Below are 56,143 nucleotides of genomic sequence, written 5' to 3'. Positions count from 1 at the left end.
TCGAATCCGGCCCCCGCAACCAACAATTAAGCCAGCCAATGAGCTGGTTTTTTTGTGCCTGAAATTTGGTGCGGATGCCGACCTTGCGGTCGTCGAGCTAGGCGCCCCCATTCGAATCCGGCCCCCGCAACCAACAATTAAGCCAGCCAATGAGCTGGTTTTTTTGTGCCTGAAATTTGGTGCGGGCGAGACTTCCCCTGACACCTGCCATCTTCCGCGTTACCATGGTTGGCCTTGGTTTTGATTGGCGGCTTTTCATGGCAAAACGTATTTTCATAACAGGCGGTGCACGCCGTTTAGGTAAAACGTTAACTGAGCACTATCTGAGTGAAGGTTGGTCGGTTGTTGCTCATTACAATACGCGCAGTGAGCTTGATGAACATTCCCACCTGACGTTGCTGCGGGCTGATTTGTCCGATCCCCACGACATCGCTCGCCTATGTCAGGCATTGCCGGAGCATGGCCCGTTCGATGCAGTTATTCATAACGCTTCCTGCTTTGTACCCGACAACGCTGCGTCAGATCTTGCAAGCCATGTGGCACAGCATCAGAACGTCCACGTGACTGCACCAGTAATGATCACTGATGCGATCAATGATTGTTGGGCTGATGCAGCCAGTATGATCAGCATCAGTGACATATACGCTGATATTCCTAATCAACGGTTTTCGGTGTATTGCGCGGCCAAAGCCGGTCTGCAGAACTGGTCACTGAGTATGGCTCAACGTCTGGCGGGGCGTGTCCGAGTGAATGTCATTCAGCCGGGGCCTGTGCAGTTTCTACCAGAGCATGACGAAGCTTACCGCCAGCGTGTACTGTCTCAGTCTTTGATTGGTGAAGAGTTGGGGTATGGCGCTATCGTTGAGGCCTGCCGTTATCTGTTGAACGCTAAGGCTGTTACAGGTTCCGTGACCCGTGTTGATGGTGGCCGGTTCGTCGCTAATCGCTACGATCAGACGTTTTCGGCCTGATTCCAGCGCTCGTAGACCTCACGATAGTAACTTTCTTCGGGTGGTGTCTGCTTCAGCGGTGTAATGCTGGTTTCTGCCTCCTGAAGGATATCGATGTCGATGGTGCGGTCCCGCGTTTTCCTGGCCGGTGATTTAGGCTCCCGGCCCAGCTGCTCTTCAACCCTCTGCAGACGCTGCTTCAGCATTGGAGCTGGCAGGCCGCATTCGAGAATAACGAGTTGGTTGCCAAAGGTGTGTGTGAAGGTATCTCCCACGGGTTCAGTAAAAATCGCTGGCGACTGATCGACGATGTCTCCGAGGCTGTGGAGAGCGTCTACTGCTCTGGAAAGGTTCTCTCTGGGGTCAATATTGCTGCCGAGGCCCAACAGAAAATATGCCATACAGTTCACGAGTCCTAATAAAAATGTCGTAGTTGTTGCGTCAGATACTTTTACTGCGTGCACAAACGCGCTATCAATATGGCAAACATAATAACAACATGGAAGGGAATAGGTATGTCTGGCTGGATGCCATATTTCATTGCAATGCTCATTATTCTTGGCGGGATGCTTCCTGTATGGGCGGCCACGCAGCGCAGTGAGATGCCTCCTCAGCTTATGCTGGCAAAACGTTTTCAGGGTGAGGAAACTCTCAACCTGTTTGGTGTCAGCGAGAAATATGATGGTGTCCGGGCTTTTTGGGACGGCATGTCACTGGTCACCCGAAGTGGGCGGATTATTAATGCACCTGACTGGTTCCTGGCGCAACTACCAGATGAGCCTATGGACGGTGAGCTGTGGCTGGGATATGGACGATTTTCAGAAGTGAGTGGCCTTATCCGCAGAAAAGACAGCGATACCAGTGAATTGTGGCAGGACGTCTCGTATATGGTGTTTGATTTACCAGAGCTGCCCGGCACATTCGATGAGCGTTATCAGGCATTGATATCTCTGATTGGTAACCCGTCAGAGGTCGCGGCATATGAAAACTTCCACCCTGTTGAGCAGTTGAGGGTTTCTTCTCAGCAGGAGCTGGATACTCTGCTACAGCAGGTTCTTGAGCGTGGTGGTGAGGGATTGATGCTGCATCGCTGGGACAGCTTCTATTTCGCCGGCCGCAGTAGTGACCTGCTAAAAGTCACCCCTCTGGAAGATGCAGAAGCCATCGTGACTGGTTATGAGCCCGGGCAGGGGCGCTTAAAAGGGATGATGGGGGCGCTCAGGGTACGGCTGCAGAACGGCCGGGAAATGTTGCTTGGTACCGGCTTTTCAGACGCAGAGAGACAGTCTCCACCGGCGCTGGGGGCGCGCGTTCGGTTTACCTTCCGGGGGCTGACCGCAGATGGTCTACCGCGCTTTGCCAGCTTTGATCGGGTTCGCCCGCCCGAGTAAACTAGGCGTTTTTCCTCGTTCCGGAGATTCTAATGACGCGTCAGGCGCCGCAAATACGGGTTCGGGAAGCAGATACTGATAAGACGCTTCCTGACCTGCACCCCGTACTTTCCCGTGTATATATGAGTCGTGGGATCTCTGACGTTGACGACCTTAATCTGCAGTTAGCGGGCCTGATCCCTTATCATGAAATGCTCGGCATTGAAGAGGCGGTAACGGCGCTTTTACCTGTGGTGACTGAGGGAAAGCGGCTGCTTGTCGTCGGTGATTTTGATGCCGATGGGGCAACCAGTACAGCGGTGGCTCTGCGGGCACTGACCATAATGGGCGCCAGGGATCTGGATTACCTTGTGCCTAACCGTTTCGATTTTGGGTACGGCTTATCTCCTGAGCTGGTGGCGGTTGCCGTAGAGCGCCGACCGGACCTGATCATGACCGTCGACAACGGCATTGCCTCAGTGAGTGGTGTCGCGGCAGCAAACGCAGCAGGTATCCCTGTGGTGGTGACCGATCACCACCTGCCCGGAGAAGATCTGCCTGATGCTTTAGCAATTGTAAATCCGAACCAGCACGGTTGTGCTTTCCCATCTAAGGCTGCCTGCGGCTGCACTGTTGTTTTCTATCTGATGCTGGCTTTACGTGCGCGTTTAGCGGAAGCCGGCTGGTTTGACCGAATCGGAACCGGCCAGCCACCGAATCTGGCGTCGCTGATTGATCTGGTTGCACTGGCGACCGTTGCTGATGTCGTTCCGCTGGATAAGAACAATCGAATTCTGGTAGAGCAGGGGCTACGGCGTATACGCGCCGGAAAATGCCAACCAGGCATACTTGCTCTCCTGCAAGCCGCAAAGAGAGATCATCGGCAGCTGGTCTCTACTGATCTGGGGTTTGCTGTCGGCCCAAGAATTAATGCAGCAGGCCGCCTTGATGATATGTCTTTGGGAATTGAGTGTCTGCTGACGGACGATTTCAACCGGGCTGTGGATATAGCCTCCGAATTGGATGCATTTAACCGTGACCGTCGCCAGATTGAGCAGGCGATGCAAGGTGAAGCACTCGTCTTACTTGAGCGAATGGATACCGGCCCGGCCGAGGGTTACGGTGTTTGTCTCTATCACTCTGAGTGGCATCAGGGGGTTATTGGGATACTGGCGTCGAGAATTAAAGAGCGGCTGCATCGTCCTGTCATTGCATTTGCTCGTGGTGAAAATGGCGAGATCAAGGGCTCAGCTCGCTCAATCAGCGGATTACATATCCGCGATGCACTTGACCGTGTTGACCGTATGGCACCAGGTCTGATTGTTAAATTTGGCGGGCACGCTATGGCTGCCGGGCTGACGTTGGCCGCGGGTACCTTTGAGCGATTTCGCTCGTTATTCGATGAGGTATGCCAGAGCATGCTCAGTGAAGACGCCTTGCAACAGACACTTGATACTGACGGGGTGCTCAATGCCGCGGATTTCAATATGGCGCTGGCAGAAGCGCTGCGCCTGGGAGGGCCTTGGGGACAGGCTTTTCCTGAGCCGCAGTTCTCGGGAAATTTTCGTCTGATTCAGCAACGTGTAGTTGGCGGTAACCATCTGAAGCTTGTACTTCAACCGGAGGGCACTGACCAGGCGATTGATGCGATCTGGTTCGGAATAGATACGTCGGTGTGGCCAGACCATTCACGCGAAAAGGTCACCTGTGTTTATCAGCTCGATATCAATGAGTTTCGTGGTGAGCGAAATCTGCAGTTACGGGTTGTTCATATGGAATGATTCACACACACCTTCAGGGAGGAAGGTATGAAGTCACACATCATTATGACATTTTTAGTGGCGCTGCCAGTCAGCGCCGAGATATATCAGTGGCGTGATCAGCATGGCCAACTGCATTTTTCAGATCGGGCACCAGAAAACAGGGAGCATGCAATAAAGGACTTAGCGCCTATCAGTACCTACGAGTCTGTTATCCCTGATATCAAAGATGAGTCCAAAGCCCGGAAAGCCCGCAATCAATCCCGGCTTGAGAGCAAAAAGAAACAGCGCCTCGCTGACGAGAAGGCCGCTCGACTGAAGGCGAGTCGCGAGAAAAAATGTCGGCAGGCTCGGCAGGACTATCGCTCGGGTGAGGGCCGTTATCGTGCTCAGCCCGGACTCGACGACCTGAAGAAAGCGCGTCGCCGTATTGATGCCATCAATGAACGTATTAAGGTGTACTGCTACTGACTATCAGGGCAGAGGGCCACCTTTGTAAAAAAATGTGTCGCCTGCTCGTGAATGCATGTTACGGCGTCTCGCTAATCCTCTGTTTTGCCTGACTTTTCATACGTTTTACCCCACAGGTCTTTTGCCTGCCGCTCTGGTTGCTAGTCTCAGAAAGAGAGGGTGTCTAATTGAGGTTGTGGTGATGAAGTCTGCTCTGCTGATTCTGGCAGCGATTCTGATCAGTGGGGGTCTGTACGCAGTGATGACTCCGGGCACCCACATGCATATCGTTCTGGTCGGAAATGTCACTGGTGCCATGGCAGCCAGAGATCAGGAAATGCTGGCTCTGATTGAGTCACGCTTCAGAGCCTCTGAGTCAGACCTGGGCATCACATTCAGATTTTCAGTCTTCGATGCTAGCCTGCCTTCCGAACAGCTAACCAATGAATTCAGTCGTATCTCCGATGAGGCTCCAGCAGACCTGGTGATTGGCTGTGGCGACTCTTTCTGTCTTCGACAGGTGTTGCCACTGGCCGAGAATAATAATCTGACCTTCCTGTACCCCGGTGCATCAGAGGGGCTCTTCGACAGTGCCTCGCTTATACACCTTGGACCAGTACCCAATCAGTTTCTTGTCCCCTCGCTAAGCTGGGTAAGGCAGCACCTTGGCAACAGCATAATGTACCTCGGGGGTGAGGATATACGTTCTCGTATGCTGGGGCGTATGCTCCGTCAACACCTTCTGCCTGTTTCTGGTATTGAGATGGTTTCGGAGGAATATCTGGGCGCATACGAACAGGTTCCATCAATACTGGAAAAAATAAGAGACTATCAACCGGATGTTCTTTTATTTGATGCATGTGACTGGCTGAGCCACCCCAACTTCTCGTCTGAATTTTCTCAGGCGGACATCCGGATTTTTTCACTGTGTACTGACTCTGATCAGCCCGTCGCCAGTAACTACTATTTCGTAAGTCACTATTTTGATCACCCGCACAATAAGGCAAATGTCGAATTTAAGAGCTTTATTACAGTGAATAACACAACACCAGATGCTTTGAGTGCGATGGCGGTTGGAGCTGCAGACCTGGTGATTTCGCTGCTCCGCGACAGAGAAATGACTGCGGCAGAAATCAGCTACGCACTGCGGGGCCGGAATCTTCTGAGTGCAGCAGGCTCGGTGGCGGTCGACGTTAATGAAGAAGGCACCTGGCATACTTTATTTATTGGACAGAACAACCAGGGCGAAAAGAGATTGCTCTGGATGTCGGATGCGAAGCTGCGCCCGGAGATGTTTCCCGGCAGCGAAGGCCCCTCTGACTGGCTTCACAACGTCACTATTTACTGGAGAAATAATAGAGGTCGCTACCGCACAGGCAGTATAGGGGGGGAAGAATGGCTGTGAAGCTCTCTGGTGTCTCGATAAAGAATTTTATCAACGCAGTGCAGCGATATGAGTTTCGCAGTATGCGTGGTCGTCTTCTTACCTGGATGATGATCACTGCGTTAATTCCTGCCTTTTTTCTGGTACTCATAGGGCTTATGTATGCCGAGCGGCAGCTGGAAAAACGTGCGCTCGCCGATTTAAGTTCATCCTCAAAGCGTTTACATCACGATATCAGCCTGATCGTGAATTCTCCTCTGGAAACCGTCCGGGTATTTTCGCGCTCGCCATACTTACGTGACGCGTTGAATGACTTCTCCTCAGTGTTTGATAGAGACGAACTTTATTCTATGGACTATCAGGATATGCAGGATAAATATTGGGCGTATTTTTCATTGTATGCAGAGAAAAATCGTCTCCGCGATCTATTAATTCTCAACAAGCAGGGAGAGGTCGTATTTTCAGCCGTGCAGAGTGAGGCTTATGGAGCAGACATTACGCACATCGACTACATCGGCACTGGAATGCAGGCAGCATACAACAAGGCCCTTTGGCAAATGGACTCAGCCATCGCTTTCTCATCGACCGATATGGACGAAAGGACCTATGCATTCCTTGCGGCTCCGGTCGTTGACGACACCTTGCTAGGTGTCATTATTCTGATCCCTGAACCTGAAGAACTGGAGCGCCTGCTTTCGATTCACAGTCATAGCGGCCAGGTTGTGAATCTCTATTCGGAGAAAACAGCCGTTGGCTATAAATCACTCTTTAACGATGACGCTGTCGATCGAACCTCTTCTCTGGGAAAGCGTCTGTCCGGTGCCATGCTGGGGACTGACTTCGACGGAGAATTAGATTACTGGAAGGGCGACTGGTTGGTCAGTATACGGTTGGTACCAGTACTACAGTCGGTTCTTGTTCAGCGTCGCGATAAAGACGTTGTTCTGCAATCTGTCAGAGAGCTCAGATACGGAGGCTGGGGAATAACGCTTGTTGTCCTGATCATGACATTTGTGTTGTCCCGTCGTCTGTCTCATAACCTTGCTGCTCCTGTTTTTAGTCTGACTGAGAGTATTGAGCGTATATCTGAAGGAGATCGCGAAGTATCTGTGGACGTAAACCGAAAGGACGAGCTGGGGAAGTTGGCTCAACAATTTAATCAGATGGCGGTGTCACTGAGAGATACGCAGGCACAGTTAGTACAGACGGAAAAAATGGCTTCTATCGGTCACCTGGCAGCTGGGGTTGCGCACGAGATAAACAATCCGATGAGCGTCGTTACAGCCAATATGACAACGATGAAAGAATACGCCGCGACCTATGTAAAACTGGCTGAACTATTCTCGCGATACCTGAAGACTCAGGGGGATGAATCTGAACAACGTCAGGAGGTTCTTGATGAACTGGAAGCTTTCGAGAAGGATGAAGACATTGGTTTCGTTCATCAGGATATGAAAGCGCTGTTACAGGATTCACAATTAGGGTTGTTCAGGATTCAGCACATCGTCAGTAGCCTGAAGTTATTCTCCGAGCTGGACAAATCGGAGGAGGAAGAAATAAACCTGAGAGAAACCCTTGAGCAGGTGGTCAGCGATGTAGCACCAGCACAATCCCGCCAGGTAGAGATAACCTACGACATTGAACTGGACGGTAAAGTGAAGGTCAAACCCGAACAGATGCGAAGAGTATTCTCCGCAATAATAGATAATGCCGTCAGGGCTTGTGTGGACAAGGGCAGCCTGCGAATCAAAGCCTGGAGACAGGATTCAGTACTGCTGATCGACTTCCAGGATACGGGGTGTGGAATGGCTCCTGACCAGGTAAGCCAGGTTCTTGATCCTTTCTTCACCACACGTGAAGTCGGGGAGGGAATCGGCCTGGGACTTTCAGTGGCACACTCCATTGTTGAAGCGCATGCAGGTACACTCAATGTTGCCAGTAAAGAGGGGCGTGGTACCCGGGTTCGAATAGCCCTGCCGGGGCACTGAAACTGGCTGCTTAGTTTACCGTCATTGCGCTTTTGATTTATCGTCCCCGCGCTCTTATAGTGGCTACCTGGATACCCTGATTGGCGACCAACGGAGTGCAGACATGCTGTCGTTACTTGCAAGACTATTTAAAGCTCTGAATTCAGAAGCTGCACCGGGCCAAGTCGCATTTGGCTTTGCGTTGGCTATGATCCCCGGGTTTACGCCTTTATTCTCTCTGATCAATCTCGTTGTTTTACTTCTGGCCTGTATTCTTCGCGTCAACTTCAGTGCCTTTATTCTGGGCGTGGTTGTATTTTCTGCTATTGGTTATCTACTCGATCCTGTATCGGCAGAACTGGGTGAATACTTCTTAACCTTACCCTCGCTCACCGATACCTGGACTCAGCTGTACCAGAATGACTGGATGAGAATATCGTCTTTCAATAACACGGTGGCGATGGGGGGGCTCGTTATTTCAGTTTGCTTATTGGTACCTGTGACGCTGGTCAGCCGTATTCTTATTCTGCAGTACCGTAAGCGTGTTCTGAACTGGGTTAACCGCTTAAAAATTGTTCAGGCACTCAAAGCGACTAAGTTCTGGTCTATCTACAGCAAATTTTCGGAGTATTCATGACTAAATGGATGCGCTGGTCAGGCCTCTTGGGCTTCCTGGCTGTCGTGGGTTTGATTGCTGCCCTGTTTATTTTCCTGCTGCCGTTTCTTATTAAGTCTGGAATTGAATTCGCGGGCACCAAATTAGCTGGCGCTAAAGTCACCGTTGATGATGCAGACGTTACCCTCTCGCCTTTAGGCGTTCGTCTTCAAGGGTTGCAGGTTGCAGATGCACGCGCGCCCATGATGAATCTGCTTGAATTCGATGAAGCCATTGCGGACCTTGAGCTGGCACCGCTGATGATCGGTAAAGCGATCAGCAATGAACTGTCGGTATCGAATTTGAGGTTTCATACAGAGCGTGAAACCAGTGGCGCACTAGAGGTCGTAACGACCGAGGATGAGGAAGAAAAATCACCATCATTGAAAGAGAAAGCGTCTGAAGCACTGCCATCTGTTGACGAAGTGTTGGCCAGAGAGACATTGGGCACACCCCAGGCCGGTGAAGCCCTGAAGTCTGCATGGAGTGAAAACAGTCAACGTGTCGACCAGGCCTTTGACAAGGTTCCTGACGATAATTCAATTGCCGAGTACGAAGACCGTATTAGAGCCATTACATCCGGGCGGCTGGAGTCTTTAGAAGACTTTCGTGAACGGAAGAAGAAACTGGATGATCTTAAAGAGCAGTTTAAGCAGGATCGCGAGGCAGTCCGAGACGCTCGTGATGTTGTTCGTTCTGCCAAGTCTGAAGTGTCTGAGAAGCTTGCTGCGCTTCGCAATGCTCCGTCCGAGGATCTTGCCTACCTGAAAGACAAATATCAGCTGAGTGGCGCTGGGGTATCCAATATCACCGGACTGCTGTTCGGTGATGATGCTGCTAACTGGGCCCGAGAGGCCCTGTATTGGTATGAAAAGATAAAGCCATACCTCGAGTCAGACAGCGAGGAGGACGCGGCCGAACAGGAAGATGAAAAAGCGCCACGGCTAGCCGGGCGTTTCGTACACTTTCCGAGTGACGATCCATGGCCAGATTTTATGATTCGATCTGCACGACTGACCGGCCCGTTTGATGGAGGCCAGTTGGTTATTTCCGGGCGTGATATTACTCACCAACAGACTGTAACTGGTCGACCTGCGGTGTTTACGGCCAGCGGTGATGGACTGCAGAAAATCGGTGATCTGGATGGACGTCTGGTACTGAATCATACTCTTGGTAATTCGAAAGACACTCTGACGCTCGCTATCAGTGACTGGAAAATGGCGCCGTTGAATCTCGGTGTCGCGGGAGCAAAGCTTGCGTCTTCACGAGTGAAGTTGGATGCCACTGCAGAGGTCATCAGAGGCGAACTGGACGCCGACCTTGACGCCAATGTTACGCAGGCGAAGTTCACCGGTGACGGGCAGACTCTGTTTGCACGAGAGCTTAATGGCGCGCTACAGGGCATCAATACCTTTAATGTCGACGCTGGAGTGACTGGGCGCCTGAAGAATCCGGATGTATCTTTTGGGTCGGACCTGGATCGCCAGATTAATAGCGCAATCAGTCAGCGTATTCGTGCCAAGCAGGATGAGTTTGAGCAGAGGCTGAAAAACCGTTTGAATGACACCATGTCAGAATATGCAGGTGAATATGCAGACGAACTGCAACTGTTAGCCGCGATGGAAGGTTCGCTTGATGATAAACTCTCCGCCCTGAAAGATCTCGCTTCAGCTGAGTTGGAAGACTTTAAAGCACAGCAGGAACGTGAAGCGAGGGAAAAGCTCGACGCTGAAAAAGCAGCCGCAGAAGAGAAAGCGCGGAAAGAAGCAGAGGCAAGGAAGAAAGAATTGAAAGATCAAGCGAAAGATAAACTAAAGAACCTATTCTGATGCAGACCCGATTACTAACACCTGAAGAGTTTAAAGCCACGCATTTCTCTCCTGCGCGGGTAGAGGACAGCACACCCACTCCGGATTTCTGGATTTATGTGCAGGCGATCCCAGCAGAGCATTTTGGCATATTTGATTGCCGTGAAGGTCAGGTGACCCACGTTTACCGCATGGGAAACGAATATGAGCATGTACTGATCAATAGCCAGTATCAGGGTGTTGCTATGGTGGTGGTGGTCGACCTGAGCAGCAAATCAGTGCATGGACATTATCTTCTCGATGTGAACCCTCCGGGGACTCAAACCCCGGAAGAAACTGCATAATTTACCCGGAGGCTCAGCTCCGGCTCAGCAGGCGAATCAGCCAGCCGGTCACTGGGCGGGGGCTGATCTGGCCTAACAGATACAGCAGGGTAAACTGCAGGCTGACTGTCCTGTGTGTTAGCTTCCTTGACAGTTGTTTCATCACTGCTTCAGCCACATCCTCGGCGGTCAGGTTGACACCGAGGGCGTCGATAATATGGGCGCCATGTTTTTGAGATGTCAGCATCGGTGTCTTCACAAAAGGAGGCATTACGTCTCCGACATGAATGCCGTCTTTTCGCCACTCAAGATTGAGCGCTTCGGTTAAGCCCTGCACGGCAAATTTCGATGCTGAATACACTGCAAACTCGGGGATGCCATAAGTTGCAGATGCAGAGCTCATATTAATAATCTGACCTTCAGGTGCTGCTTTCAGGTAAGGGTAAGCTGCCTGACAGCCATTAATTACGCCTTTAATATTGATATCAAGAATCTGTTGGTGGCGCTCACGACTGATGTCGGTGAAACGGTTGACCTCAAGTACGCCAGCGCAGTTAAACAGAAGCCTTAGTTGTCCGTGATGTTTATCCGCAAAATCACTTACTGATTGCTCGAAAGCGTCGGCATCCGTCACATCCAGCTTATAAATATGGACGCGTCCAGGCGCCTGAGCCTGCACAGCGTCAAGATCATCGGTAAAGAGATCTGCAAGTGCGACAGACCAGCCACGGTTAATCAAGGCTTCTGCCGTTGCTCTGCCAATACCGGAGGCTGCTCCGGTAATAAACGCGTTCATATTCTCTCCTTATCGAATTATTCAGCGGAATCCTGATCGTCTCCACCATCTTCTGTCGTATGTCCTCCACTTACGGCAGGTAGTGGGTACTCAGGAAGCTCAAACTGCTCCAGGCTGCTGCGGTCAAGCGTCTCAAGAGCCGTCATATCATTAACTTTTCCACCTTTCTCGAACAGCAACCAGCTCCATTCGTTGTTCAATACGGCTCTGCGATACAGGTTCAGAATCTGTGTCTTAGTAATATTAACGACTTCATCCGCGATCGCCTGGCGGGTATCAAAGGTATATCTTTCCGTCGAGAGATCTGCCCAGAAGTTGGCGGCTTTTTCTCCCATGTTTTTAGGCTTTTCGGTCAGGCGCGTAATCAGCCCTTCTTGAAACAAGGCGAATTCTTCATCAGACATTGTCTCCAGCTTACCTTCGTAATCGCGGAAGAATATGCGACTGTGATTCATCATTTCTTCGGGACTGGCTGTCGGCGATTGAACGATGAATAACAGACCCGGAACAGACTTTTGCGGATACGCGGTAGCAAACACAATGTAACCCAGTTGCTGTTCTGTACGCATATATTGGTAGTAGGGCGATGAAATCATCTGAGCCAACAAACCAGCTTCTGCACGGGCCATATCTGAGGTGTCAGAGCCCTGCAGGTACAGAGTCATCACTTTATCAGGATGGTCCTGAACGACGGCTTGCTGATATTGTCCGGCGGGCGCTTTCAATAGTCTTGAATCTGCATCGGTCACGGTATTGGCGGGATAATATTTCTGAGTGATTGCACCAATATTTTCTGCAGATTCAGCACTTAGCGTACCGTGCACATACGTTGTCACAGAAAGCGTGTTCCCTAATTGAGCAGCAAACTGTTCCAGCGCTTCTTTCGTGGCTGATTTCACAACCGGTAAGAGATCCGTATCACTGAAAGACGGCTCAATGATCCAGTTTTTCAGGTCCGCCAGAGTCCGCTGGTAGGGGCGCGCTTTCAGGTTATTTTCCAGCGCACGGATCAGACTTGCCTGATAACGATTGAACTCTTCGCCACTGATGTTCATGTTTTTCATTTCGGTAAATATCTGTTCAAGAAGAACAGGTAGCTTATCGAAATAACCGCCAACCGCGATTTCCAGCCCGTCGCTGGTGGCTGAGAGGCGGTAGTTTAATCCTGCAAGACTGGCAGGGTAGCTGTAGGTATTGAGAGCCTCTGTGACCGTTCGCGCGTAGAGACGCGCAAGAACACGTTGCTCAGCGCTGTCTTTAATCTCCGGTACTTTGATGCTGATCAGTACCTGAGCGCGGGGTGCATCAAACTCATGCTCGGGGTAATACCAGAGCTGGTAACCGTTTTCGGATGCGACCAGCTCCGGTGTGTCTGATGCTTCGCCAGGGGCAGTCTCCAGATTCTCCGGTACGAATGGGTTGGCTTTGGGCAGATGCAGTGCGCCGGTCCACTCAGAGGTTTCTGGTTTCCGGTAATCCGACGGACGTATTTTAATCTCGGTTCCGTACCAGGGATCAGTCGTGTCTGTGTCGACTCCTGGTGCGATCAGAACGCGCAGCATGTTGTCCGCGGTCAGGTTTGATAGGTACTTGCTCATCAACTCATCAGATGCCGGCTCGGAGCGGTAATCGCCGTAAACAGTATCCTCGACAGGGAATATCAGCATGTTACTGCTCAGGCGTGTGGTGTAGTTTGAAATGGGCCCATGCTCCTGAAAACGGAAGGTCATTTCATTGAGCATCTTTTGCTCTTCTTTGATGTACTCCGGGATGCCGTTAGTGCGGATCAGATCAATATATTCCATCAGGATGGAGGTGATTTCTTCCTGATGAAGCAGCCCGGACTTGGTCAGGCCAATACCGACGACCATGGTGGATGCGTGACGGGTGCTCAGAGAGCGCCCAGCACTGAGTGATTCAGCCCAGCCTTTTTTCTTCAGTAGCGCAAGAATACTGCCATCACCTTCGTGACCAATCAGGTTTGAAAGCAATTGGACTGGTTTGTGCTGATATTGTGAAAGGATTTCTGGCAGAGGAAAGGTAAAGCGAAGCTCTCGGATTTCTTTGACCGGCTTAATATGCATATCAAGTGGCAGTTGTTCCGGTACGAATACGGGAACATCTGGCCGTTCGAAATGAACATCTCTTTTCGGAACATCAGAAAAAAGGTTACGCGCTTTATTGCCCAGCTGATCAAGTTCGTAATCACCAGCAATAACGAGAGTCATGCGGTCAGAAGAGTAGTGGGTCTTATAGAAACTAATCAGCTCGTCGCGGATTTTACTGTCATCGCGGTCGCTGAGTGTGTCCAGGTTGCCCGTCGAAAAGTTGGAAAATGTAAATTCCGGATTCATCGCCATTTTCTGCGCTGAGAAAATACGGCGCCCATCCTCTTTGAGGTTGGCACTGTACTCAGCATGAACGGCGTTTTTTTCTCGGTCAACGTAGGCTTCATTAAACGTCGGTGAGATGAAGAAGGGGGCGAAACGTTCCAGCGCACCACTCAGTTGTTCATTGTCGACGTCAAAGAAATAGGTTGTCTGAGCGTAGGAAGTGAAGGCGTTATGGCTACCTCCATTCTGTTTTATAAACTGCTGATACTCGTCAGGTTCAGGAAAAGGCTCGGTGCCAAGAAACAGCATATGCTCAAGAAAATGAGCAAGACCTTCGCGACCTTCAGGATCGTCCATGCTGCCAACATTCACACTCAACGCCGCACTTGCTTTGTCTGCCTCTGGAGTCCTCACGAGCATTACCTTCAGACCGTTTTCCAGTTCCATGTATCGGTAACTGTAGGCGTCAGCAGGGCTTACGATCAGGTCAGGGGATTGTGAGATGCGGAACATAGAGTATCCAAAAGCTGCCAATACAATAAGAATAAAAGTCCAGTAGCGAGGCGAGAACATGCCAACTCCTGCTGCAGTAAAAGTCGTTTTAATTAGTGGGCTGTGCCGTCTGCGCTAGCGATTGCCTGAGCATCGTCCAGAGAGTGATGTGCAGGGTCCAGCGCGGCGATATGAGTAAGACGCGCGCGGGCGTCTTCCAGTTCCGCAACCATCAGGGCAAATTGCGATTCAAATGCCTCGTCAATGGCGTTATAGAGAACTTTAACTTTGTCTTCTGCTTCTGCGTTGCCTCCCTCTCTAAGAGTTTTGAGGCAGGCAAGGGCGATGTTGTGGTACATCTGGTCTTTGTTCACGGGCGTCTCCTTTTTCCTCATGATACACGACCCGGCGCACCGCCATAAGCCTGACTGAAACTCCTTGACGATCTTCAGCCCAGGGTGGCGTCTGGGCTGAACCAGTGCAGCTCGCTGATGCTGACTTCAGGGCTCAATACATTGCCGCTTAACCAGTCGATACGTGCTTTATGGGAGGTTGCCAGCAGTTCAGAGTGCTGGATGTGTCCTGCATAAATCACCATTCCTTCGTCATGCAGTTTCTGTAGGAGTCGTCCTCCCTGAACTGCATTTTTGGGTTCCTGCATCCGGGTCAGGAATTCGGGTGCAAGGGTGATACCGCCAATAGGCAGGCTGAGAATCTGTCGGGCGTTCAGGAAACTACGGCCAAAATGACGGATCATCCGCGTAATATCGTGATGGACCAGTTCACCATGAAGCAGAATATCTTCTTCCTGTTCACTCAGCAGCTGCTCTTCACTGAGGATCATTGACACTTCGATTGGGTGAAGCGTACGTGCCTGTTCTAACGCTGGCAGAAACTCACGAACTGATTCAGCCGATGCGTTGTGGCTGTCGAGAATAACCCTTACCGGGCCACTGAAGTGAGATTGCCAGGTTGTCACGACTGTGGTCAGCCAGGACTGCCAGTCAGCCTCTTTATAGTTACCCAGCTGCTGACTTTCTACACCCAGAATTTCACCGTGCAGACCAAATACAGGAAGCACTGTCTGCTCTTCGACCGTAGAGCTTGCCTGGCGGGTATTCAAGCCAAGTTTTTCTCGCAGCCAGGACTCGTAGTCGGAATCAGAGGGGGCTTCGTGTCGTGTCATGCTGGCTGCTGGAAGCCGCCCATCGGTTTCCATTGCCGCGGCGAAATCCTGAAGTTCCGACACTGAAGATGCATCCCGGGCTGCGATCAGAAATTCATTGGGCTGAGGCATGTGATAGAGGTCCTGCCCTTGACGACAAATGCTTTTCAGATCAGAGAACAAGCGCGCCGAAGCACTGAGATCGCCAACCAGTTCATGCTCGAACTGAATATGAAGGGCGGCGGCTGGAAGTGATTCTGAGGCTGATTCCGCCAAGTGATCGACATTCGTATTTTCTGCCGCTGGCGTGTTGAAAACGGATGAGCTCAGGTCGCAGACGCATAGGCGATACTGCGCTCCCAGGGGGCTGATGGCCATAGATGAGGGCAGTTGCTGACGTTCGTTGTCCAGGAGGGTAAAGTGACCAAGCCAGGTAGCTCCAGCTTCGATCTGGCGGGTTACCTCTGCCTCCAGAGTAACCCCAGCTGCGGAGCAGGCTGGTGAGAACAGATTCAGCCCCTGAAGGTCCTCTTCTCTGATGGCCAGTGCTTTACATAGTTCCGGGCTCGCGAGCCGGATGATCCAATTACTGTCCGTCAGAAAAGCTGCTGAATCCGCTGTCAGGGCTTGTTGAAACTGGTGGACATACCCAAGCAGGCTTTGCTGGCGAACACCTTCTTCAATATCGATGGTCAACAGGGTGTTGTCCCACGGCTTAGCTACAAAACGGTGGACATCCCCTGCATGCCAGGCTTCACGTAAGGCGGAGTAATCGACCTGACCAGATAACAGTAAGCGGTAGGTGTATGGGGATACCTTTCTGGCTTCGTGGCATAGGGAAATACCATCACGGCGTGGCATCTTAAAGTCTGTGACCATGACATGAATATGCTCACGACGAAGTACGTCGAGTGCTTCTTCGCCATCGTTTGCCTCAAACAGGTTCCAGTCCTGCGACCTGAGCATACGGCGTAGAGCCTGAATGATGCTGGGCTCATCGTCTACTAAAAGTACATTGATCTGCATAGTTGCTGCTTCTCCTTTTGTAGAAGTGTAGTCCGCCACTTTTTGGCCCGGAATAAGAACTCTGTAAATTCCTGTTAATTTATCCTTGCAAACGCAGAAGGCTATCTATACTGGATTGAGTGTAGTTACCTATCGAGAGATTGCTGTGAGGGAAAAACAAGCGCTGACAACAGGTGAAGTCGCCAAATACTGCGGAGTTAACTTCCGTACAGTGATCCGTTGGATCGAACGCGGCCACCTGGATGCATACAAACTGCCAGGTCGTGGCGATAACCGAATTCCGGTAGAGAGCTTTGTTGATTTCCTCAACAATAACAATATGCCGGTACCGGAAGAGCTCGACAGTGGCGGACATAAACTCGTACTGCTGGCGGATGTGGATGAGGTCTCGACAGAGATCGCTTCCTGCGTCCGACGAGCTGGCTGGGACCTCCTGGTAACACAGGACCCCGTCCACTTTGGCTTTCTGATCAGTCAGAACCAGCCGGCAGCTATCGCGATCACCCGACCGGAGTTTGAAGAGTCGGTGAGACGTGTGGTGCGCGACGGTGACCACAAAGAGATGCTCTGTATCTCAATATGTGGCTCGGGTGACGGGGTTCAGGGGCTGAAAGATGGATGGCTACATCTGCGTTGGCCGCAGGATCAGCAGCAGTTCATACTGCAGCTGACCAGTAATCAGGCCGCGTGATGTAGTCGGGCGTTCAGCCCAGTCCTGACTGTACTATCCGGGAGCGTGACGTCAATGTACTGGACGTATGTGGTTATTATTGCGCTTCTGGCCACTGTTATGGTGCTCCTGACCAGAATGTCTCAGCAGCGCCTGTCACTGATAGATCTCCAGCGCGAGAAAGACCGCGCTGATATCCTCTGGAAGCACTTTCCCGGCGTTGTCGCCGAGATCCGCCCTGACGGTACCATTATGAGTGCCGGCACGGGCATCCATACCCCGGGTGCAGACCGCCTGATTAAAGGTGAGCAGGTTCAGAACTTTCTTTCGGGGACTGCTCTGAGCACCTTCAGTCAAAGATTGAAAGATGCTGTCGTTTCCCGTCAACCCGTTTCTTACTGCCTTAGCGTTGATGCTGACGATACTACGGTACACCTGCGTAACGAGCTTGTGCCGATTGTACGGGATGGACGGGTTATATCTTTACTGATCATCAGTAGCGACATATCTGAACTTAAAGAAGTTGAAGAAAAATTGAAGGCTGAGAAAGCGGTTGCCGAGTCGGGTTATCAGGCCAAGCGTCGCTTTCTGGCCAGCATGAGTCATGAGATCCGCACGCCGCTGAATGCCATGCTGGGTGCCCTCAGTCTGCTGGGGGGAACCCCGCTGAGCACACATCAGAAAAATTATTTACATAACCTGCAGCAAGGTGCAGATCACCTACTTGCTATCGTCAATGATGCACTGGATGTTTCCAGAATCGAGAGTGGTCATCTTCAGCTTGTCCGGGAAGAGTTTGATCTGCCGGCGCTGGCGCAACGGGTGCTGGGGATCGTGCAGGGTAAGGCCTCTGAGAAGCGGATCGCGCTGCAGTTGTTTTGCGACGATGATGTGCCGGGGCATGTCATGGGTGATCCGCTCAGGGTGAGTCAGATTCTGATCAATTTGCTCAATAACGCCCTCAAGTTCACAGACAAGGGCCATGTCATTCTGCGTCTCGTGAAATCTGACAAAGATGGCGACAATATACGCTTCTCGGTGGAAGACACGGGCCGCGGTATTGAACCATCGTTGGCACCGTTTCTCTTTGATGAGTACAGTGCTGCGCACGATGAGCGTTCCCGCGCTCTTGGAGGGACGGGTCTTGGGCTGAACATATGTAAGCGCCTTGTCGAAGCGATGGGCGGAAATATTGGCGTGGCTAGCACGCCGGGGATTGGTTCCTGTTTCTGGATGAATATTCCGTTAACCGCGACTCTCGTGGGCGCGACTGTGGCTACTGAACAGGAGTATCGTGGCAGGACACTCTGGGTGGCTGACTCTTTTGCGGTAAACCGCTCTTTCGTCATGGGAGTTGCGGGGCGTATGGGCATGAATGTGCTCGGATTTGATCGACTCAGAGACTGCATATCGGCTCTGCTGGTTGATAAACCCGATGTGCTGGTGCTGTCCCGCCGCTTCTTTGCCGCACCCGATATGCGCCTCCAATATGATGCCTTGGGTGACGTGAAGCTATGTGTGAGTTGCGATGAAAGCTTTTCCGAAGATTGGCAGCCGCCCGCGGATCTTGTTCATGGGGCCTGGGCATGGCCGGTCGCTCATCGCCATCTCAGTTCATTGCTGGGGCGTGTAATTGAGTCAGATCCTTTACGCGATCAGGTTCTTAGCCCGGCCAATGTAAGATCTGAGCCAGTGGCCCGGTCATCTATGTATCTGTTGCAGGTACTTCTGGTGGAAGACAATCCGGTGAATCAGAAAGTATTGGAGCAATTGCTCAAGCGGCAGCAATGTCAGGTGGTGGTGCGCAGCAGTGGTGCTGAAGCACTCGAGTATCTGACCAACAACTCTGGAACAGAGCTGGTCATTATGGACCGGCACATGCCGGGCATGGATGGCATAGAAACCATGCGCCGTATTCACGGGCTGTCAGGTTATGAGGCGCTACCGGTTGTTGCTCTGTCGGGAGACGCCCTGGAAGAGCAGAAGCTCGAGTTTCTCCAGGCGGGGGCGATTGATTACCTGCTCAAACCGGTACATCCGCAACGCCTGAAGCAACTGGTTGACAGTTTCAGGTCAGAGCATCGCCGTGCGGTATAAAGCGATTATCCGTCTCTGCTTTCATTTTACGCACGATGTCTTTATCGGGTTTACGGCCCTGTGATTTCAGGTATCTGAAAATACGGATTGCCGGATTATTTGCACCTGATTCAAATCCGCTCAGTGTCTGCTCGGCGCGGATGTAGAAATAGGCGACGTTAATAAGCTCAGCGTCTTCCAGTTCCGAGATAGCCTGTTCCCATTCACTCTGGTCGTTGCGAATCCAGTTTGCCGCGCGTGTTCGCAAAGGTTCAGAGACGTCGGCGGGGGTGCCGCTTGCAGCTGCGAGTTGCCGCAACTCGTCGTTCGTCGGTAAGGTCTCTGTCTCTGTTGTTGTCGCTGAAGGGTTCCATTCACCGATCATACATTCTACTCCGCAGTTTTCTGCCGTGGCTCTGTCGTATAAGGTAGCGATGTTACCACAGAGAGAAACAGGTCGGGATTCGGGGCATCATGAGTGACATTGAAGAGGACCGTTATCATGACATACGGCCATACAATGACGAAGAAGTCAGGCAGGTTCTGGAGAGACTCGGACAATCGTTTGAGTTGCACCGGGCGTTAGTCTCTTATCGTTTTAAACGTTACCCACAATGGTCCCAGCGACTATTGACCAATATGGTCGGGTGGCAGCTTCGCCGTCACTTTGCTCCAATGACAACCGTGGACGCTTTTCAGGGTTGGCTGAAAGACTGGATTACTGCGTTAATTGAGTCCACCACTTCGGATGTAGAGATTCACGGTTTAGAACATCTTGAGCAGGCACGCTCGTACCTCTGGCTTTCCAATCACCGCGACATTGCCATGGACCCCACACTAGTCGGATACGCCCTGGTGGCTTCAGGCTGGCCAACGGCAAGGATCGCGATCGGGGATAACTTACTGTCCAATCCAGTGCTTGCAGACCTGATGAGGTTAAATAAAAGCTTTATCGTTAAGCGCTCAATTACGGATCGCCGAACCCGTTTAAAAGAATTCCAGAAACTGTCAGGGTACATTCGTCACTCTCTTGAGGAGGGGCACTCGGTGTGGCTGGCACAAAGAGAAGGTCGAGCGAAAGATAACCTTGATCACACCGATACCGCTGTGCTGAAGATGCTGTCCCTCAGTGGTAGGGATGATCGACTCAGCTTTCCGGAGGTCATGGAGCGGCTGCGACCGGTCCCTGTGCTGGTTCAGTATGAGTGGGACCCCTGTGATGTGCTGAAAGCGCGGGAGCTGGTAGCTCTGGAGGAAAAGGGCTATTACGAGAAGGCCGAGGGTGAAGACACCCACAGCATTCTGCTTGGAATGAAAGGGCAGAAAGGAAAAATCCGGATTTGTTTTGGCATGCCACTGACCATGGATGAGATGCAGGACGCCACCCGGATGGCGACAGCAACCGATAGCGCGATTGATCAGATGAAGACGTTATTTCCGGTGAATTATGCGGCTCTACGGATTTTGCAGGATGACTATCAGCTTTATCAGAATCTGAATTGGCAGTGTCCTGAAGATAGGGTTCTGCCGGTGGAAGCATTGAAGGCAAGATGCTCGGAAGAGCCGGTTGCCGTCAGGATACGATTATTAAAAACCTATGCGGCATCACTCATCAGCCGTTCGGGTCTGATTCAGGAGTAATCACCCGGCGATATGTTTGCCGGGTGATCTGAGAGCTGTTTCTCACGTATTACTGAGCATTCAGCAGTTCAGTAATGCGCAGGTCAACGTTTGGTCGAATGCTTACGTCCGGGAATTCATCGGTAATAACACGGAAGTATTCCAGTGCCTTAAGTCGGCTGCTCTGAGAGTTATACGGGCTCATATAAATCAAACCCATCTGGTACAGAGCCTTGGCACGAATCTCTTTGCCCGACGCTTCATTTTCGTAAACGATGGTGTATACGGTCACGGCCTCGTCGATGCGATTTTCAGTAATCGCACGCTCACTCATCGGGTTAAGCTCATCGTCGTAAGGGATATTGGGTCTTGCCAGTAGCTCTTCGCGATTCAGATTATTCAGGAGCTCTTTTGCCGGTACAAAAACTGGATTTTCTGCGCGCTTGTTCAGTTGTGCCAGGTGAGACTGGATGCGGCTTGAAATGCGGGAGGATGGAAACTCCTGGCGGTGCTTGGTAAAGAATTCCCGGGCTTTAGCATCATCGCGCTGATCGTTGAAGCTGTTCATGTACATCAGGCCAATCTGGTACAGCGCCAGAGATTTCATGTTATCGCTGTATTCCGGATTGTTGTAACCCATCATATAGGTATCAACAGCTTTTTCTGTTTGACCGCGTGCGATTGCCTGAATAGAAAAGGTAAGCAGATCTGGTTCTTCTTTCAGAGCTGCGGCGGCACGCAGACGGATGTTTTCTTCATATTTGGCGACTTCATACGCTCCGGCACCCGCGACAGCGAGCGGTGCCGGGGCGGCACAGGAAGCGAGTAAAAACGGTGTGACGATAAGTAGCAGACGGATCAGCATATTTATATCCCTGTTGTTGTCATAATGCTTACTGGATCAGAGTAAGCTCACAGTCAGTCTAAATTGATGACAACGGGAAGGAAAGTCAGTTCAGCGCGAAGGCGTGAATCAGCGTATCACCGATGCGGCCAGCACGGCGGCAAGAACACCGATAGAGGCCCCTGCAATAGCGGCTCGTAGGGCAGTAGACCTGACCATTCTGGCGGTAGCACGCCGATGATCTTCGAGTGCAGAATCAAACGCCATCTTCTGCACCTGAAGCTTGCTGGTTACTTCGTCTGTGGCGCGTTTAACCATGCGGTCGGCAACGGCGGCTGCCAGCTTCTGATTCGCAGTTTTCGTGCGGTTGAACAGCCGTTCGGATTCAAATTCGGCATCCAGCTCTTTCTGCACTTCGCCCACTTGTTGCTGAAGTTGACGCCGCATCACTTCGAGCTGATGACGTTGGTGCTGCTGAAGTTGAGAGGCTGTTGTATCGATACCTGCAGTAATTTCTCCTTTGGCCTCAGTGAGGGCACTCCTGAGATGCTTTTGCACCAGGCGATCAATTTCAACGAGAGGAATTGCAGCGGTGGGCAAAGTAGTCACATCCTTACTGGCGTCATTTGCAGCGGGTTTATCGAGAGAGCGGATAACCGCCATCACGGCCTCCTGGTCGGCAGGCTTGCATAGAACACCGTTAGCGCCTTTTTGCAGAGCGATCCGGAAATAGTCTTCACCATCTTTTGACGTGTACATAATCGTCGGAATGGCTGAGGTTTTCGGATTTGCACGAATCATCTGGGTCGCTTCAAGACCATCCATGCCCGGCATCATATGATCCATAAATATTATGTCGGGCTGACGATGTTCGAGAAAAGCCAATGCTGCTTCGGCACTCTCGACGGTGTCGACGTTGACCTGAATACGCGCAAGAAGACGCTGCAATACCAGGCGCGCAGATTTGGAGTCATCAACAATGAGGGCACTTTTTATGAGCATGGCTGTATTATTGTTATGCAAAAATGCCATCTTTAGTCGATTTGATATCGAAATCAAGGTTTTCTTAGTGCTAAGTTGAACCAGGTCACAGGGTTTCAGTGGGATAATCGCCTCAGGAGCATCAGAAATTCAATGGATCTGGCATAATGCACACGCGCTAAATCTGGCAGGGGACCATTTAATGACAGCAAAAGACCATGGAATTTTAATAAAGCGGGCGGCAGCAGCCTCTCTGGTGACTGCGACGGCTCTGCTTCTGTCTAAGGCCGCTGCCTGGTCTGCCAGTGATTCCGCGAGTGTTCTTTCGTCATTACTCGATAGCCTGATGGATATCGCCGCGTCACTGATTAATTTTTTCGCTATTCGCTACGCATTAATGCCCCCGGATGACGAACACCCGTTTGGTCATAGTAAAGCCGAAGGTCTTGCTGCCTTAATGCAGTCGGCCTTTATTCTTGGCTCTGCAACCATGTTGCTTCTTCATGTTATTGACCGTCTGCTGAAGCCTCAGGAATTAACAGCGCTGCCTGAAAGTATCGGCGTGATGGCTTTTTCTACGTTAGCTACCGTGTGTCTTGTGATGTACCAGCGCTATGTCTGGCGTAAAACAGGGTCGTTGGCAGTAAAGGCAGATTCAGCGCATTACTTCAGTGATATTCTGACGAATATCGCCGTTATTGTTGCTCTGGTCGGCGCTATGTGGGGCGTATTATGGCTTGACGCTGTCATCGCACTACTGGTAGCGGCAATATTGGTATACGGAGTGATTACCATCGTGAAAGAGGCGTTGGCCGTGTTAATGGATCAGTCTCTCGACGCCGATGATGAGGCTGCCTTGATTGATATCATCAATTCGACCGAAGGTGTACTCGGCTATCATGATCTTAAAACGCGTCAGTCAGGTGTAGTGCAATTCGTTCAGTTTCATCTCGAGTTGGCTGCTGAGCAATCATTAAAACAGGCACATGCGACGGGTGAAGTGCTTGAACAGCGAATCCTTGAGCGTTTTCCCCGGGCTGAAATCCTGATTCATCACGACCCTATCTGATGGTTTGCGGCAGATTATTCATAGCATGGCTGTTTGTTTTTTATATGTCAGACTGTCTGGCCAGCGACTTCGATGAGCCGTCTCTTATTCCATACGGTACAGTGTGGCCAGAGGCGTCTGAAGCGACAGAAAATGTTCAGACCGAAGTCACCGATGATATGGCTGAAAGGTCGCGTCGCTGGCTGGTTGATCATCTGGATAATCTGTCCGGTGGTATCGATAGTTTTTTTGTTGACCGCTTTTTTAATGATGATGTTACAGACATTCAGGGGCAGGGTAGTCATGCAAAGTTTTCGTTCTTTACCCGCCGGGAATTAGGCGATCCGGTAGATTATAAATTTGGTGTCAGCCTGAATATTGAACTGCCCCACACTAACGACCGATTAAATCTTCTATTGGAATCGGAAGATGAAGACGTTCGCGAATCGCAGGTATTAGAGAGTCCGGATAATGTTACTTACAGTTCGGCACTGCGATTTATTATCCAGCAGACCGAGCGTTGGAGTTCTTCAGTCGATGCTGGTATCCGCTGGGGGATTCCACCCGACCCGTTCGTACGTTTTCGCGCTAAGCGTCCCGTGTATTTTGACTACTGGAATTTTACCTTCCGTCAGGAGCTGAATTATTACACCACGGATGGTTATGGCTCTGTTACTGAGCTGACCTTTGACCGCCCTATTGATACGCAGAGGCTGTTTCGTTACGAGATGGAAAGCGAATACCTTCTTAATAACGATTACTTTACTCTGATGTACGGTGCGGGCCTTTACCATGAAATTAACCCGATTTACGCGTACGCGGTCCTGGCCCGGGCGACGGGAGATACCGAGTTCGGAGCTACGTTCGATGCCTATGAGTTTGGCGTGCGTCTGCGGCGCCGTATTTATCACGACTGGATGTTTGCTGAATTGCATCCTCAGTATGTCTGGACGCGTGAAAACGACTGGGAGCCAACGCCAGTACTGATGCTGCGTTTACAGGCTGAGTTCAGACGGCAGTAATTCTGCGGAAGGTCAGGTTGATGCGTGGCTCTGTGACACGTGCGCGTCGTGGCAGAGCGTGTTGCCAACGGGACTGCATTCCCGCTTTCATGATCAGCAGGCTGCCGTGCTGAAGGAGCAGGCTGTGCGCCTGACGGGTGGTGCCGCTGCGTCTGAGTGTGAAGTCCCGCTCCGCGCCCAGACTCAATGACGCAATGACAGGGGCTGCCCCTAATTCGGGCTCATCGTCACTGTGCCAGCCCATGCTGTCTTGCCCGTTGCGGTATAGGTTCAGTAACACCGAGTTGAATTCAACCCCTGCAATACCACCGACATGTTCTGCTAACGACGCCAGATAATCAGGCCAGATCTCGGAGGTAAAGTCCGTACCTGAATACCGGTATGTATGAGGTTCATCTCCCATCCAGGCCTGCAGTCTGGGAATGGGGTGACTTTTTCCATATAGAGTGATGCTGGGCTGCTGCCAGTCAATATCAGATTGCAGGCGGGCCAGGAGAGCATTGCTTTCGCGCCGATCCATCCATTGCGGGAAGTATTCCATGCTGCCATCCAGCAGCATGGATTGACCGAAGAAATCAGTCATCTCAGTGGTTGAAGAAGCCTTCAAACAGAGGGGAAGTCAGATACCGTTCTCCGGAATCGGGAAGCACGACAACGATGGTTTTGTCTGCGTAAGCAGGGTCTTCCGCCAGGCGCAGGGCGCCAATCATCGCAGCACCACAGGAAATACCAGCAAGAATCCCTTCTTCTGACATCAGCCGGTGTGCCATCGCCATGGAGTCATCATTGGAGACCGGCTCGACACGGTCCAACAGTGAGATGTCGAGGTTTCCCGGAATAAAGTTGGCGCCGATGCCCTGAATTTTATGTGGGCCCGGAGTCAGCTCTTCGCCAGCAATCTTTTGGGCAATAATGGCTGAATCTGCAGGCTCAACGGCAACCGCCTCAATAGTGCTTTTCTGGCTTTTCAGGTAGCGAGCGCAACCACTGATGGTGCCGCCTGTGCCGACGCCTGCGACGATAACATCGACAGTACCGTCGGTGTCATTCCAGATCTCAGGGCCGGTGGTTTTTTCGTGAATAGCCGGGTTCGCCGGGTTCTCAAACTGTTGCAGCATGATGCGAGTATCCGGGGCCTCAGCGAGCAGCTCCTCGGCCTTCTGAACGGCGCCTTTCATACCCTTCGGGCCTTCCGTTAACACCAGATTAGCGCCGAGAGCCTGCATGACTTTGCGACGCTCTACACTCATGGTTTCAGGCATGCACAGGGTAACTTTGTAGCCACGAGCTGTTGCAACAAAGGCCAGTGCAATACCTGTGTTGCCGCTGGTAGGCTCAACAATTTCCATACCCGGCTTCAGCAGGCCATCCTGTTCAGCCTGCCAAACCATGTTAGCGCCGATACGACACTTCACAGAATGGGCCGGGTTGCGGTTCTCGAGTTTGGCGTACACACGCGGGTGCTGGGTCAGTTTACGGATGCGCACGAGTGGCGTGTTACCAATTGACTGGGTAATGTCGTCGTAGACCTTCATAGTTTCCTCAGTGACAATATTTCTGGTTGGGCTAAACTTAGGCCGATATGTGATGTATTAACGACAGCAAACCGGGAGAGAAGTTGCCCAGTTCCAACGTTCAGCGAGACAGCGATACCTTAAGGCCCCTTGAAAGCCAGATCAATATGCTAACCAGCCTGATCGAGCGTAAAAAAGCAGGCGGGCGCTTTCCAGCGGAGTTAGAGGCCAATTATCAATCGTTCCGTCTCCGTCAGTTCTTTAACGTGGATCTGCGGGTCATCATGTCTGGTCTGCTGGTCTTTGTAATTTTCGGTTGGGCTGATTTCTCCTTTGGTGGTGCTCAGTCGGTGATGCTGTTCAGTATCCGTGTGCTGATTGCCGTGCTGCTGATGCTGGCTATTATCTGGATTCCGCGCAGCCGTTTTGCGCCATACTCGCTGTACGCGTTGGTCGTTGGCGTCTACATCTGCTTTCTATCTGTGCTCTGGAATATCTATATCGTTGATCTGCCCTGGGGCTATTTTTATCATCTGGGGATGATTCCTATGCAGGTCTTTGCGTTACTCGGACTGCGGAGCAACTACCGGGCGATGTTTACCTGCTCAGTGGCAATGCTGCTGACATATACGGCGTTTATTGTTCTTCTGCCAGGGCCTGCTGAGCTGACTGAAGTGAACAGCCTGGCAATCGCCATGGCGCCTTATTACATCCTCTTCTGGGCAATTCTGGTCATTATGGCGTCGTATTTGTCGTACACGATCGAGTCCGGCACCCGCACAGACTTTATCAAAAACAGATTACTGGCACTTGAGGCTGATCGCCTGCAATATCTCGGCAGGCGCTTGCAGCAGTTGTCAACGACGGACTCTCTGACAGGAATCGCCAATCGACGCCACGCAGAAACTCAGTTATCAGAGGAGTGGAGGCGCTGTTTACGCAGCAACGAGCCTCTGGCTGCGTTGATGGTCGATGTGGATTTGTTTAAGGCTTACAACGATCAGTACGGCCACCAGCAGGGTGATTCCTGCCTGCGCAGCATTGCGCAGAAGATGGCAGAGTTTTGCCGACGTCCGGGAGATGTGTGTGCACGTTATGGTGGCGAAGAGTTTGTTATCGTTTTACCTGAGACAACACTGAATCAAGCCGTAGAATTGGCGCAGGAGCTTTGTGAGGCCATAGCGGGCCTGAATATTCCTCATGCTAAATCGCCCTACAGCGTGGCTACTGTGAGTATTGGCGTCGCTGCGGAAATTCCGCGGGCAGGGGATAATTACGAGGGGCTGCTGAAACGTGCTGATATGGCTTTGTATCAGGCCAAAGACAGTGGTCGGAATCAGGTTAAACGCCAGTCAGTTACACCAAACTGACTGGCGGTGGCGGTCAGGGGTTATTGGCCGTTGCGCAGAGCCTCCAAACGAGCATCTTTTTCTTCCCAGAGTTTCTGAACCCATTGTTGGAAATGCAGGCGATAGCTGTCGTCTGTTTCGTAGTCGCCGTTAATCAGTTCAGCCGGTATCGGCTTCTCTTCGACAATGACGTTACAGCGTGGCATTTTCCCCTGCATAAAATCCCAGAAGGTCGGAATTCCGTCCGGATAGTTGATCGTCACGTCCAGAATCGACTGGAACTGATCGCCCATAGCGCTCATGGCAAACGCCATTCCGCCAGCCTTAGGCTTCAACAAGTGTTTAAAAGGTGAGCCTGTTTCATCATGCTTTTTCTGGGTAAAGCGTGTGCCCTCCAGAAAGTTCATCACACTGGTTGGCATGTCTTTAAACTTTTCACAAGCGGCACGCGTGGTATCAAGGTCTTTGCCCTTCATTTCTGGGTGCTTGGCCAGATACTCCTTGCTGTAGCGCTTCATGAACGGAAAATCGAGAGCCCACCAGGCAGCGCCCATGATTGGCACTTTAATCAGTTCCTGCTTGAGGAAGAATTTCAACAGCGGAATGCGGCCATTCAATGTGTGTTGAAGCACCAGGATATCGACCCAGCTCTGGTGATTGCTCAGAACAAAGTACCAGCCGTTGCGACTCAGGTTATCCGGACGCTCTATCGTCCAGTTCATTTTCTGAGTCAGAATCATCCAGCCAGAATTACAGCTGATCCATGCGTTGGCCACCGCCGCCAGAAGAGAGGTGAGTACCTTACGCACGGGTGCGACAGGAATAATCACTTTCAGGAAGGTCAGTGGAAACAACAAACACGACCAGAAGAGGGTGTTAATCAAAAGCAGCAGGCTTGCAATTATGCCGGTTACGATGGGTGGCATGTCAGATACCTTATTTCTGATGTTGGGACTGAATCGCTGTCAGGGCAATGGTGTAGACGATGTCTTCTACCAGTGCGCCGCGCGACAGATCATTTACCGGTTTCGCGAGCCCCTGCAGCATCGGCCCGATGCTGATGACGTTGGCACTTCGCTGCACCGCTTTGTAGGTGGTATTGCCTGTATTCAGGTCAGGGAATATCAGCACCGTTGCCTGTCCGGCGACCGGACTGTCCGGTGCCTTACTTTTAGCAACGCTTGCGGTGGTGGCCGCATCATATTGCAAAGGCCCATCGACTACCAGATCAGGGCGTCGCTCGCGCACGATGGCCGTTGCTTCGCGGACTTTCTCTACATCTGCACCGCTACCGGATTCACCGGTCGAATATGACAGCATGGCGATACGCACAGGGATATTCATCTGTTTGGCAGATTCTGCGCTTTGAATAGCGATGTCTGCCAGTTCTTCCGGACCCGGATCGGGGTTAACCGCACAGTCTCCATAGACCAGTACCTGATCTGGCAGGCCCATAAAAAAGACCGAAGAAACAAGCCTGGCGTTGGGCGCAGTTTTGATCAGTTGCAAGGCAGGGCGGATGGTATTGGCGGTGGTGTGAATGGCTCCCGACACCAAACCATCGACTTCATCCTGAGCCAGCATCATGGTGCCAAGGACAACGTTATCCTCGAGTTGAGCGAGTGCCATGGGCTCCGTCAGGTTTTTATGTTTACGACGCTCAACCATGCCGGCGACGTATTGATCACGTACATCCTCCGGATTCACTATGCTCAGATCATCAGGAAGCTCGACCTCTTGCGCGCGGGCGACCTGGCGCACGGTTTCTTCGTGGCCCAGTAAGATACAGTCGGCAATACCACGGCTCTGGCAGATGGCTGCTGCAGCAATCGTTCTGGGCTCTTCACCCTCTGGAAGAACGATCCGGCGTTTGTTAGCGCGGGCATGTGAGACCAGTTGGTGGCGGAAAGCGGCGGGGCTGAGTCGCGGAGTGTGTGGCGCACCAATGCGTTCAGATAATGTCTCAACATCCAGGTGCTGAGACACGGTGTTCATGATGCGTTTTACGCGCTCGGTGTCATCTACGGGTACATGGGTATCCATGTGAGTCAGGGCCCGGGCCGTCGAGTAACTGTCGGTCTCAACGCTCAGAACGGGCAGACCGGTTTGCCATGCGCGTTCACAGAGGTTATGCAGAGCATCGGTTGGGGTGTATCCCGAGGTCAGCAGGAGTCCAGCCAATGGCGTGCCATTGGTCGCTGCCATGGCGCTCGCCACTATAATGTCGTCGCGGTCGCCGGGGGTCACTACCAGAGTGCCGGGGCGCAGGTGGTCGATCATATTCGTCAGTGTTCTGGCACACAGCGTGATGCGTGCGACGCGACGTTGTTCAATGTTGCCTTCACTGATGATGTCGGCCTTGAGAGCTCGTGCGATATCCAGCGCTCTGGGGCTCAGCAGGTCCGCTTGCCATGGGATAACACCGAGGATCGGGCAGTCATCAATGGTGATCTGCTCACACTCTTTTGCACTGCAGCCAGCAGGCGGCATTTCAGCGGGGGATTCTTCAGAAGTGGGGAGTGCGCCGTGAATATCCGGTGCTCCCGCTTTATTGATAATGCAGCCCATCATGCTGGCTTTTTTGCCGCCAAAAAGACCGATTTGCAATTTCAGATCGGAGCGGATCTGGCTGGCGCTTTTTCCTTCAGCGCTGGTGACGAGTAAAACATCTGCGCCCATGGCTTTGGCAATTTCAACATTGAGTTTGGCCGTGTAGGGCTCGCTGCGGTCAGGCACTAACCCTTCAATAATCACCACATCACAGCCTTCCGCGACTTGTGCATGGAGGCCTACCGCGTCTTCCAGAGTGCGATCCAGCATGCCGTTGCTGACCGACTGCTGAACATCTGCCAGAACCATAGGTTCGGGGGTGTCGAGGTGCAGAACAGTACGGATCAGTTGCGTCGAGCGTTCACTGGCAGAAGAGCCAGGTGCAATGGGCTTAACAAAACCCACTTTCAATCCTTGCGCATCCAGTGCCTGAATCAGCCCAAGGCTGATGGTTGTCAGGCCGCTTTCTGTGTCAGTTGGCGCGATAAAAATGTTAATCATGATCAGAAGTCAGCCTGTATGTGTCTTGCGCAATCATGCGCTCTTCATCCGTCGGAACGACCATTACCAGAGGCGTTCCCTGTTCACTGATGCGTCCGTTCTCGTTGCCATTCGCTTCATTAAACGCGGCGTTGAGACGGTATGGAATATTCTTCCAGTGCGCCAGAATGCGTTGGCGAATTACTCCAGAGTGTTCGCCGATACCGCCGGTAAATACCACGGCATCTGTATGCGTAAAGTTGGTGCTGAGTGCCGCAAGCTGGCGGGCCGTGCGGAAACAGAAAGCATCAATGGCTCGCCGGGCGGCCTCATTGCCGTCAGACTCAGCGTCAAGGAGAGTCCGCATGTCGTTGCTAAGCCCCCCAGAAAGTCCTAATAATCCACTTTCACGGTTCAGTACGGTCATCAGTTCAGAAAGCGACGTTTCTGTGGTCTGACTCATAAATTCAATCAGCCCAGGGTCAATATCCCCGCTTCGGGTTCCCATCACCAGACCTTCAAGAGGCGTCAGGCCCATTGTTGTGTCTACGGATTTGCCCTGGCGGATGGCGCAGGCGCTGCAGCCATTGCCCAGATGCGCGATGATCAGGTTGAGGTCTTCAGGTGACTGCTGTAAACGGCGTGCAGTTTCGCCAACAACGAAACGGTAGCTGGTGCCGTGAAATCCGTAACGGCGGACGCCGTACTCTTCATACCAGTGATACGGTACGCCGTAGAGAAAGGTCGACTCAGGGATAGTCTGATGAAACGCCGTGTCAAAGACGGCAACATTAGGTACCTCAGGGAGCAGTTCTCCGCACAGGTCTATTCCCATCAGGTTCATCGGGTTATGCAATGGCGCCAGCCCCGATACTTTTTTGAGGTCTGAGATCGTGCTCTGATTCAGAACACAGCTGTCGATGAAGGATTCTCCGCCGTGGACCACCCTGTGCCCTATGCCGCAAAGCCCTTTTAATTGAGTACTGGCAGCGTCGATAAACGCAGTCAGTGCGGCTTTATGATCCATCATTCCGGACGTCTGAAACTCCAGATCTCCGGAGACCGTCAGCGAGGCCTGCTCAGTACCCAGACGTTCGGCGGTGGCCTCTGTGGTGGGGATTGTTGCTTCAGCGTTCTCGTAAAGGGCGAGCTTGAGTGAAGAGCTGCCACAGTTAACTACCAGTACCGAGCCTTCCATCGGTGTCTATTTCTCCTGTCCGTCTGATGATGTTGGATTATCCGGAATACATGTTCTGGCTGGCCAGATAGCCCAGTAATCTGAGAGTGATATCGCCATCGTGCTGCAGTAACCGCTGCTTGTGAAAGCGCAGGCTGTATCGGCTACCCTGAGCACCAGGCTCTGCCCTGACGATCTGAGCCGGTATGTTTTTCAGCTCATGCTCCGCCGCAGAAATTGTCAGATTTACCCGGGCGCCAACGGGCAGTTGCCCCGGGCTGACAACGGTCATGCCGTCGGTTGAGAGCCAGGTCACTGATCCTGAGATGCTACGTCGTTTCAGTGGAAGCCAGTGATGACGTACCAGAGTGACCACCATATGTGACTCTGTCATGAATCAGAGGTATCCGGCTGATCGTACTTACCCAGTTTGTTGAATCTGATCATGCTACGTACTTCATCAATGTACTCGTGGCCGCGTTCGGAGTAGCTTTCCAGGCCGCCAGCGACCACGGTGCCACTGGCAAAGCCCTTGTTTTTCAGCGCCTCTGCGCGAATCCGGCGTAATTCCTGGTACGCATCATGGCGATTAATGTTCAGCATGTAACTGCGTACGCTCGCGTACGGACTCTTAAATGACGCTACTTCGTGAAATGCGTCGCCGGCACGCTGCTCAGGAACGATACCGCAGCCCTTGCTGAAGCACCACTGACCAAACAGATTGTTACCTTTCACGGCAAATCTTGAGGTCCCCCAGGCAGACTCATTGGCGGCCTGAGCCATTGCAAGGCTTGGTGGTACTGGAGCGACGCGCACCAGCAAACGTTCGACCAGTCTGCCGGTATCTTCGACGTCTTCCAGACGGTACTTGGTCGCAAGCTTCTGCAGGAATTCAGTAGCGCTGTCATCCAGCTCGTCGTATTGCCCAAACTCCCGGATGGCAAGCAATGCTGAACGCTCTGCTTTGATCTCCCGGTTGGCTTCATCGGCCAGGCGTTCGATAAACGCAAAGAATGCCTTTTTCTTTTCTTTGACGTTTGAATAGGAAGAAAAATCCGGAAGTTTCTCTTTGCTGATCGCTTTATCTACGGTGAAGTCTGTCGTGACATCGGGATGATTGGTGCAGCCAGAGAACAAAGCGGCTGTCATGAACATTCCAGTGAGGCAGATAGTACGGACGAGCATAGGTAAAACTCCTGTTGAAAACACTCTGGTAGTTTATCAGGTTCAACCGTGAGGGTTGAATATGCCGGTAACAATGGCCTCATGCCAGCCAATTCTGTCGTTTGGCATAGGACAAATCGGGTTAGGATTGACAATAAACTGACGATAAAAAGGGCCTAACTTTTAATTAAACTGGCGTCCAGTAATTAATCGTTAAATTTTATTAACAAGCCGCAAGAATACGATATGCTGGCCGATAATATTCAAGGCAGGTTTGAGGGCGTTAAGTGCTAACAGAGTGTGGTTTAGCCACTCAGACCTACCTAACTTGGACAACGGTCGGGGCACCGGACTATGGCAACAGAACCCATTATTTTGATTGCAGATGAGACTCTGTCTGTACAGGCGCAGCTTGGTGAAGCGCTGGGTAAGCAAGTATCGCTGGTAAGCGCGATGAATCAGGAACAACTGGATTACTGGGTTGATCAACCTGACCGTAAGCCAGACCTGCTGGTCGTGGATCAGAATTTCACCGGGCAACAGTTATCTCGTTTCTGTCACTACTGGAAGCAGGACCCGGAAACCCGCCAGATCGGGTTGATTGTGATGGGGCCTGACGACGATGAGATGGAGATTTCTTCACTGGGTGCGGGCGCCGATGCTTACTTGCGTAAGCCTCTGAATTCGCAGCTGTGTCGTATCCGGATTGATCAGCTTCTGGCGGCGCGTAAAGAAATGCAGCGTCTGGAGTCACTTTCCGTGACGGACGGCCTGACGGGAATCGCTAACCGCCGTTATTTCGACGACTTCCTGAAAGCTGAATGGCTTCGAGCGAAACGGGAGGGCGGTAACATCGGTCTGATAATGGTCGATATTGATCACTTTAAGGCCTTCAACGACCACTACGGCCACCTTGAAGGTGATCACTGCCTGCAGAAAGTTGCGACCACCCTCAAGGAACAGGCGCAACGACCACGAGATCTGGTTGCGCGCTTCGGCGGTGAAGAGTTCGCGATTGTTCTGCCATCCATTCAGTTTGAGGGTATGAAGGTTGTCGCTGACCGGATACGGACGTCGCTGACAGAGGTGGCGCTCCCGCATGAAGCTTCTGATACGAGCGATATCCTGACAGTGAGTATGGGGTTGGCTTGGGCTGAACCATCGACATCGGACAGTATGGATGCGTTGATTGAGGCAGCGGATGAGGCCTTGTACGCCGCGAAAGCAGGCGGAAGAAACCGTTACAGCGAAACGGTTGATCTTGCATCGATCCGGTCTTTGATGACCAATTGAAGGGCACGGGGCTCGTAGCCCCGTTGTTTGTCACTCAGCCGCGCAGAATGCGGCTGAGGAAGCGGTAATTCATATCTTCCCGGCGCAGCAGAATCATAGCGTCAGCCACTCCGAAATCAGCATCCAGATAAGGTTCGCCGCAGATCTTTACGCCAATTCTCAGGTAAGCCTTTAATAGTGAAGGCACCAGGGCTTTGCCATCCAGTTCGGTCGGTGTTACTGGTACCGGTATTTGTGGAACGGCACGCAGGTTTTCTGGGGTCATATGCTTTTCTCGCAGGTGATCCATGATGGCGTTGACCTGCTCAAAGCCTCCAGAGACAGGGATCGAACAACATCCCATCAGGTAGTCGATGCGATTGACTTCCATATATTCGGCGAGGAATCCCCAGAGATAGCCAATGGCGGCACCCGTGCGGAAATCAGGGTCAACACAGGTACGACCGATTTCCATGTAGGTCTTGCCTGGCTTCAGGACTTTACTCAGGTCAAACTCGGTCGACGAGTAGAAGCCGCCTGCGCGGGCTGCCAGATCATTGGTCAGGATACGGCTGTAGGCAACGACGGTATCCGTCTCGTTGTCTTTCACGATCAGGTGCATGCAGATGTCATCGAAGCGATCTTTATCGATGCCCATGTCTGCGCCCTGAACATCTGCACCCATGTCTTCGGCAAAAACACGGTAACGCAGCTCAAGCGCCTGACGAATCTCACGCGGATCTGAAGTAATGCGTGCCACCAAGCCGGTTGCTGGTTCAGTAGCTCTCAGTTGGGCATTAGACTGTGCCATGTGTTTTCCTGTTTCTTTTTTCACGCCGGAATTTATAACAGTTCTGTGACAAACGGATGACATTTCCGTGCAGAACCTTACCTCTCGTGTGGCCTGTCAGAAAGCGGCTATCCTAAGTGCATGGAGGTAATTATGAAACCTTTGTTACAGATATTTTTATTGTTTTTCTGTGCGTTTTCACACGCTGTCCCTTACATCAGCCCGGAAGCCGCGATTGAGGTTCTGAATCGTGATTACGCTGGTGAAACTTTATACTGGAAGCCGGCCGCTTTGCCATTGACTCTATCGCAGTCAGATCGCAGCGCTGAAGCCAGTCAGCTGGCCGAACTCTTTGAGATGGGGCTGGTGCTGCGGGAGCGGCACATCTCTACCGAGGAGATTGAGAAAGGGCGAAAGCGGGTTGTTGTTGCCTGGCGTTATGACTGGTCAGACGATGAGATGTCGGGGGTTCCCTATGGGAAGCGACGGGTAAAGTCCCTCGTCACCATGACAGACCCCATTGAGCGTGACGCGCAATGGTTCGTCGAGGTGAGCATTCGCTGGTTCGTTGATGGACTGGCAGACTGGATAGATCAGCCTGCCTTCAAACGCGCGCGGCCGCTCAGGCGTGCCCTTGAATCCGAAGATAAGCCCTTCGAAGCGACCTTGTATCTTGAATACGTGGACCATCACTGGCGTTTATGGCAACCAGAGTAGTGGACTCAGATCGCCTTAGAGAACTTCAGTGTTTCAGTATTATCGCGGTAGGCATCGAATGCCATGCACGCCTGTCGGACCATCAGTCGCCCGGCATTGGTGATGGTAATATCGTCATTTGTGACGCTCACCAGTCCATCCTGCTGCATCTCATTGAGTTGCCTTATTGAATCGTTGAGATAAGAACGGCTGTCGATGGCAAAGTCGCGATCCAGATCAGCGAATCTGACCGTCAGATGACAGAGAAGGCTCATAATGACTGACTTTCTGATGAGGTCATCCGTAGTGGACGATACTTCCCGCATCGTCGGAAGCCGCTCTGAGTTGAGTTGCTGACGCCAGTCGTTGAGGTCGGTCTGATTCTGAAAGAAAGAAGAACCTATCTGGCTGATGGACGAAACGCCAAAGCCGATGAGATCGCAGTTGCCGTGAGTTGTGTAGCCCTGAAAATTTCGATGCAGCTTGCCTCGCTGTTGCGCAATGGCCAGCTCGTCATCCGGAAGCGCGAAGTGATCCATGCCTATGTATTGATAGCCCGCTTCATCCAGAGTTGTAATGGCTGTTCCAAAGATAGCCAGCTTCTCAGGCGCATCCGGAAGGTCCTCTGCGTTTATCCGTCGTTGGGGCATAAAGCGTTCTGGTAAGTGTGCATAGTTGAAGATGGACAGCCTGTCCGGGCGCATATCGATGATACGTTCCAGCGTGTCAGCAAAAGATGATCGCGTCTGGTGGGGCAAACCATAGATCAGGTCAATATTAATTGAGCGGAACCCCAGTCTTCTCGCATCGCGCATGACGGCGTCGATCATGGCTTCAGGCTGAACCCGGTTCACAGCGATCTGAACACGCTCGTTCAGATCCTGAACGCCAAAGCTGACTCGGTTGAAGCCAAGTTCCCGCAGTGTCCTCAATGTGTCAGAGCCCAGTTCTCGCGGATCAATCTCAATCGAGTAGTCGCAGGTTTCATTGTCCAGCAGAGTGAATTTCTGGCGTACGTACATCATTAATTGCTGCAGCTGATCATCACTCAGATAGGTGGGGGTGCCGCCGCCAAGGTGCAGCTGTTCGACCGGACGTGAGCGGTTAACTAATGCCGCTTTCAGGTCAATTTCGCGGTAAAGCTCTGCCAGATAGGCCTCTGCACGGTCTTTGTGTTTAGTCACGATTTTGTTGCAGCCACAGTAGTAACAGACATGGCGACAGAACGGGATATGAAAATAGAGCGACAATGGCTTATCAGACTCAGCTGCCAGTGCCGAGCGCTCACGGGCATCAGAGGTCACCGGTGTAAATTCCACCGCGGTAGGATATGAGGTATAGCGAGGACCGGCGCGGTTGTAGCGCTGGATCATTAAAGGGTCCCATGTAAGATGCTGCGACATGTTCTGGCCTGCTTTTTGAATACGTTTTGAATATAAGTTGACTGGCGACGACAGAATCGGAGGATACTTTGACGAACAGGCGTGCATCTTGTTCTGGGTCAAATCAAAGCGAAGTTCTGATGTCTCAGTGTGCATTACTCAGCCAGACAGCGCGTCAGGTCGGTCTTGGTCTGATCAGTAATTTGGCCGATTTTGTCTGGTGCTGGGCAGGATAGTCCCTTAAAGTGTGGGGGATTGTTGACGATAGGCCTCTAATGGCCTTGATTTTATCAATGATTGATCGTTTGATAGTCGCTTTCCTGACTATGTACATGAAGTGCAGCGAAAAATTCTAATAAACATGCGTACATGATTGGAGCATTTGGGGTCAGCTATGCCTAAAAAGCCGTTTACACCGGAAGAAATTGCCGCACAGCGCGAACGAATTATGGACAGCGCGTCGCACGTGATGGCTGAGGTTGGCTTTCATCATCTGTCGATGCGAAAACTGGCGTCTCAGCTCGGGATGACTGCGAGTAACATCTATAATTACTTCCCGAATAAAGAATCTCTGTTTGTATTTACCCGTCGTCGTGGCTTTGAAATGGCGTTTCAGGATATTAACGAGCAGATGAGCCAGCATCTTGATCCGCGCTCGGCACTCTATAATTTTGCCGGGCACCTGATTCAGTTTGCGCAGCGCTCACCGGGCTATTATCAGCTGATGTTCCAGCCACCGAGAATGACACTGACGGACCCGGAAGTTGTCGATCGTGATGTGCTGCTACAAGTGGATCGTCTGGCCGAAGAATGGCAGTCTCATCTGCTGTCGATGCTGGCGGATGCGGTACCTGCCATATCGGCGGCTTCAGAGGCTCGTCAGAAACAACTCGCATTGTTCTTTGTTTCGTCTCTGCACGGCCTGATCGATACCTACTACTACAAAGCCTTGCCTAAACTTCTCTCCGGCGTTGACCTGATCCCTGATGATGTCGTGGAAACGCATATTGGCTGGTTGCTGGCTTCACTTGAGCATCAGGCTGAAAGCATTCACTGAGCTTATTGTGCGAGCCCGGTTCATGGCTCGCTCAATTGCTGCCTTTCGGCTGTCCCGGAAGGCGACCTTCTAAGCGATAAACGAAGGCGAGAATCTCGGCGATCACCTGATAGAGCTGCTCGGGAATTTCCTCTCCTACCTCCAGTTGTCCAAGCCATGTGGCAAGCTCTGCATTTTCATAGACTGGAACCTCGTGCGCGATGGCTACCGAGATAATCGCCTGTGCCAGATCATATTCGCCACTGGCGCTGATGTGAGGCGCGCGCCCTCCATCGTAGGTCAGGGCAATGGCCTCGGTTGCGTTCAGTAGATATTCTGGAATCGTCATGTGTGAATATCCACCAGTGAATGTCTGATAACCGGTTGCTCTCCGGGATGTTTACGCCCATGGCGTGCGCGCAGCTCGCCAACGTCTGCTCCGAGTGCGGTCAGTGTGTCGCGCAACGGTCGCAAAGCTTGCTGAATTTCAGACAGGGTGTCGGAGGTCTCTGACCAGAAAGTGGCAGACACCGCGGGTGGGCTCAGATCCAGTTCGATATCCAACGGACCGAGCGTCTCCAGATCAAAATGCAGAGTTATCTGCCATCGGGATTTCTTCGTCTGATCGTCATAGGAGGTGTTGCCGTCCTCATCGCGTTTCATACACAGAAGGTCCTGCCTTACCGTATCATTGTCCCGCCACATCAATGGGATCTGAAACTGAGTTGTATCCTGAGTCTGAACCAGCCTGACCTGCTCGCTTTCAGTCTGAGCCAATGCTGCCTGTAAAAGACGGAATGTCTCAGGGCGCAGTCCTTCATTGATAGCTCCTGCCAGCGTCGCTGAGGCGCCTGTTCGAGTCGCAGCTGTTGAGGATGTTCCTGCATTGGCATCAGCGGCGTTGGCTGCGTTGCTTTGAGTCCGTCCAAGAATAAACAGAAGTAAGCCCTTGAGATTATCACCGGGTATGTTGGTGGCAGTCGAGAGAGCATTTTGAGGTGCTGCATTTGCGGAAATAGCCCCCAGCAGAGCGACCAATTGGGCGGTGGTTGTTTCTGCTGCGGCTGTGCCCGTTGCTGTAGAGGATTGACCAGATAATTGCTTTTGCAATGCCTCAATCGCGGACAACAGTGATGATTTCGTCCTGAGGGGCATGTCTGTTGCTTCATTTGATGCTGTCCTCACCGAGACGCCGGAAGCTCCTTGAGTGGAGACCGGGCCCTCAGGGCGAGGACTCGCGATGTCGGCTGTTGTATGAGCTGCTGCCTTATTCCAAAGGGATTTAAAAACAGAGGCAACGGACGAGGACGGTGTCGAGGCCTCTCGAGACACAGGCACTGAAGGTCTTTCGGCCGCCGCTGCGGCGATACGGAATAACTGGCTTTCATAATTCAGTGGGCTGTTCGATATCGCTCTGTGGAGGCCAGTAGGTGAACTGAGTTGGGCTGCGTCCGGTAGATTTTTCACCAACGCTTGTGCTGGTTGCATAAGACTGGTCTGGCGAGGTTCTGTGGGCGCAGTAGCGCTGAGATCGTTCACTACGGCGCGTAGAACGGCACTGTAGTCGGGCGTGGCCGCGGTCGCGATGGTCGCGCTCTTTGCGGTAGAGACTGAACTCCCGTTCAAGGCCGCCGTCGCCTGCAATCCGGCTGCAGGTGTTGAATTCACAGGAGGTGACAGGGCGGATGAAGACAGGCCAGATGACAAACTCGCTGGTGGTGACCAGCCCACACGTGCCATCAATAAGGCTTTGATTGCGTCGGGTAACACGGCGCCGGTCAGGGAAGATACTGGCGTGCCTGAGTTTTGTGACGACAGATTGTTGTTAGCCGCAGCGAGCTGCTGTGCGGCGGTTTGTTGCAGTTGTTGCGCCATCGACTGTAGTTGTGACGCCAGAGAAGCTTTAACAGGTGCCTGTGAAGCAGAGCTCTGGGGCAGTCTGATGTCGGTAATAACAACGCGCGGCGGCGATTGCTCGGTGACGCGCAGTGATACTTCTGCTCCGACGGGTAAGGGTTGTGTACTCTGAAGATTGAGAGACTTCCCCTCAGAGGTCACTGTGATCTGCCAGTTACCCTGAGATCCGGAAGACTTGTTCTCTGAGCTTCTTTCACTGCCTGGCCTGGCATCCGCAGTTCTGGAATCAGTAGCTCTGGAATCAGCATTCCTGGAGTCTGTCGTTCTGGGCTCTGTTGTTCTGGGCTCTGTTGTTCTGGGCTCTGTTGTTCTGGGCTCAGGGCTTTTACTGGCGGAAGGCCCTGAATCCGTTGCTCGCCGACTGGCCGTGACGGTGGCGGTAAACTCATCGCCTGACGCCCCGGACGGGCGGGCAGCAGTGGCGGCTGACGCTTCGATTCGTGCAGCTTTTGTCAGCGCGCTCTGTATCAGGGACAAATCAGGTGTTTTCATAGTTCACCTTATCGGCGCAGATTGACAAATCTTTATTGCGCCAGCTCAGCGTTGTTGTTGGCTTTTTCGGTATAATGCGTGCGCCAGATTTATTGATGATCCCCTGGCGCTTCAATCATTTGGCCATAGTATGGCCCGGAAATCGAGGTTCTGATGACGCCACAGCAGGGCGCCCAGCAAACACTACTCAGCGCGAGCGATCTTTATTGCGAGCGTGATGACCGTGTCTTGTTCGAAGGACTGGCGTTGAGTATTACTGATGGCGAGTTGATTCAGCTGGCCGGGCCAAATGGTGCCGGCAAAACGACCTTGCTTCGGTTACTTGCTGGTCTTAACCGCGATTTTGAGGGGCAATTGCTCTGGCACGATGTGCCGTTAATGACGGTGTACCCAGAATATGCTGGCAACCGCCTGTACATGGGGCACTTATCTGCAGTTAAAAAATCTCTGACCGCGCTCGAAAATTTGCGTTGGCTTACCGCACAGGATCGTCCATCCGAAAAGCAGCTGTGGGAGGCGCTTGAACATGTTGCTCTGGCAGGATACGAGCATACGCCTTGCTTACAGTTGTCGGCCGGACAGCAGCGTCGAGTCGCACTTGCTCGCCTGAAAATCAGTAGGGCACCTCTATGGATACTGGACGAGCCCTTTACCGCTCTCGATAAAGACGGAGTCTCCTGGCTTGAAGGTGAATTGCAGGCTCACGTATCGAACGGTGGTGCCGTGATCATCACCAGCCATCACGCACTGGAAGGTATTCCGGGGTTGCGCCGCCTGGAACTCGGAGGTGTGGTATGAGCCTGGTTCGGGCCACGGTTCGCCGGGATCTTCTGCTGGCCGCCAGAAATCCGGGTGAGTGGGCAAATCCCCTGATGTTTTTCTTGATGGTCGCGGCTTTGTTTCCGATGGCGGTTGATCCTAATCCCGAATTTCTGGCGAAAATTGCGGGTGGTGTTATCTGGGTAGCCGCTCTGTTGGCGACTCTGCTGTCGTTAGATTCACTTTATCGCGCCGATGTAGAAGATGGTTCGCTGGAGCAGTGGCTGGCGTCGGGCGAGTCTCTGTATGCCATGTCTTTAGGGAAAGCATTGGTACATTGGTGTATCAGTGGTCTGCCTCTGACGTTGATGTCGCCATTGTTGGGGGTCATGCTGCATCTCCCTGAAGAGGCTTACTTCGCTTTGTTTATCAGTCTGGCTGTTGGCACGCCGGTATTGAGTCTGCTTGGTGCTGTTGGTGCGGCGCTGACCGCCAGTCTGAGAAGTGGCGGCCTTCTACTGGCCCTGCTGATTCTGCCCTTATACGTACCGGTACTTATTTTTGCTGCCAGTGCGGTTTATCACGCGGGTATCGGAATGGCTTACAATGGCCAGGTCGCTATGTTGGGAGCCATGTTAGCGCTGGCCCTCGCATTAACTCCTTTTGCTGCTGGTGCAGCCTTAAAACTGAATTTATCGCGGTAACTGAATATGTGGCAGTGGCTTGTACGACTTTATCATCGGCTCGGATCACCTAAATGGTTCTATGAAATGACCGAGCGCTGGATCTTCTGGTTAGCGTTAGCGGCAGGCGGCTCAGCGATTGTCGGTCTGGTGCTAGGTTTGCTGTATGCGCCTGCAGATTATCAGCAAGGCGATAGCTTCAGAATCATCTACATCCATGTTCCTGCGGCTCTGTTGGCTCAGAGTGCCTATATGATGATGGCCGTTGCCGGTGCGGTGTATCTGATCTGGCGTATGAAAATGGCCGCCTGGGTGGCAAAGGTGATTGCGCCGGTCGGTGCGGCATTCTGCCTGATCGCGCTGCTGACGGGGGCAATCTGGGGTAAGCCGACCTGGGGCACCTGGTGGGTCTGGGATGCGCGCCTGACGTCGATGTTGATGCTGCTGTTCTTGTATTTCGGCGTGATGGCGCTGCAGCAGGCGATGGAGTCAGAGGAAGCGTCGTACAAGGCGGGCGCGATTCTCGCGCTGGTCGGTCTGGTGAATATTCCGATCATCAAGTACTCGGTGGAGTGGTGGAATACTTTGCACCAGCCTGCCACCCTCAAGCTGACCGAGAAACCGTCTATGCACCCGGATATGCTCTGGCCACTGCTGATTATGATTGTCAGTACGTATCTGTTTTTTGCACTTGTTGTCATTTTGCGTACACGTAACGAGATCCTCTGGCATGAGCGTAAACGCCAGTGGGTTCGAAAGATTCTGGAGTCCTGATGGAATTTTCTTCGTTAGCTGAATTTATTGCGATGGGAAAGCACGGCTTTTATGTCTGGCTTTCGTACGGACTGACTGCCGTGATCATCGCCTTTGTTGTGATGCAGCCGATTCTGCATCGCCGTCGTTTACTGAAAGAGCAGGCCCAGCGTCTGCGTCGGGAGAAGCGTAATGCACCCTCAGCGTAAAAAACGTCTGCATCTTATTCTGTTTCTGGTTCTGGCCGTGGCGGCCGCAGTGGGGCTGGCGATGTATTCCTTGTCACAGAACATCAACCTGTTTCAGACGCCAACCCAGATTGCTAACGGCGAAGTGCCTCCGGGCCGCACCATCCGTGCAGGTGGTCTGGTCGTTGAGGGAAGCGTTGAACGCGATCAGCAGGGCTTGGGTGTTACCTTTCGGGTGACCGATGGTCAGTCTGAAGTGCCGGTCTTTTACGACGGCATCCTGCCCGACCTGTTTCGTGAAGGTCAGGGGATTGTGGCCTTGGGCGAGGTGAACACAGAAGGACTGTTTGTCGCTTCAGAAGTCCTGGCGAAACACGATGAAAATTACATGCCGCCTGAGGTTCAGGCAGCGCTGGAACAGGCCCATCAGGACGGTAAAGCTCAGATGGAAGCGGCGGCCAAGGAGGCAAGCTACTGATGCTGAATACAGCAATGCTTCATCTGCCGGAGATCGGGCAATTTGCACTGATACTGGCCTTTATTATGGCCGTGCTTCAGGTCATCGTTCCTTTGTTTGGTGTCAACCGCGGGCAACTCTGGCTGATGGGATATGCGCGCCCATTGGCCGTGGGGCAGGCGCTGTTTCTTGTGATCAGTCTGGTATTACTGGCGACCAGTTTTGTGATGGATGATTTCTCGGTCGCTTATGTGGCCGCCAACAGCAACAGTCTTCTGCCAACACCTTACAAAATCAGTGCTGTCTGGGGTGCTCACGAAGGCTCGCTACTGTTGTGGGTCACTATGCTGGGGCTTTGGGGCGTGGCCGTGGCATTACTCAGCCGCTCACTGCCACTGGATATGGTCGCTCGTGTGCTGTCGATTATGGGCATGGTGTCGGTGGGCTTTATTCTGTTTACGCTTGAGACGTCTAATCCTTTTACGCGAATCCTTCCAAGCCCTCCGCAGGACGGTGCTGATCTCAACCCGCTGCTGCAGGATTTTGGTCTGATCGTACACCCGCCGACTCTCTACATGGGCTATGTTGGTCTGTCGGTAGCCTTTGCGTTTGCACTGGCTGCTCTTATGAGCGGTCGTCTTGATGCCGCCTGGGCGCGCTGGTCCCGTCCGTGGACAACCGCGGCCTGGATTTTTCTGACGGTAGGTATCGCTCTGGGCAGCTGGTGGGCGTACTACGAACTTGGTTGGGGTGGCTGGTGGTTCTGGGACCCGGTAGAAAACGCGTCGCTTATGCCCTGGTTGGTCGCTACTGCCTTGCTGCACTCGCTTGCCGTGACAGAAAAGCGTGGTCTGTTTAAAAGCTGGACGGTGCTGCTCGCTATTTTTGCCTTCTCTCTGAGCCTGCTGGGTACCTTCCTGGTTCGCTCTGGTGTGCTGACGTCGGTGCATGCGTTTGCCTCCGACCCGGAGCGCGGTGTGTTCATTCTTGCCTTGTTAGGAATCTGCGTCGGTGGCTCGCTGTTGCTTTATGCATTGAAAGCACCGACCGTCGCCTCGGTCGGGCGTTATGAGGTTGTCTCACGGGAGACGGCGTTGTTGGTAAACAACCTCTTGCTGGTGGTGATGGCTTTGGCAGTACTGACTGGCACCTTGTATCCGCTGGTATACGACTTCATGGGACTAGGTAAGTTGTCCGTGGGCGCGGCCTGGTTCAATACCATGTTTGTTCCTCTGACCGTGGCGTTGGCGCTATTAATGGGCGTCGGCGCTATGACGCGCTGGAAGTCTGATCGTGTCAGTCGACTCGGCGGTCAGCTCTGGATCGCTGGTGTACTGGCCGTTGTGTTTGCGATTGTCGTGGCGCTTCTTTTGTCTGAAGCCGTAAGTGGCAGTGTCGTTCTTGGGCTTGGTATTTCCTTCTGGCTGATCTTTGCTACGGCTGCAGATGTCTGGAAAAAGGCGCGCGGGCGTCTGGGGAAGATACCCTCGCTCGGTGTGAGTTATCTGGGCATGGTGATCGCGCACCTTGGTGTGGCTGTGACCATTATCGGTGTCACCATGGTGTCCAATTACAGCATCGATAAATCGGTGCGTATGGTACCGGGGCAGGTGGAAACTCTGGGTGATTATCAGTTCGAATTTACTGAAGCCGGAACGATTGATGGACCAAACTACACATCACAGGCAACACGGTTCAACCTCTATAAAGAAGGCAAGAAAATCGAAGTGCTGACCGCCGAGAAGCGCCGTTATCACGCCCGAGGCAGCGTTATGACCGAGGCTGCGATCGACGTCACTCTGTTCCGCGATGTGTACATCTCGATGGGTGAATCCCTGGAGGGAGGAGCCTGGGGCATGCGCCTGCAGGTGAAGCCTTACATGCGCTGGGTCTGGTTGGGCGCTATCTTTATGTCACTCGGTGGCTTTATGGCCGTGCTGGATAAGCGTTACCGCCGTCGTCAGAAAAAGGAGAAGCTGGCATGAACCGTCTGCTGCTATTTATCCCGCTGGTCATCTTCGCTCTGATGGGACTGGTGTTCTGGGTGGGGCTCGGGATTGAGGACAAAACCAGCTTACCGTCGCCATTAATCGGTAAGCCGTTTCCGGAATTTGAGCTTGGGGTTGTCGAAGACGGTCGCACGCTCACAACGAAAGACCTTCAGGGGCAACCGGCTCTGGTAAATGTCTGGGCGACCTGGTGTCCGACCTGTAAAGCCGAGCACGCCTTCCTGAATGAGCTGGCAGAGCAGGGCATCCGCATCATCGGAATTAATTACAAGGATGATGTGATGAAGGCGCGTGACTGGCTGAAAGCCTACGGCAATCCATACGCTTATAACTTGTCTGATCCTCAGGGAAAGCTCGGTCTCGAGTTGGGCGTGTATGGCGCTCCAGAAACGTTTCTGATTGATTCAGAAGGCATTATCCGTGGTAAGCATATTGGCGACCTGAACCCTGTGGTCTGGGAATCTCTGGGTAAACAATTCGGAGAGATGCAATGAAACACTGTCTTTGGTTGTTGTGCCTGATTGCTCTGCCTTCATGGGCGATCATCGATGGCCATAAGTACCCATTTGAAGATCCTGAAGACACCGCCCGTTTTGAGCAATTGGCAGAAGATCTGCGTTGCCCTAAGTGTCAGAACCAGAACCTGGCGGATTCCAATGCGCCGGTCGCCGCAGATCTCCGTGACAAGGTGTATGAGCTGATGCAGGAAGGTAAGTCCGACGATGAAGTCGTAACTTATCTGGTTGATCGGTACGGAGACTTTGTTCGTTATAAGCCACCCTTCCGGTTAGACACTCTGCTGTTGTGGGGAGGCCCCGCACTTCTATTGTTATTCGGAATTCTGTTGCTGGCCTTGTTACGGCGCCAGCAGGCTCAGCCTGTTGCTGAGCTATCAGCGGAAGAAAAGGCCCGCCTCGAAGCGTTGAAATCCAGTCTCGATGAGGAAAGCAAATGATTACTGGTCTGATCGGCCTGTTGGTTCTACTAATACTGGTATTGCTCTTTCCGGCGATCCGTAATGCCCAGGCGGAAGCAGCGGCGCCGGGTAAGTTGCAGGCTCAGGAAAATCTGCGCTTATACAAAGAGCGGGTTGCTGATGTTGAGTCGATGGACATCAGTGAAGACGACCGCAAGGCGATGATGCTTGAGCTGGACCGGGAGCTGCTGGCTGCTGCGGATAAAGCGGCAGGATTTCATACCGGGCCGGGCAAGGCTGCTCGCTTTGCCTTTACATCATTTCTGATTCTTCTGTCTCTGGCCGCAACATACTCTCTCTACATGTCGTGGGGTGCGGGCAATGAAGTACGAGCCACTCAACTACTTGAGTATTCGGCGACTGCAGAGCTGTCTGAGGGCGAATACAAAGAGTTGGAGAAACGTCTCGATGCGGCAGGAGAGCGTGATCCTGAGAATCTGGAATGGGCGTTTCTCAGAGGACGATTACTGGAAGCAGAAGCACGCTTTGCCGAAGCGGCAGAAGCCTATGAAAGTTTGTTGGCAAAACTACCAGATGAGCAGGTTCAGGACCGGGCGGCCATCATGACGTCGATGGTGCAGGCGCGCTTTTTCTCGACCGGACAACAGGCGACTGATGAACTCTACGTTACCCTGAAAGAAGCACTGGCGCTGGCACCGGGGCAGCGTAAACCACTCGGGTTGGCCGGAATCATGGCTTACGAGCTGGGTAATTACCAACAAGCGATTGAACATTGGAAGGCACTCTGGACTCAGCTGCCCGAAGGCAGTATGGAAGCCCGTACCATTGCTAATGGTATTGGCCGCGCTGCCGAAGTCCTCGAAGAGCAGGGCACCCGTGTTGATCTGAGCTGGATGGTGCCTGCACGCATTGAAGTCACGGTCGACCTCTCAAATGAAGTCCGCCAACAGGTGCCGGTGAATGCAACCGTGTTTGTGCTGGCTCGTAAGCTGGATGGACCGCCGATGCCTCTGGCAGTTCAGCGTCTTGTAGTATCGCAATTACCCACGACTGTGGTGCTGGATAACTCAATGGCGATGGCAGCTGGTGCCAGCCTTGGTGACGTAGATGAAGTCACCATTACTGCTCGTGTTTCTTTATCCGGCCAGCCAATGGCTCAGGCTGGCGACTGGCAGGGACAGGTCTACAATGTTCCGACCCGAGGCTCTGATGCTATTCAGGTCACAGTCTCAGAGCAGGTCAGCGGCAAGTAACAGAGGCATAGAGCCACATAGAACAAGGAGAGGCCGTTACCAGCGCGCGTAATGGTCTTCGGCCAGGCCCCAGAGGTTGTCGATGTGGATGGTCTCATGGGGTAGGTCGATTTCACCGCTGTATCGACCCAGATACTGGCGGAAATTACTCGCAGCGATGATGGCGTTGGTGTGGTCGTGATAATTCACCACCGGGTCGAAATGAAGCCTCACTGTGTTGTCATGAGACGTCACTGACCAGCCCGAGTCCGTGTCTTCCCGGTTAAACTGGAAATGAACTCCCGGCATGACGGTCGGTACGCCATCTATCCACAGCGTGTTTTCACTGAAACCCGTTTCATTCACTCCGGCAGACAGGTTCAATCCGACCTTGCGTTGATCATTCAGGCGGCCAGAAATACTGGCCCAGTTCCAGCTGGTTTCATGACGCATGTAGCCACCAGTCCAATCGACCCCGGCAAGTGCCCGAAGCGATTCGAGGTTATACGAACGGCCCTGCCAATGTACTTCTCCCTGACACACCCGAGCGTTACTTTTCTGAGTGTATGTCCAGCCGCTGAAACCCGTGCGTGTACAGACAGACATAGGAAGGTAATGTGTGCTTTCATCAATACTGGCGCGAATGCTGGTGCCGTCCGCCATGCTGACCCGCACCTGGCGTACTCCGGGACGGTTACTGGCTTTAATCGTCAGGCGGTTCCGGCCCTTCACGAAGCTGACGATGTCCTGATTAGGTTGCTGCCCAAAACGGAGTCCACGACGGAAGGGGCGAGTGAACCGATATTCCTTCCAGCGCTCTGCTGACTGATCATACAAATACAGAAATGCATGGCTGGCAAAGCGCAGGCGTACGATAGCCAGACCGATGAACAAAGGATCTGCAGAAACAGAAACAAACTGAAACTGATTAAAGTGTTGATCACGCTTTTTAGGCAGGATTGGCTTTCCCATCGGGGTGCGCAGCTTGTAGTCGCGAAAATTTATATCGCTGACAGGTGCATCAAAGCGCCCGAAGAGTGGTTGTCCATATTCATCTATCAGGCGGTCGCGCGGTGTCATTATATTTCCTGTAACTGATTACGCATGCGGCTATTAAAACAGAAAAAATGGCCCGAATAGAGGTGTCTTATGAGACCTGCGTCACACCCGTAAAAGTCTCTTTCGAGGGTGTCGCTGGCGAATCAGCGGAAGGCGGCGCGCATAGCAGCCAGAGAATCCTGGTCAGCTTTGAAGCGCAGTTTCAGGTAGACGCCCTGAGCAGTGAAGTTGGCAGCGGAGAAGTCGCTGTCGATGAAACCGGTAAAGTTATAACCCACGCCGACCCAGGTATTCGTGGCTGGGATAAAGCCTACCGAAAGGCCTGCGCCATGGCTTATCTGACCCGCTTCATAACCATGGAGACGGCGACCGTGGGCACCGACATCCCAGCGGTCGGTCAGGTGATGACGCCATTCTGCGGCCATAAAGTCGGTGGTCGAGGCGTAGTTATCACCGTCATACTGGTTAAGCACACGCTTGATACCGTACTGCCCGGCGAGTTGATCCCGGCCGGTAATCATCCAGTTAAGGTGGGCGTTGTTGATCAGCTTGCGGGTACGGTCAGGTGCACCGATACCGCCGATGGTGTCCTGAACCCAACGAGTCTGCCATAACAGCGCATAAGGATTTACGCGAGGACGCAGTGCCAGATCAAAACGCAGGTCGAGTTGGTTTGCGTAGTACTCAGTGCCTGATTCATTGAACCAGTCGACACTGCCGCCCGCTGCCAGCGCATCATTCAGCGGATGATACAGATTACTGCGTGCTACCCACTTATCGAGGGTCGTGCCGTTGCGGTATTCAAGACGGTTGTTCCACTGCCACTGTTCGGTTCTGAACGCCGAACCCGCGTGGACTGCGTGGAAGTTTTCTGTGGTGGCATCTTCCACCGGCATGCTGTTCTCAAGGTCTTTGGATTGCTCAAAGCCAGCGCTCAGGCTCCACTTATCGTTGAGTAGGAAGTCCTGTGTTAAGCCAGATACCGCAAACAGGCGATAGTTATCATCGACTTCAACCTGTTCAATGCTTTGCTCTGCGCGTGCGCCGGCCCAAGGCGTTGCGCGAATACCCATAATGGAGCGCTCCGGCGCATCATCGCTAAATCCGGTTTCGTGTTCAGCGAAAATACTGTAATTGCGGCTGATCTGATAATCAGCGCCCAATAGCATACGGTCGTAGGCATCCGAGCGTTCAGAGATATTCGTCAACAGCTGGCTGCTCAGGGTCAGACGATTGTTCAGGACGCGCTGGCTGTACCCGAGACTCAGCTGGTCTGTATATAAGGTGTTATCCAGACTTTCCTGCTGGGCAGCGATCAAGCCCAGAGAAACCTGTTGGTTATCGCTTAGGCGATGAATCCAGTCGGTCTGAGCCTGATAGCTATCGAATCCGGTAGTCAGGCCCAGATGGTGGAAGGTCATGACCTGCAGGCGGTTATCATCATTGATGTACCAGTTACCTTCGATACCTTCTTTGCGGAAGTCATTTTCGCCGACGGATGTCTGATCCAGACCAAAGCCATCTTCCTGTTCGCGGATATACGCACGGGCATCAAATTTATCGTCGCGGTGAGAGACTTCAACCAGATGAGCGTTCGCAGTATCAGCGTTACCAGAAACCACTTCTTCAGACTGAGCAATTTCGGCTTTGACTTCGGTTTTACCCAGCTTCAGAGTCGCGTCAGCAGCGCGCAGATGACGGTCGTCGCCGCTCTGATTCTGCGTAATAGTCGTTACGCCGGCACGAACCTTATCGTCAAGCAGCTTCACGCCAGCGCGGCCACCGGCGATGTAGCCCAGATCTCCGTCTGATTCGACTTCGTATTCGACAACGATGTACTGCGGGTTAAAGCTGTCATCGGTGCTGGCGACTGGCCCTTTGAAGTAGAGCGTGCCGTCAGAGTAGTCGATTACGTAATCGGCGTTACGGGTCAGGGTGGTGGTCGACAGAATGTTCTCACTGCGGTAACGGTCGCGGACAATCAGGCGAACCTGCTCGCTGTTGAGTACCAGCTGCTGATTTTTCAGGCGATACAGACCAGAAGTACCGTCCCCCTGAATCTCCTCACGCATAAAGCCCTGATCCGTCTGACTGACGAAACCGGAGAATTCAGCAATGTCGCCCTGATACACGGTCTGGATACCGGTCAGTTTACGACTGTAGCGGCCAAGCTCCGTGACGGTCAGGTTGGTATCGATATCACCAAATACTGTGTAGAAACGTTCTTTTTCTACCCGGACATACAGCTTACGGGCTGAGCTGGCATCGAGCTGTTGCTGGCTGGCATCTCCGTAAAGGGTGTAATACCGGTCTGGTTCTATCAGGCGCGCAAAAGGCTCAGCGTCTTCTTTGCCCGAGTCGTACGCTGCAGTGACCAGCCACTCGCCCAGAACCTGACCCTGAGCAAAAAAGGCCAGACGCCCGTCGTGGTAAATATTGTCATCAACCCCGGCGGCTTTCATTGAGTCACTGTTGCCACCATTGGCGTTATAGCCAACGGCCAGGTCACCCAGACCCACAAAGATCCATTCACGTTCTTTTGGCTTCAGCCAGGCGCGGATTTCGTCGGTCTGACCATTGCTGTGCTTGAAGCGCATGAGCACCTCTCCCGAGCGGAAAGTCGGGGCCAGACGAATATGTGCAATACCATCCTGACCAACCTGATAGGCAGGTTTCTGCATGTCGGTCAGCGGACTGATCTCTTGTTCGCGTTGTTCACTATAGAGAGTGTATGGCTCAAGGATTTCGACCTGACCCTGAACGTTAGCGCGAATCGGGAAGCCTTCTTTGTCAGTCAGGCGCACGGCTACGACAGGTGGATTAATACCGTCGGCGACCAGCATGCTTTCGTCTTTTATAAACTCGGCCTTGGCTGGCGCTTCGGCAAAGTGCACGGTTTTCTTGATACGTTTGACGACACGACCGGCCGTATCCATCACTGTCACTTCGAAATGGTTAGGGCCAGACATCAGGTCAACACCACGCCATTGGCTGATCACCAGATCGCGGGTTTTACTACTGGTGTTGCCGTCGAAGTTCAGGGCACTCACAGGTTTACCGTTCAACGTCAGTGTGGCGCGTTGTTTCTTGGAATGAGATACCGCAATCTTGGTTGAGCTGATTGATGGGCTGCGATCCAGAGGTGGCCAGATCCACTGAGCTTCATCCGGCGCGGTACGGAACCAGTTTTCGTCATATTCAGGGATGGCCATTTCGGATGGCAGGCGTGCTGGATTACCTGCTGCTGTGGCTAATAGGCCGGTAAGTCCGGGAATCAGGGATTGTACTTTAGCGACCTGAACATCACTGCCAGCACTCGCCAGATCAACCACTGCATCAGCGTTGAGGACTTTCACTTCAACACGTCGGTTCTGTGCGCGGCCTTCGGCGGTTCGGTTTGAAGCAACAGGTTCAGAAGGCCCTCGCCCCTCAGCGATGATTTGTGAGCGTGGAATACCCAGTTCATTGGCGAGGAAATCCGCGACCGAGTCAGCACGCGCTTCAGACAGCACCTGGTTATTGGCAAAGATATGCTGCACGCGGCTGGAAATCCGTGAGCTGTCGGTGTGGCCAATCACTTTGAGTTCGAGGTTGCCGAGACCATCCAGTGCTTCAATCACATTCACCAGGTTCAGCTTATCTTCTTCCGTCAGAATGTCTGAGAAGTTGGCAAACTTTGGCGGTACGACAGGTTTCACGTTTTCTTCTTTCGGCGGCAGCACCAGCTTGATTGAGGTGCTGACCGGCTGAATCTGTTGCGGAGACTGAGCATCTGCCTGGAAGCGGGTGACCGCACGAGTGATGAGTTCACCCATGGGAGCGCGGTCACTGATGTACGCATTGAACTCAATGACGTTCTGCCATTCTTCAGGTTTGTCGTTCAGACGGTAAATCAGGTTGCCGTAAGTGACTGTCGGGTCTTCGATCGCGCGGCCATCCAGTGTGCTTGAGCCAGTTTCGTATACAAGGCCCTCTGGTAGCGAAATCATGCCTGTCACATTCTGCAGGGGCAGGCCGTTGCCATCCAGTGTAAAGCGGTAACGTACCTTATGGTCAACCGGTGATGCGTATGGACGCTCGTTTATTTCTTCCGCTGTGAATGGCAGCAGAGCGTGGTCAAGTTGTTGGCGAATTTCGCCGACTTCCGGTTCGCGCATCTTCAGGAAGAAATCAACGCGCCAGAAGCTACCCGGCTGCACATCAACGAACTGGCTGTAGCTGCGACCAGCGTGGAAGCCGCGCTGCGGACACTCCATCAGTTCCATGTATGGCGGGATGGTGGCCGTGTCCATCTGCACAACGTGGGTGCCCGGAGTGACGTCTTCGATGTGCCATTCGCCATTTTCATCTGACACGACATAGGTGCCGTCTTCCATAAACAGGCGGATATCCGGGACACCGTCGACCGAGGCCTGGTTGCCTTCACAATCATCAAGGTAAATACGACCGAACAGGCGGGCCGTATCTTTGAAGAATTCATCGCGGATAATGACCTTAGCGCTGGCATCGTTTGCGACCAGTACATCGTCGTTCAGAGATACCCGGTTGACCACTTCACCTTTCGCCAGTGCTGTGACCTGCGCAACATAGGTCAGTTGCAGTCGCTCGAAGGCCTGGATGGTGGCAATGGGCAGGGTCAGGGTGCGACCGTCACGACTGAGGTCGAAGTCGACTTTCTCGTTGTTCAGGCGGGCAGAGCCTTCCATGTAGCGAAGACCGGCGGGCAGCTGGTCGACAAGAGTGACGTCGCTAGCATCAACTTCGTTGTTAACGAGGTTAATGGTGAACTTGAGGCTGTCGCCAATGCCGGCTTCATTGTAATCAGACTGCTTGCTCAGCAGCAGGCTGTTATCCAGCGGGTCAGCACCGATATCTGTGCGGAATACCTGATTGTTAACGCTGAACGTTTCGCCGCGCGAAATGCCTGTGACATCAAACGGGCCGTTGAGCGTATCGCGCAGGGTCTCGTCATCAATTTCCGAAGGCACCCGGAAGGTGGCCGGGCCTTCGATTTCAAGGAAGTAGTTACCGTCTTCAACGTACGGGAACCAGAACTGACCGGCAGCAAACTCGGGTTTCACCGCAGTGGCCTGTACACTGCCAGCCTGCATTCTACTGGCCTGAAGATTACCCGCCGGACCGCTGACAACCGTAACAGGGTAGGGCGTTACACCGTCTTCGTAGAATACCTTGTCAGTTGCTGGTAGTCCGGTATCTGCATTCATCAGAGTTACGCTGACACCGTTCACCGGGCTGCCATCGCTGGAGCTGAATACTCGGGACACCGGATTAAACAGAGTCTGAGCAGCAACGCTGTCGGCAGGGTCGGTCGGGTCGGTATAGCTTACCGAAAGCTCTGTGCCTGTCTTCACCGAAATAATACCGTCGTAGGGCTGTGTGCCCTGATTGGTATCCTGGCTCGGCAGGACGGCAGCGAAAATACCTGTATTATCGCCGGTTTCAAAAAGGGTCAGTTGTTCGGTATCACTGCCGCCTGGTGTTGTGATAGTCACAACTATGGTGTCCGGACGGGCGGGATTCAGGTTCTTGTCCTGATCTTCAACAATGATGATGACCGGCTCACCTGCACGGTAACCGAATTCATCATCCGAAATATTTACGGTGGCCGGGAAGTTAATGGTGTTGCCATTTTCATCTTCAAAGCCGGTATACGGAGTAAAGTTACCCTGCCCATCGCCATAGTCGGTGCCATTGAGAGTTAATGGCGTGCCGTCGTCATCAATATGAGCAAGACGGATATTGGCTGGGGTAGGAACCACAGGACCCGGATTTACTTCCTGAGTCGTCAGGCTGGCCGAGTCACTGCGGGTAAAGCTTTCTGCGTTGACAGAATAGGTCGCGATAACCGTGTTAGTGATCTCTGTTCCGGTTGGCGTCACTGCCGCCTGCGCGGAGTGTGCCAGCAACACAGACAACAGGACGCCCAGAGCGTGCTTGGCGCTCCGGTGCAGTCGGGTTGTCAGTGTCGGGAACAGAGATCTCATTAACATTTTCTGTCAGTTAACCTGGTTAACCATCGTTTCAGTCAATCGTTACCTGGAAGGTAATGACGTTGGTTTCCTGATTCGCAGGGTCAGCATCGCCATCGACGGTGCCCAGATTCACGGTGACTGTGTCGGTACCAGCGTCGTAGCTTGCAATTGCCGCATCGACAGCAACCGGGGTCGTTGCACCGTCCATTGCGACCAGCAGGCTGTCTGCTACGTAGGTGGTATCAGCAGGAATCGCATCGGTAACGACCACATTGGTCGCATCCGCGGTACCTGTGTTTGTCAGAGTGATGGTGTACTCAACTACAGCGCCAGGAATGGCTTTTGGATTATCCGTGCCGTTCAGAGGATCACTGATGATTGCCGATGTTTTGGTCAGGTTGCCCAGCCCCTCAAGGTTCGGGAATACCAGAAGCAGCACATCGGTGAGTATTTCCTGGTTGTCAGCGTCGGTGTCGGCGTAGACCACTTCGATGCTGGTCGCACCGTTGGCGATCGCTGCGTCGTCTTCAGAACCGTTGGTCGGATCGTTGTCGCCAGTATCCAGCTGATATGTCGTTCCGTCGATGGTTGAAGCGACACCGTTGACCGTGACTGTGGTCAGAGCGACATCTTTGTCTGCGCCATCGATTTCCGCCTTCGGTACTGTGATAAATACAGTAATTGTCTCGTCGGCTAGCACTTCTGCCGTCGGGCCGGTGAGCAGGGTATCGGCGGCGTCAAGGACTCCGGGTGTTCCATTTACAGGATCATCAACGTAGTAACTGTATGTCGTACCGGTATCGATGTTATCCGTGTAAGTGGTGCCATTAACGTCAAGAGTCGTGCCTGTTTCGTTGCCAGCAGCCACAGTGAACGACGTTGGCGAGTTACCATCGTTGGTAATCTGAACCGCAGCAATGGTTACGTTGTCAGCCTCAAGAGAGGTCTGATTGGGTTCTGTGGTCAGCAGACGCGTCAGGGCATAGTCGACTTTGATGTCGACGTTGAAAACGTCCTGAGCCTCAACAGCATCCTGATCTACTCCATTTATCTGGTAGTTCAGAATGGCCGTGTTAGTGACCTCGGTCCCGGCAGCAGTTCCGGCGGCGTGAACCTGAAACGACATTGTACTGAGTGTTGCCAGTACAACGGGGCTGATCAGTTTTACGTGCTTATTCATATTTCACCTCCAGCCTGGGATTACTTAACCCGGACCTGAAATTCGACAAAGCCAGTTGCAGACGGCGCTAAAGGCGCATCAACAATCCAGCGAATACTTTGGATATCTTTCGCACCGGCAGGGCGGATTTCGCCGTTTTCCAATACGTTCAGCTCACTCACAGGAGCAAACTGAGAACCATCCACCGACAGGGTGATGGAGGTACCTGCGCCGTTGGCACTGTTCATGATGTAAACAGTGTTTTCCGGCACAGGGTTCTTGATGGTGACGCCACTGACCGGCTCGCTTCCGGTGTTGACGTACGTGATGCGGTAGCCGACTTTGTCGCCAGGAG

General features: G+C 52.6%; 51 protein-coding genes and 1 pseudogene. 29 read left to right on the top strand and 23 right to left on the bottom strand.

Features of this window, described 5'->3' with window-relative positions:
* Both B2R29_RS04995 and B2R29_RS04990 read left to right on the top strand, forming a co-directional pair.
* A partial coding sequence (locus tag B2R29_RS04995) for a hypothetical protein (protein WP_301180059.1) occupies positions 1-244 on the top strand: 244 nt, incomplete at its 5' end.
* Between the two features lie 13 nt (positions 245-257).
* Positions 258-971, top strand: coding sequence for an SDR family oxidoreductase (locus tag B2R29_RS04990; protein WP_301180058.1), 714 nt, complete (start codon positions 258-260; stop codon positions 969-971).
* Here the strand turns inward: B2R29_RS04990 and folK are convergent.
* Positions 953-1,351: a 2-amino-4-hydroxy-6-hydroxymethyldihydropteridine diphosphokinase gene (gene folK, locus B2R29_RS04985; protein WP_301180057.1), complete on the bottom strand. Its 399-nt coding sequence runs from the start codon at positions 1,349-1,351 to the stop codon at positions 953-955. The two genes, B2R29_RS04990 and folK, sit on opposite strands and share 19 nt — an antisense overlap.
* A gap of 114 nt (positions 1,352-1,465) precedes the next feature.
* Between folK and B2R29_RS04980 the strand changes: the two genes are divergently transcribed.
* From B2R29_RS04980 to B2R29_RS04945, 8 genes are all read left to right on the top strand, one after another.
* Positions 1,466-2,341 carry a DNA ligase gene (locus tag B2R29_RS04980; RefSeq protein WP_301180056.1) on the top strand — a complete coding sequence of 292 codons (876 nt, stop codon included), beginning with the start codon at positions 1,466-1,468 and terminating at the stop codon, positions 2,339-2,341.
* A gap of 32 nt (positions 2,342-2,373) precedes the next feature.
* Positions 2,374-4,101, top strand: coding sequence for a single-stranded-DNA-specific exonuclease RecJ (recJ, locus tag B2R29_RS04975; protein ID WP_301180055.1), 1,728 nt, complete (start codon positions 2,374-2,376; stop codon positions 4,099-4,101).
* Positions 4,102-4,128: 27 nt separating this feature from the next.
* Positions 4,129-4,551, top strand: a complete 423-nt coding sequence (locus B2R29_RS04970; protein ID WP_301180054.1) for a DUF4124 domain-containing protein — start codon at positions 4,129-4,131, stop codon at positions 4,549-4,551.
* A 181-nt stretch (positions 4,552-4,732) separates the two neighbouring features.
* On the top strand, positions 4,733-5,935 hold the full coding sequence (locus tag B2R29_RS04965) for a transporter substrate-binding protein (protein WP_301180053.1): 1,203 nt from the start codon (positions 4,733-4,735) through the stop codon (positions 5,933-5,935).
* Positions 5,926-7,902 (top strand): sensor histidine kinase, encoded by a 1,977-nt coding sequence (locus tag B2R29_RS04960; RefSeq protein ID WP_301180052.1) that lies wholly within the window; start codon positions 5,926-5,928, stop codon positions 7,900-7,902. Before B2R29_RS04965 ends, B2R29_RS04960 begins: the two co-directional genes overlap by 10 nt.
* Before the next feature lie 103 nt (positions 7,903-8,005).
* Positions 8,006-8,518 carry a TIGR03546 family protein gene (locus tag B2R29_RS04955; protein WP_301180051.1) on the top strand — a complete coding sequence of 171 codons (513 nt, stop codon included), beginning with the start codon at positions 8,006-8,008 and terminating at the stop codon, positions 8,516-8,518.
* A complete protein-coding gene (locus tag B2R29_RS04950; protein WP_301180050.1) occupies positions 8,515-10,365 on the top strand; it encodes a TIGR03545 family protein in 1,851 nt (616 codons plus the stop codon). Before B2R29_RS04955 ends, B2R29_RS04950 begins: the two co-directional genes overlap by 4 nt.
* Entirely contained in the window at positions 10,365-10,688 is a 324-nt protein-coding gene (locus B2R29_RS04945) for a hypothetical protein (RefSeq protein ID WP_301180049.1), read from the top strand. The genes B2R29_RS04950 and B2R29_RS04945 overlap by 1 nt, the downstream gene beginning before the upstream one ends.
* Before the next feature lie 13 nt (positions 10,689-10,701).
* Here B2R29_RS04945 and B2R29_RS04940 read toward each other — a convergent pair whose 3' ends face one another.
* From B2R29_RS04940 to B2R29_RS04925, 4 genes are all read right to left on the bottom strand, one after another.
* Entirely contained in the window at positions 10,702-11,463 is a 762-nt protein-coding gene (locus B2R29_RS04940; protein WP_301180048.1) for an SDR family oxidoreductase, read from the bottom strand.
* A 17-nt stretch (positions 11,464-11,480) separates the two neighbouring features.
* The gene (locus B2R29_RS04935) at positions 11,481-14,369 is read right to left on the bottom strand and encodes an insulinase family protein (protein WP_301180047.1); all 2,889 of its coding nucleotides are present in this window, start codon (positions 14,367-14,369) and stop codon (positions 11,481-11,483) included.
* A gap of 32 nt (positions 14,370-14,401) precedes the next feature.
* Entirely contained in the window at positions 14,402-14,662 is a 261-nt protein-coding gene (locus tag B2R29_RS04930) for a hypothetical protein (RefSeq protein ID WP_301180046.1), read from the bottom strand.
* 74 nt (positions 14,663-14,736) lie between these two features.
* Complete coding sequence (locus tag B2R29_RS04925; RefSeq protein ID WP_301180045.1) at positions 14,737-16,479, bottom strand: response regulator; 1,743 nt, start codon at positions 16,477-16,479, stop codon at positions 14,737-14,739.
* A 145-nt stretch (positions 16,480-16,624) separates the two neighbouring features.
* Between B2R29_RS04925 and B2R29_RS04920 the strand changes: the two genes are divergently transcribed.
* Both B2R29_RS04920 and B2R29_RS04915 read left to right on the top strand, forming a co-directional pair.
* A complete protein-coding gene (locus B2R29_RS04920) occupies positions 16,625-17,170 on the top strand; it encodes a helix-turn-helix domain-containing protein (RefSeq protein ID WP_301180044.1) in 546 nt (181 codons plus the stop codon).
* Positions 17,171-17,224: 54 nt separating this feature from the next.
* Positions 17,225-19,246, top strand: coding sequence for an ATP-binding protein (locus B2R29_RS04915; protein ID WP_301180043.1), 2,022 nt, complete (start codon positions 17,225-17,227; stop codon positions 19,244-19,246).
* On the opposite strand, the gene B2R29_RS04910 is transcribed toward B2R29_RS04915, so the two are convergent.
* Positions 19,218-19,610, bottom strand: coding sequence for a hypothetical protein (locus tag B2R29_RS04910; RefSeq protein WP_301180042.1), 393 nt, complete (start codon positions 19,608-19,610; stop codon positions 19,218-19,220). The two genes, B2R29_RS04915 and B2R29_RS04910, sit on opposite strands and share 29 nt — an antisense overlap.
* 89 nt (positions 19,611-19,699) lie before the next feature.
* Between B2R29_RS04910 and B2R29_RS04905 the strand changes: the two genes are divergently transcribed.
* The gene (locus tag B2R29_RS04905; RefSeq protein ID WP_301180041.1) at positions 19,700-20,866 is read left to right on the top strand and encodes a 1-acyl-sn-glycerol-3-phosphate acyltransferase; all 1,167 of its coding nucleotides are present in this window, start codon (positions 19,700-19,702) and stop codon (positions 20,864-20,866) included.
* Between the two features lie 49 nt (positions 20,867-20,915).
* Here the strand turns inward: B2R29_RS04905 and B2R29_RS04900 are convergent, their stop codons facing one another.
* Together B2R29_RS04900 and B2R29_RS04895 are read right to left on the bottom strand one after the other, a co-directional pair.
* Complete coding sequence (locus B2R29_RS04900) at positions 20,916-21,710, bottom strand: hypothetical protein (protein WP_301180040.1); 795 nt, start codon at positions 21,708-21,710, stop codon at positions 20,916-20,918.
* A 108-nt stretch (positions 21,711-21,818) separates the two neighbouring features.
* Positions 21,819-22,712, bottom strand: a complete 894-nt coding sequence (locus B2R29_RS04895; protein WP_301180039.1) for a response regulator — start codon at positions 22,710-22,712, stop codon at positions 21,819-21,821.
* Positions 22,713-22,872: 160 nt separating this feature from the next.
* Between B2R29_RS04895 and B2R29_RS04890 the strand changes: the two genes are divergently transcribed.
* Together B2R29_RS04890 and B2R29_RS04885 are read left to right on the top strand one after the other, a co-directional pair.
* Positions 22,873-23,739: a cation diffusion facilitator family transporter gene (locus tag B2R29_RS04890; protein ID WP_301180038.1), complete on the top strand. Its 867-nt coding sequence runs from the start codon at positions 22,873-22,875 to the stop codon at positions 23,737-23,739.
* A gap of 44 nt (positions 23,740-23,783) precedes the next feature.
* Entirely contained in the window at positions 23,784-24,740 is a 957-nt protein-coding gene (locus B2R29_RS04885; protein WP_301180037.1) for a hypothetical protein, read from the top strand.
* Here the strand turns inward: B2R29_RS04885 and B2R29_RS04880 are convergent.
* Complete coding sequence (locus B2R29_RS04880) at positions 24,727-25,323, bottom strand: alpha-ketoglutarate-dependent dioxygenase AlkB family protein (RefSeq protein WP_301180036.1); 597 nt, start codon at positions 25,321-25,323, stop codon at positions 24,727-24,729. The two genes, B2R29_RS04885 and B2R29_RS04880, sit on opposite strands and share 14 nt — an antisense overlap.
* 1 nt (position 25,324) lies before the next feature.
* Positions 25,325-26,275 (bottom strand): cysteine synthase A, encoded by a 951-nt coding sequence (gene cysK / locus B2R29_RS04875; protein ID WP_301180035.1) that lies wholly within the window; start codon positions 26,273-26,275, stop codon positions 25,325-25,327.
* An 83-nt stretch (positions 26,276-26,358) separates the two neighbouring features.
* Between cysK and B2R29_RS04870 the strand changes: the two genes are divergently transcribed.
* Positions 26,359-27,624: a GGDEF domain-containing protein gene (locus B2R29_RS04870; protein ID WP_301180034.1), complete on the top strand. Its 1,266-nt coding sequence runs from the start codon at positions 26,359-26,361 to the stop codon at positions 27,622-27,624.
* 20 nt (positions 27,625-27,644) lie between these two features.
* Here the strand turns inward: B2R29_RS04870 and B2R29_RS04865 are convergent, their stop codons facing one another.
* The 5 genes from B2R29_RS04865 to B2R29_RS04845 are packed head-to-tail and all read right to left on the bottom strand — an operon-like array spanning position 27,645 to position 32,995.
* The gene (locus tag B2R29_RS04865) at positions 27,645-28,529 is read right to left on the bottom strand and encodes an acyltransferase (protein ID WP_301180033.1); all 885 of its coding nucleotides are present in this window, start codon (positions 28,527-28,529) and stop codon (positions 27,645-27,647) included.
* A gap of 10 nt (positions 28,530-28,539) precedes the next feature.
* Entirely contained in the window at positions 28,540-30,654 is a 2,115-nt protein-coding gene (gene pta / locus B2R29_RS04860) for a phosphate acetyltransferase (protein WP_301180032.1), read from the bottom strand.
* A complete protein-coding gene (locus B2R29_RS04855) occupies positions 30,647-31,831 on the bottom strand; it encodes an acetate/propionate family kinase (protein WP_301180031.1) in 1,185 nt (394 codons plus the stop codon). Before B2R29_RS04855 ends, pta begins: the two co-directional genes overlap by 8 nt.
* A gap of 37 nt (positions 31,832-31,868) precedes the next feature.
* A complete protein-coding gene (locus B2R29_RS04850; protein WP_301180030.1) occupies positions 31,869-32,204 on the bottom strand; it encodes a PilZ domain-containing protein in 336 nt (111 codons plus the stop codon).
* Positions 32,201-32,995 carry a glucosaminidase domain-containing protein gene (locus B2R29_RS04845; RefSeq protein WP_301180029.1) on the bottom strand — a complete coding sequence of 265 codons (795 nt, stop codon included), beginning with the start codon at positions 32,993-32,995 and terminating at the stop codon, positions 32,201-32,203. Before B2R29_RS04845 ends, B2R29_RS04850 begins: the two co-directional genes overlap by 4 nt.
* Positions 32,996-33,328: 333 nt before the next feature.
* Here B2R29_RS04845 and B2R29_RS04840 point away from each other — a divergent pair, with 333 nt between their 5' ends.
* Positions 33,329-34,267, top strand: coding sequence for a diguanylate cyclase domain-containing protein (locus tag B2R29_RS04840; RefSeq protein WP_301180028.1), 939 nt, complete (start codon positions 33,329-33,331; stop codon positions 34,265-34,267).
* A gap of 34 nt (positions 34,268-34,301) precedes the next feature.
* Here B2R29_RS04840 and B2R29_RS04835 read toward each other — a convergent pair whose 3' ends face one another.
* Positions 34,302-35,057, bottom strand: coding sequence for a GNAT family N-acetyltransferase (locus B2R29_RS04835; RefSeq protein ID WP_301180027.1), 756 nt, complete (start codon positions 35,055-35,057; stop codon positions 34,302-34,304).
* Positions 35,058-35,189: 132 nt separating this feature from the next.
* Here B2R29_RS04835 and B2R29_RS04830 point away from each other — a divergent pair, with 132 nt between their 5' ends.
* On the top strand, positions 35,190-35,753 hold the full coding sequence (locus tag B2R29_RS04830; protein ID WP_301180026.1) for a hypothetical protein: 564 nt from the start codon (positions 35,190-35,192) through the stop codon (positions 35,751-35,753).
* Positions 35,754-35,758: 5 nt separating this feature from the next.
* Here B2R29_RS04830 and hemN read toward each other — a convergent pair whose 3' ends face one another.
* The gene (gene hemN, locus B2R29_RS04825; protein WP_301180025.1) at positions 35,759-37,135 is read right to left on the bottom strand and encodes an oxygen-independent coproporphyrinogen III oxidase; all 1,377 of its coding nucleotides are present in this window, start codon (positions 37,133-37,135) and stop codon (positions 35,759-35,761) included.
* A 373-nt stretch (positions 37,136-37,508) separates the two neighbouring features.
* On the opposite strand from hemN, the gene B2R29_RS04820 reads away from it, so the two are divergent.
* Positions 37,509-38,171, top strand: coding sequence for a TetR/AcrR family transcriptional regulator (locus tag B2R29_RS04820; protein WP_301180024.1), 663 nt, complete (start codon positions 37,509-37,511; stop codon positions 38,169-38,171).
* Positions 38,172-38,202: 31 nt separating this feature from the next.
* On the opposite strand, the gene B2R29_RS04815 is transcribed toward B2R29_RS04820, so the two are convergent.
* Both B2R29_RS04815 and B2R29_RS04810 read right to left on the bottom strand, forming a co-directional pair.
* A complete protein-coding gene (locus B2R29_RS04815) occupies positions 38,203-38,499 on the bottom strand; it encodes an EscU/YscU/HrcU family type III secretion system export apparatus switch protein (protein ID WP_301180023.1) in 297 nt (98 codons plus the stop codon).
* Entirely contained in the window at positions 38,496-40,208 is a 1,713-nt protein-coding gene (locus B2R29_RS04810; RefSeq protein ID WP_301180022.1) for a flagellar hook-length control protein FliK, read from the bottom strand. The genes B2R29_RS04815 and B2R29_RS04810 overlap by 4 nt, the downstream gene beginning before the upstream one ends.
* 34 nt (positions 40,209-40,242) lie before the next feature.
* Here B2R29_RS04810 and B2R29_RS04805 point away from each other — a divergent pair, with 34 nt between their 5' ends.
* The 10 genes from B2R29_RS04805 to ccmI all read left to right on the top strand — a co-directional run bounded on the left by B2R29_RS04805 (position 40,243) and on the right by ccmI (position 47,598).
* Entirely contained in the window at positions 40,243-40,584 is a 342-nt protein-coding gene (locus B2R29_RS04805; protein ID WP_301180021.1) for a hypothetical protein, read from the top strand.
* Between the two features lie 128 nt (positions 40,585-40,712).
* Positions 40,713-41,357 (top strand): cytochrome c biogenesis heme-transporting ATPase CcmA, encoded by a 645-nt coding sequence (ccmA, locus tag B2R29_RS04800; RefSeq protein ID WP_301180020.1) that lies wholly within the window; start codon positions 40,713-40,715, stop codon positions 41,355-41,357.
* Positions 41,354-42,022, top strand: coding sequence for a heme exporter protein CcmB (ccmB, locus tag B2R29_RS04795; protein WP_301180019.1), 669 nt, complete (start codon positions 41,354-41,356; stop codon positions 42,020-42,022). Before ccmA ends, ccmB begins: the two co-directional genes overlap by 4 nt.
* A 6-nt stretch (positions 42,023-42,028) precedes the next feature.
* Positions 42,029-42,775: a heme ABC transporter permease gene (locus tag B2R29_RS04790; protein WP_068443649.1), complete on the top strand. Its 747-nt coding sequence runs from the start codon at positions 42,029-42,031 to the stop codon at positions 42,773-42,775.
* Positions 42,775-42,963: a heme exporter protein CcmD gene (gene ccmD, locus B2R29_RS04785; RefSeq protein WP_068443651.1), complete on the top strand. Its 189-nt coding sequence runs from the start codon at positions 42,775-42,777 to the stop codon at positions 42,961-42,963. The genes B2R29_RS04790 and ccmD overlap by 1 nt, the downstream gene beginning before the upstream one ends.
* Positions 42,947-43,420 carry a cytochrome c maturation protein CcmE gene (ccmE, locus tag B2R29_RS04780; protein ID WP_301180018.1) on the top strand — a complete coding sequence of 158 codons (474 nt, stop codon included), beginning with the start codon at positions 42,947-42,949 and terminating at the stop codon, positions 43,418-43,420. The genes ccmD and ccmE overlap by 17 nt, the downstream gene beginning before the upstream one ends.
* The gene (locus B2R29_RS04775) at positions 43,420-45,384 is read left to right on the top strand and encodes a heme lyase CcmF/NrfE family subunit (protein WP_301180017.1); all 1,965 of its coding nucleotides are present in this window, start codon (positions 43,420-43,422) and stop codon (positions 45,382-45,384) included. Before ccmE ends, B2R29_RS04775 begins: the two co-directional genes overlap by 1 nt.
* Positions 45,381-45,902 carry a DsbE family thiol:disulfide interchange protein gene (locus tag B2R29_RS04770; protein WP_068437540.1) on the top strand — a complete coding sequence of 174 codons (522 nt, stop codon included), beginning with the start codon at positions 45,381-45,383 and terminating at the stop codon, positions 45,900-45,902. Before B2R29_RS04775 ends, B2R29_RS04770 begins: the two co-directional genes overlap by 4 nt.
* A complete protein-coding gene (locus tag B2R29_RS04765; RefSeq protein ID WP_301180016.1) occupies positions 45,899-46,363 on the top strand; it encodes a cytochrome c-type biogenesis protein in 465 nt (154 codons plus the stop codon). The genes B2R29_RS04770 and B2R29_RS04765 overlap by 4 nt, the downstream gene beginning before the upstream one ends.
* Entirely contained in the window at positions 46,360-47,598 is a 1,239-nt protein-coding gene (ccmI, locus tag B2R29_RS04760) for a c-type cytochrome biogenesis protein CcmI (protein WP_301180015.1), read from the top strand. The genes B2R29_RS04765 and ccmI overlap by 4 nt, the downstream gene beginning before the upstream one ends.
* Positions 47,599-47,634: 36 nt before the next feature.
* Here ccmI and B2R29_RS04755 read toward each other — a convergent pair whose 3' ends face one another.
* From B2R29_RS04755 to B2R29_RS04740, 4 genes and pseudogenes are all read right to left on the bottom strand, one after another.
* Complete coding sequence (locus B2R29_RS04755; RefSeq protein ID WP_301180014.1) at positions 47,635-48,657, bottom strand: DUF2804 domain-containing protein; 1,023 nt, start codon at positions 48,655-48,657, stop codon at positions 47,635-47,637.
* A 122-nt stretch (positions 48,658-48,779) separates the two neighbouring features.
* Positions 48,780-54,647, bottom strand: a complete 5,868-nt coding sequence (locus tag B2R29_RS04750; protein ID WP_301180013.1) for an OmpA family protein — start codon at positions 54,645-54,647, stop codon at positions 48,780-48,782.
* 31 nt (positions 54,648-54,678) lie between these two features.
* Complete coding sequence (locus B2R29_RS04745; RefSeq protein ID WP_301180012.1) at positions 54,679-55,809, bottom strand: DUF11 domain-containing protein; 1,131 nt, start codon at positions 55,807-55,809, stop codon at positions 54,679-54,681.
* 20 nt (positions 55,810-55,829) lie between these two features.
* Positions 55,830-56,143, bottom strand: a pseudogene (locus B2R29_RS04740) (hypothetical protein); the annotation flags it as partial.

Origin of the sequence: Thalassolituus sp. UBA3500 (genome assembly GCF_002377545.1) — a bacterium.
In the GTDB taxonomy this organism is placed as follows: Bacteria; Pseudomonadota; Gammaproteobacteria; order Pseudomonadales; family Oceanobacteraceae; genus Thalassolituus.
The sequence above is the reverse complement of the archived record's forward strand: the minus strand, read 5'-3'. Positions and strand labels throughout refer to the sequence as shown.

What these genes read in the sequence shown, in the direction of transcription:
- B2R29_RS04990 (WP_301180058.1), top strand. Translation starts at nt 258, where the DNA reads ATGGCAAAACGTATTTTCATAACAGGCGGTGCACGCCGTTTAGGTAAA.
- ccmI (WP_301180015.1), top strand. Translation starts at nt 46,360, where the DNA reads ATGATTACTGGTCTGATCGGCCTGTTGGTTCTACTAATACTGGTATTG.
- B2R29_RS04750 (WP_301180013.1), bottom strand. Translation starts at nt 54,647, where the DNA reads ATGTTAATGAGATCTCTGTTCCCGACACTGACAACCCGACTGCACCGG.
- ccmB (WP_301180019.1), top strand. Translation starts at nt 41,354, where the DNA reads ATGAGCCTGGTTCGGGCCACGGTTCGCCGGGATCTTCTGCTGGCCGCC.
- B2R29_RS04865 (WP_301180033.1), bottom strand. Translation starts at nt 28,529, where the DNA reads ATGCCACCCATCGTAACCGGCATAATTGCAAGCCTGCTGCTTTTGATT.
- B2R29_RS04970 (WP_301180054.1), top strand. Translation starts at nt 4,129, where the DNA reads ATGAAGTCACACATCATTATGACATTTTTAGTGGCGCTGCCAGTCAGC.
- B2R29_RS04885 (WP_301180037.1), top strand. Translation starts at nt 23,784, where the DNA reads ATGTCAGACTGTCTGGCCAGCGACTTCGATGAGCCGTCTCTTATTCCA.
- B2R29_RS04965 (WP_301180053.1), top strand. Translation starts at nt 4,733, where the DNA reads ATGAAGTCTGCTCTGCTGATTCTGGCAGCGATTCTGATCAGTGGGGGT.
- B2R29_RS04980 (WP_301180056.1), top strand. Translation starts at nt 1,466, where the DNA reads ATGTCTGGCTGGATGCCATATTTCATTGCAATGCTCATTATTCTTGGC.
- B2R29_RS04910 (WP_301180042.1), bottom strand. Translation starts at nt 19,610, where the DNA reads ATGATCGGTGAATGGAACCCTTCAGCGACAACAACAGAGACAGAGACC.
- B2R29_RS04855 (WP_301180031.1), bottom strand. Translation starts at nt 31,831, where the DNA reads ATGGAAGGCTCGGTACTGGTAGTTAACTGTGGCAGCTCTTCACTCAAG.
- B2R29_RS04765 (WP_301180016.1), top strand. Translation starts at nt 45,899, where the DNA reads ATGAAACACTGTCTTTGGTTGTTGTGCCTGATTGCTCTGCCTTCATGG.
- B2R29_RS04775 (WP_301180017.1), top strand. Translation starts at nt 43,420, where the DNA reads ATGCTGAATACAGCAATGCTTCATCTGCCGGAGATCGGGCAATTTGCA.
- B2R29_RS04820 (WP_301180024.1), top strand. Translation starts at nt 37,509, where the DNA reads ATGCCTAAAAAGCCGTTTACACCGGAAGAAATTGCCGCACAGCGCGAA.
- B2R29_RS04890 (WP_301180038.1), top strand. Translation starts at nt 22,873, where the DNA reads ATGACAGCAAAAGACCATGGAATTTTAATAAAGCGGGCGGCAGCAGCC.
- B2R29_RS04950 (WP_301180050.1), top strand. Translation starts at nt 8,515, where the DNA reads ATGACTAAATGGATGCGCTGGTCAGGCCTCTTGGGCTTCCTGGCTGTC.
- B2R29_RS04900 (WP_301180040.1), bottom strand. Translation starts at nt 21,710, where the DNA reads ATGCTGATCCGTCTGCTACTTATCGTCACACCGTTTTTACTCGCTTCC.
- B2R29_RS04955 (WP_301180051.1), top strand. Translation starts at nt 8,006, where the DNA reads ATGCTGTCGTTACTTGCAAGACTATTTAAAGCTCTGAATTCAGAAGCT.
- B2R29_RS04915 (WP_301180043.1), top strand. Translation starts at nt 17,225, where the DNA reads ATGTACTGGACGTATGTGGTTATTATTGCGCTTCTGGCCACTGTTATG.
- B2R29_RS04945 (WP_301180049.1), top strand. Translation starts at nt 10,365, where the DNA reads ATGCAGACCCGATTACTAACACCTGAAGAGTTTAAAGCCACGCATTTC.
- B2R29_RS04815 (WP_301180023.1), bottom strand. Translation starts at nt 38,499, where the DNA reads ATGACGATTCCAGAATATCTACTGAACGCAACCGAGGCCATTGCCCTG.
- B2R29_RS04755 (WP_301180014.1), bottom strand. Translation starts at nt 48,657, where the DNA reads ATGACACCGCGCGACCGCCTGATAGATGAATATGGACAACCACTCTTC.
- B2R29_RS04850 (WP_301180030.1), bottom strand. Translation starts at nt 32,204, where the DNA reads ATGACAGAGTCACATATGGTGGTCACTCTGGTACGTCATCACTGGCTT.
- B2R29_RS04830 (WP_301180026.1), top strand. Translation starts at nt 35,190, where the DNA reads ATGAAACCTTTGTTACAGATATTTTTATTGTTTTTCTGTGCGTTTTCA.
- folK (WP_301180057.1), bottom strand. Translation starts at nt 1,351, where the DNA reads ATGGCATATTTTCTGTTGGGCCTCGGCAGCAATATTGACCCCAGAGAG.
- pta (WP_301180032.1), bottom strand. Translation starts at nt 30,654, where the DNA reads ATGATTAACATTTTTATCGCGCCAACTGACACAGAAAGCGGCCTGACA.
- B2R29_RS04905 (WP_301180041.1), top strand. Translation starts at nt 19,700, where the DNA reads ATGAGTGACATTGAAGAGGACCGTTATCATGACATACGGCCATACAAT.
- B2R29_RS04770 (WP_068437540.1), top strand. Translation starts at nt 45,381, where the DNA reads ATGAACCGTCTGCTGCTATTTATCCCGCTGGTCATCTTCGCTCTGATG.
- B2R29_RS04880 (WP_301180036.1), bottom strand. Translation starts at nt 25,323, where the DNA reads ATGACTGATTTCTTCGGTCAATCCATGCTGCTGGATGGCAGCATGGAA.
- ccmA (WP_301180020.1), top strand. Translation starts at nt 40,713, where the DNA reads ATGACGCCACAGCAGGGCGCCCAGCAAACACTACTCAGCGCGAGCGAT.
- B2R29_RS04940 (WP_301180048.1), bottom strand. Translation starts at nt 11,463, where the DNA reads ATGAACGCGTTTATTACCGGAGCAGCCTCCGGTATTGGCAGAGCAACG.
- B2R29_RS04845 (WP_301180029.1), bottom strand. Translation starts at nt 32,995, where the DNA reads ATGCTCGTCCGTACTATCTGCCTCACTGGAATGTTCATGACAGCCGCT.
- B2R29_RS04745 (WP_301180012.1), bottom strand. Translation starts at nt 55,809, where the DNA reads ATGAATAAGCACGTAAAACTGATCAGCCCCGTTGTACTGGCAACACTC.
- cysK (WP_301180035.1), bottom strand. Translation starts at nt 26,275, where the DNA reads ATGAAGGTCTACGACGACATTACCCAGTCAATTGGTAACACGCCACTC.
- ccmE (WP_301180018.1), top strand. Translation starts at nt 42,947, where the DNA reads ATGCACCCTCAGCGTAAAAAACGTCTGCATCTTATTCTGTTTCTGGTT.
- hemN (WP_301180025.1), bottom strand. Translation starts at nt 37,135, where the DNA reads ATGTCGCAGCATCTTACATGGGACCCTTTAATGATCCAGCGCTACAAC.
- B2R29_RS04790 (WP_068443649.1), top strand. Translation starts at nt 42,029, where the DNA reads ATGTGGCAGTGGCTTGTACGACTTTATCATCGGCTCGGATCACCTAAA.
- ccmD (WP_068443651.1), top strand. Translation starts at nt 42,775, where the DNA reads ATGGAATTTTCTTCGTTAGCTGAATTTATTGCGATGGGAAAGCACGGC.
- B2R29_RS04935 (WP_301180047.1), bottom strand. Translation starts at nt 14,369, where the DNA reads ATGTTCTCGCCTCGCTACTGGACTTTTATTCTTATTGTATTGGCAGCT.
- B2R29_RS04835 (WP_301180027.1), bottom strand. Translation starts at nt 35,057, where the DNA reads ATGGCACAGTCTAATGCCCAACTGAGAGCTACTGAACCAGCAACCGGC.
- B2R29_RS04960 (WP_301180052.1), top strand. Translation starts at nt 5,926, where the DNA reads ATGGCTGTGAAGCTCTCTGGTGTCTCGATAAAGAATTTTATCAACGCA.
- B2R29_RS04840 (WP_301180028.1), top strand. Translation starts at nt 33,329, where the DNA reads ATGGCAACAGAACCCATTATTTTGATTGCAGATGAGACTCTGTCTGTA.
- recJ (WP_301180055.1), top strand. Translation starts at nt 2,374, where the DNA reads ATGACGCGTCAGGCGCCGCAAATACGGGTTCGGGAAGCAGATACTGAT.
- B2R29_RS04925 (WP_301180045.1), bottom strand. Translation starts at nt 16,479, where the DNA reads ATGCAGATCAATGTACTTTTAGTAGACGATGAGCCCAGCATCATTCAG.